Here is a 57,671-nt window from a genome sequence, read left to right as displayed (position 1 = left end):
ACCTTCTTCGAATTCATCATGAGGAAGAAGGTGAAGTAGGCGATCGGGATGAGCGAACCGCCGATGACCGAGGTGGGAATGGCGAGCGCGGCCTTGGCCGGTCCGGTCCAGAGGAATGGGCCGAAGGTGCCGGCGATGCCGGAAACGGCACAGCCGAAGAGGTGGACCGTCTTGTTGTTGGGCTTGCCGAACAGCTCCTGGAACGCGAGGCCATTCATCAGCATGAGGATGATGATGGTCGAAATGGCCATGCCGAGGACGCCGAAGCCGAAGATCTTCTGGGAGACCGTCTTGCCGGCGAGCGGTTCGAGGGTTGTGGCCAACTGGAAGTTGTTCCGCTTCACGAGCATGTCGGCGAGGCGCTGGTCGCTGTCGTTTGCCGGCACAGCCGATTCAGGCGTCTTGGCGTATGATGCTTCGAGGGCGGCAATGGTCTTGGCACCCGAGCCGGGTTCCACATCGTCGGTCTTGGCGTGGAACTGCGAGGCGGCGGCGATGACCACGCAGGAGGTGGCGAGGAAGAAGGGGATGAAGAGACCGATCGACAGGTCGAAGATGGCGAGGCCGCGATGCTTCTTGCCCCAACGCTTCTTGAGCAGGGAGTAGGGGAGGAGCCAGGTCATGTTGATGCCGACCGCGGTGGCGAAGGCGGTGACGATGATGTCGCGCTGATCCTTGATGATGTGTGCGGTCCACCAGTCCGGGTTGGAGGAGGCGGCGATCAGCGCATCGAAGGAGGATGATGGCTTGAAGAGCAGCGAAGGGTCGGGGATGAGGCCCGCGAAGATCTGACCCCAGTTGATCGCACCATTGGTGGTCAGGGTGATCACCACCGCGAAGAAGGAGAGGACGATCAGTCCGACGAGGATCTTGATGATCCAGTCGAAGACCTTCACTCCCTTGCCGTCCGACTCGTAGAGCAGGTTGATGCCGAAGGCGATGAAGAACATGACCGCGCAGATGGCGATGGTGGTGCCGGTGCCCGAGCCGATGGAGGGAAACAGATTCTGCTGGATTGCGGCGGTGCCGAGGCCGAACTGCGGCATGCACCAAACGATGTTGGCCATGATGGTGGCGATCAGCCACGACCAGCCGAGCAGCGGAGAAAGGTGCTGATTGATGGCGCCGAAGGGTCGCTGCTCGGTACTAAGGGTGACGTAGGCGATGGCGGCGAGCATGATGATGCCGCAGATCATGGCGAGGGGCTGCAACCACATCAGCCCGAAGCCGGCGATGACCCCGAGATAGAGCGCCCCTGCAAGCGAGCCACCTCCCAGGGTGATGGCTCCCTGCATCCAGCCTGGGCCGGACAGCTTGGTGTAGATGGCGGCCTTGCCGAGAGGTCCCTTGCGGGACGCTTCTTCGACCATTTGAAGTTCTCGTTCGTAGTTGCTCATGAGTGGTGGATGGGTTTGGAAAAGGGAAACAGGAGGAGGCTATTCGCCGAAGAATTTTTTCAGGTTCGCGCGGGAGGTGGTGGCGACGGCTTCCGGTGACGGGTCGTATTTGAATACCTCGACGCTGATCCAGCCATCGTAGCCGGTCTCGCGCAGGGCGGGGACGATGTCGTCGTAGGACGTATTTCCCATGCCCGGGCCGTACAGGTTGGGGTCGTTGGCATGGAAGTGTGCCGTCCACTCCTTCGATGCGCGGATGATGTCACCGATGGTCTCGGATTCGTAGCTCATCGCCTTCACATCCAGATGGAGTCTGCAGGATGGGTGGTCGACGGCTTGGCACAGGCGGATGGTTTCTGCTGCGGTGGTGAGGAAGTTCGTTTCGATCTCACCGAGGGGCTCCATGGCGATGGTGATGCCAAGAGTTTCGCAGTGCTCGGCGGCAGCCCGGAGGAGATCGGTGGCGCGTTTGAAGGAGTCTTCGTAGCTCCAGCCTGATTCGAGGGACCGTTGTTGCGGGCTGCCCCAGACCATGATCTTCCCTCCAAGACCGTGGCACAGGTCGGCAAGGCGACGGGTGTAGTCCAAGGTGGTGGCGCGAATCGAATCGTCCGGGTGGGTGAGGTGGAAGCCCTCCGTTTTTGCCAGCAACCAGTGCAGGCCGACGACGTCGACGCCCTCGTTGCGGACTTGATCCCCCCAGGCGGAGGCCTGCGTCGGGGTGATCGAGCCGGGTTCGTCACCAAGGGTGAACGGGGCGATCTCAAGGCCGCGGTAACCGTGGCAAGAAGCGAGTCTTGCCGACTCGGCAAGCGTCACATCTCCATAGGTTTCGTTGCAGATGGCGAAGCGCATCAGTGTTGCGGCAGGTATTGGACGGCTTCGTTGCTTGGGTTTTCCTCTGTGAGTCGCTCGGATCTGCGGGGATCAGAGTTCCTTCACACGGAGGTTGCGCCAACGAACCTTGCAGGCTTTCCCGGAGTGGACCTGGAGGCCGAAGAAACCTTCCGGGGTGAATTCTTTGGCTTCGTCGGTGTAGTCGACGCGGGGTTCCCCGTTGATCCAGATCTGGATGCGCTTGCCTTCGCAGAGGATGCGGATGCTGTTCCAGTCGTCCCATTTGATGACTTCCTTGCCCTGCTTGGTGAATGCGGCGCATGCCTCCTTGTCCTTCTTGTCCGGGAAGAGCCAGCCGCGGCGGGCTTCGTCGTAGAGGCCTGCGGTCCACGCGCGACCTTTGCCGTTGTCGTGCTCGCACTGGTAGCCGTGCACCCGGCCGTCTTCGCCCGGCTTCTGCAGAGCCCGGAACATCATGCCGGAATTGCCCTCGAGGGTGTCGAACTTCATGTCGAAGCGGAAATCGAAGTCGCCGTAAGTCTTTTCGGTGCGGAGGAAGGTGTTCTTCTTCACGTTTTCGCCGAAGCCCACGATGCAGTCGCCATCCACCTTGAACTCACCGTTGCCGTTGACTTTTTTCCATCCGGTGAAGTCCTTGCCATTGAAGAGGGGGGTGAATCCTTCCTCTGCGGCAGAGAGGAGTGACGCGGCGAGAAGCAGGGTGAATGCGATGATTTTCATGAAGTTGTCGGACAGGTTTACGGTGTGGGATACGTGATACAAGCCCTGAATGTGTTCAAGAAAATCGCGCGATTTGTCGATTGAGCCGGTGCACGATGTCCTCGGGGTGTTGGGCCGATAGGGAGATCCGGAGTCGGGCGGTTCCGCGAGGGACCGTGGGGTAGCGGATGGCGGGAACGAGGAATCCTTCCACTGCGAGAGCGTCGGAGGCGCCAAGGGCAGCGGCATTGCTGCCGAAGATCTTCGGCACGATGGGTGTCGGTGGCCCATTGGGTCTCAGCGTGACGATGTGCTGCTGAAGCTGTTTGCGAAGTGCCTTGCCATCGTCCGAGCGGATCAGCTCGAGGGCCGCGGAGGCGGCATGTGCCAGCGCGGGAGGAGGGGCGGTGGAGAAGATGAAGGAACGTGCCCGGTTGACCAGCAGAGCCTTCCATTCCGCGGAGCAGGCGAGGTAGGCGCCGGAGAGCCCCGCGGCCTTGCTGAGGGTGCCCATGTGAAAGTCGACTTGGTCCTGCTGTCCGGTCTCTTCCGCCAGCCCCATGCCGGTCGGGCCGAGGACGCCGAAGCCGTGGGCTTCGTCGAGGAGCAGGAGGGCGTCGTGCGTGTTCTTGAGGTTGACGATCTCTTCGAGCGGGCAGAGGTCACCGTCCATCGAGAAGACGGACTCGGTGGCGACGAGGATGCGTGCCATGGGATCCTTGGCGCGGATGCTTTTCAGCAGGGACTCCAGTTTGCCGAGGTCATTGTGGGGAAATACCCGCAGGGTGGCTCCGGAGAGCCGTGCGCCGTCGATCAGGCAGGCATGGCTGAGCTTGTCGAGGATGACGAAGTCGCCCTTGCGGACGATGGCGGGGATGGCACCCACGGCGGTGGCGAAGCCGGATGAGAAGAGCAGGGCTGATTCAGTGCCTTTCGCTGCGGCGAGGGCTTCCTCGAAGGCGACGTGGGGTGGTTGTGTGCCGGTGATGAGCCGGGATGCTCCCGCCCCGTGGCCGAAGCGGTCGAGGCCCTCATGAAATGCGGCGCGGATCGATTCGTCCTGCGACAATCCGAGGTAGTCATTGGAGGCAAAGTTCCAGTGCCCGGTGCGGTCGCGTCCGACGTAGGTGCCACCGAGGATTTCCACGGGTCTGAGCTCCCTGAGCAGGTCGGCCTCCGCCAGCGACGCGAGTTCTTCAGCGGGAGTGCGCATCGGCGGGAATCCCTGGAGACTCAGCGGCGGGGCGACTCGAGTGCCCAGCGGAGCAGGCTCTCCGAGTCATCCCAGACGTGCCGGGAATTGCTTTTCAGCACCACGGCGATGGCCGAGCGTCCGTTGAAGGTGCCTGAGGAAACCAAGCAGCGTCCGGCGGCGTTGGTGGTGCCGGTTTTCATGCCGTCGCAGTAAGGAACGCGTTTGAGCAGCTTGTTGGTGTTCTCGAGGACCTTGGTGCGCCCGTTGGAATACTGGAAGGTGTAGCGCTGGGTGTTGGTCCAGGAGCGCATGGTCGAGGAGCGATAGGCGACGCGGGCGGCGATGGCGATGTCGCGGGCGGTCGAGTATTGGCCGGTTGCCGGCAGGCCATTCGGGTTGATGAAGTAGGAATTGCGCATGCCGAGCGAGGCCGCCTTGCGGTTCATCAGCGCGGAGAATCCTTCCTGCGAGCCGCCGAGGTCGCGGGCAAGTGCGCGGGCGACGTCATTGCCGCTTTTGACGACGAGCGCCTTGGTCAGGTACCCGCGGGTGTAGGTTTCGCCGGGGCGCAGGTAGAGCTTGGTGGGTTCGCAGCGGGTGTCGCTGGTCTGAATGGTGATGGTCTTGTTGAGGTTTCCGGCATCGAGGGCGACGAGGGCGGTGACGATCTTTTGCGTTGAGGCGACCGGACGGCGCTGATCCGCATTCTTGGCATAAAGGACCTGGCCGGAGCGGGCATCGATGACGATGGCGCTTTCGCCGTAGATCTGGGGTGGCGCGATGCTGGGGATCCCGCCGCCACCGGATGAGATGCTCGATGGTTGGCTCGAGATCTGGCTGGAGCCGGGCTCGCTGCCGCAGGCGCTGAAGATCAAGGCGCCTGCCAGGATGGAGAGGAGGCGGAGGGTGGGTTGCCAAAGCATGGCACGATGAAAGCCGCGGTGGGGCGGAGGCTCAAGCGGATTGAGGGAGGAAAAACGTCGAATTTCGGCCCAAGTCGGGAAATCTGCCCTGAAGATGGAAAAATCGCCGCATTTGACTTGCAATAGGCGGTGGATGGGGTATCCACCGCGCCCCGAATTATGGCTAAAGCAAGCTGGATCGCACGCAACGAACGTAAAAAGCGCACCGTCGCCAAGTACTCTGACCTTCGTCACAAATTGAAGGCAGAGAAGGATTATATCGGCCTGACGATGTTGCCACGTGACGCGAGCCCGACTCGCCTCGTCAACCGGTGCGAATACTCCGGTCGTCGTCGTGCCTTCCTTCGTCGCTTCCGCCTTTCCCGGATTAGTTTCCGTGAGCTGGCTTCGCACGGGATGATCCCCGGCGTGACGAAGTCGAGCTGGTAATTTCGGCGATTCGCCGATTACACTCCCTGACGGGGAACGGAAACCTCTCGTTCCCTGTCGCACCATGCCGATCTACGAATACTGTTCCGAGAACCCCGACGATCCCGAGCGATCTTGTCGCGTTTGTCGTCGTGGATTTGAGTTGAGACGTCCGGTGGACCGGGCTCCGCTTGAGAAGTGCCTGCTTTGCAGGAATCCGGTGCGCAAGGTCATCTCGCGTGTCAATACGCCGAAGGTGGCGAAACCCTTGTCTGTGAGCGACGCCAAGAAGGCGGGCTTCACCGTGCTCGAGAAGCGCGACCAGGGCACCTACGAAAAGCTGTGATGCTGCAATGAACGTGTTTCACGACGGCATGCTGCTCGCTTTGTCCAATGGCGAGATTCCCGATCATCTTCCCTCGCTGGGGAAGTCGATCCTTTACCTTGCCGGGATCCTTTTCTTCCTGCTGCTGAATGCCTTCTTCGTGGCCTCGGAGTTCGCGATCGTGAAGGTGCGGCCGAGCCAGCTCGAAACCATCGAGAGGGAGGAACCCGGGAGGGCCAAGCAGGCGCAGCACGTGGTGGCTCACCTGGATGGCTACCTTTCGGCCAATCAGCTGGGGATCACGATCGCTTCCCTCGCGCTCGGTTTCCTCGGTGAACCTTTCGTGTTCGCTCTGATCGCCCCGATCCTGAAGGACCTTGGGACGCCCCAGACGGTGGAGCTCGGCTTCATCGTGCTTCAGCCGATCCGCTACATCTCGTTCTTCATCGCGATCATTTCCTTCACCTTCCTCCATGTGGTCGTCGGTGAGTTGATGCCGAAGTCGATGGCTATCCGCATGCCGGTGGAGACGACCTTGAAGATCGCGAAGCCGCTGGTGGCCTTCTACACCTTCTTCAACTGGGCGATCCGGATTCTCAACAGCACGGCGAACCTGCTCCTCAAGAAGCTCTTCGGGATCGATCCCATATCGGAGGGCGACCATGTCCACTCATCCGATGAACTGGCGCTGCTGGTGGCTCAAAGCGGGGCCGCGATGGAAGTGACCGACATGGAGCGCGAGATCGCGGTCAATGCACTTGAGCTCAACGACCTGAAGGTGCGCGACGTCATGACGCCGCGGCAGGATGTGATCGTGCTGGATGCCGACGATGATTTCGAGAAACAGCTCGAGCTCGCACTGCGGACCAAGCACACCCGGTTCCCGCTGGTCAAAGGTGGACACCTCGACAACCACATCGGCCTGATTCACATCAAGGACGTGCTGCGTCTGGTCGGAGAATCGGATCCCGACCTGATGCGGATCAAGCGCGAGCTGAAGATGGTGCCCGACACCATGCCACTCGATTCACTGCTCAAGTTCTTCCTCAAGGAACGGGCCCACCTTGCGCTGGCGGTCGATGAATTCGGCACTCCGGTCGGCATCGTCTTCCTCGACAATGTGATCGAGGAGATCGTCGGTGACATTCAGGACGAGTTCGACAACGAGCGTCCCGAGTTTGTGCGTGTCAGCGACCGGGAGTTTGTCGTCGACGGCACACTCACGCTGAACGACCTGTCCGATATTGAGGAGTCCCTCGATCTGGAAAGTGGTGAAGTGACCACGGTGGGTGGCTACATCACCCAGCAGCTCGGCCGTTTCCCCGAAGCGGGTGAAGTCGTCGAGATCCAAGGCTGGGAAGCCAAGGTGACCGGCACCGACGGACGCCGTGTGGGTCAGGTTCACTTCCTGCGGCTTGAGCCGGCGGCGGTGGTCGAGGGCGCCGACGAGGAGGAGTGAGTCGCGGGTCTGACCTCGATTCCGTCGGAGTGGATTCGAACGACGGTTAGAATGCACCCTTCCGGAAACGGAACCCCGGAAACTCCAAGGCGCTTCAGGGTGTCGCCATCCCATTCGTGGTTGGCGCCCACCACCAGTTCGGTTCCCACGTTCAGGGTGCCTGACAGGAGATGGCATTGCAGCATGTGGGTGATTTCGATCACGGTGGTTCCTTCCCGCCTTGCGCGCCACCAACGGTAGCTGCTGGAAAAAAAGGACAGGCCGTGTCCAAAGATGAGGATGAGTTCGACGGCGACGCATAGCACCACCAGCCCGACAAGGATGCCGACGACGAGGAGCGGGTCGATCATGGGATGTCGGGGTCAGGCCTTCCGTGCGACGACGGTGAGGATCTGGCTGTCCTCCGAGATCGGTTCGTTCTCATCGAAATCGCCGATGCCCCGTTCGGGTTCGAAGCCGTGGTCGGTCAGCAGCTTGTGGAGCTGGAAGGCGGTGAACCAACGGACGGTCTGGGTGGAGTGATGTTCCCGTGACCCGTTGGGGCCCGTGAGTTCGTAGTGGTGCTCACGGTGCAGCGTCTGGGCCTCGCGGTCGATGGTGTGGCGGGTCTTCAGATGGGCCTTGCCGCCATCGGGCAGCTCCAGTTCGTGATCGGGATACCATTCGTTCTCGGGCAGCTCGCCATCGATCTCGGCGTAGGGAATGAAGGTGGTGAGATAGAGGATGCCATCGCCGGTTAGATGCTTCCGCAGGACTTCGAGGTCGGCCCCGGGGTCGTCGGAGAGCTGGAGGGTGAAGGCGGGGATCAGGATGGAGCGGTAGCGCGTGGTGGTTTTGAAATCGCCCATCGTTCCTTCGTGGAGAACAGGCGTGAGCTTCTGCCGGGCGGCGCTTTCCCGACAGAGATCCAGCATGGCCGGGGACGGCTCGAGACCCTCGATCTTGTGGCCTTTCGCGAGGAGAGGGAGGAGTAATCGGCCGGAGCCGCTACCGACTTCCAGGGCCGGGCCGGGGTGCTGCTTCAGCAGGGCGTCCAGCCAGTCGAGCTCCGGGCTGTCTTCGGCATCCCAGAAGGCGTCGTGAAGCTCGGCTTCAAGTGAGTCGTAGGCGGATCCCATGGGCGGGGAGTGAACCGCCAAGTCGGCAGCGACGCAAAGGGAATGTGGGCGGGAGCCGCCTCGGCTTCCTTTCTGAAACCCGGCCGGCCACCTAACCGGTGGTCGTCTGCCGGTTGGAGAAGAACACCTCCATACGGCGGTGGAGATCTTCGTAGAAGCGTTGCTTCATGGCCTCCAGGGCGGCGGCCTTTTCGGGGCCGGCGTTCACGCTGGCTTCCTGCTCGATCCGCAGTTGTTCGGCAAACGAGCGCTCCATGGCAATGAGTGAATCGAGGAACTCGCGGGCTGCGCGGGAGTGTTCGACACCGTCGACCAGGGCGTGCTCGAGCTGTTTGTTGCGGGTCACCGCGATCAGGTTGCCGCCGGCGAGTCGGTCCATGTAGCGCTGGCGGCTCTCGTTGAAGGCAGCGTGCTCGGTTTCAAACGAGACCTCGTCGCGGTCGAGCAGGCGATCGTACGGGCCGGGTTTGGTGAAGAACTTCACGACCAGCGGGATGGTATCGACGAGCATGAAGAGCGCCGTCAAAATGATGTAGGTGTAGTAGGCGAATTTGCCTCCTTCAGCGCCGTTCTCGAAAAGCTTGTGGAGGGCAAGTGTCTGGGTGAGCACATCGCGCCGCGGTTCGTTCTGAAGCTGGGTGATCCGGGTGCGTTCCTCGGTGCCGACGGCGGCGAGCTCGGTCTGGGTGGATTCCAGCTCCGCCAGCAGCGAGTCGATCTGCTGCTTGATGGTTTCCCGCAGGGCGTTCTGTTGGGTGACGAAGGCCTGGGCCTGGTCTTCCTCGACCTGACGCTTGAGGGTGGCCACTCGTTCCGCTTCGGCTTGATTGGCGGCTTCGATCTGGGCCAATCGGGCATCGAAGGCGGCGATGGAGTTCTTTTCGGCCTCGCGGATCTGGGTCTGGAGGGTGGCTTTCTCCGCGCTGAGGTGCTCGAGCAGGGCGCCGATGCGTTGCGACTCCGTGCGGCGGGGTTCCAGCTGATCGGCTTTGATCGACCGTGCGCGCGGCCCTTCTCCGACGAGTCCGGAGCGCTGGCCGTTGAGTTCCCGCTCATACTCGGTCTGCCAGAATCCCAACTCGGTCTGGAGTTTCGCGTAGGTGGGGGTGAGCTCGTCGCTCTGTTCCTGAACGACTTTCAGGCGGTCGGTGTAGGGTTTGGTGGCCTCGGCGATGGACGCATCGAGTTCCTGCTGCTGTTCGGCGGTCAGTCCGGGCAGGGCGGCATCGGCATCCTCGCGATCCTGGATGATGAACCTCGCTTGGAAGGTCTCGGTCCATTTCTCGCGCTGATTCGCGATTTCCGCCTCGAGCCCATCGATCTGCGAGCGGACTTTGGCCTTGGAGTTGGAAAAATCACTGCGGACTACCTCGATTTCCGCGGCCCGTTCTTCTTCGATGACCGAACTGACGGTGTCGCGGAAGAGCAGCAGGACGAGGGGGTGGGCGATGGTCAGGCCCATCAGGACGGCGACCAGAAGTCGCAGGGCGAACTGCGAGAGCTTCCGCCACCAGGAGAGGAAGGGCCGGTAGCCGGCGAGCAGGGCGCGGTCGATGGTGAGGATGATGAAGGCCCAGACCGCCGCGATGGGGAAGATGAACTGGTTCTTGTCGGTCAGGGTCGACAGAGCGTAGGCACAGGCGATGAACGCGAAGATGCAGGGGACGAGCACGGTGGCGCCAAAGGCGACATACTTCCGCTGTTCCCAGTTCGGGCATTGCTCGAGGGTTTCCGTACCGGCGCCGGAAAGCCAGAAGAAGCCGCGTTTGATCGACTGAAGCATGGGGGGACTACTCCGTGGGAGAGCCGGGTGTTTCAACGGGTAGGGGCTCGGCGTCGATCAGGTAGTAGAGGGTGGTCCCCGCGGGCACTGTTTCGAGGTCAGCGGGTGCCGGGCGCAGCCCACGGCCGGAGCTGGAAAGGAAGAGGATGATCCATGAGCTTTCGCGGTAGGTTTCGACGAAGTTCTCGAAGGTGAAGACCTCGGTGATCTGGGTCTTTTTCACCACCGAATCGCCGGCTGCGAGGTCCTGCAGGGCCGGGTGACCGGGGGCTCCGGTGAAGCAAATCTGCGAACGCACGTCCGAAGCCGCCGAGGTGTGCTCATGGGAATCGAGGTCGGCGGGGGCGATCTGCCAGACACCGGCCCGCCCGAACTGGTGGATGAAGCGCTGGGTGGCGAGCGAGTTGACTTCGTCGTTCGGGGTGCCGGCGACGAGGGACCCCAGCCCGTTGAAATCGAGTTCCTCCTCGGCGAACTCGGACAGGATGTTCGCGCGATGGGCCTCGAGGCCGAGCAGTTTGGCGGCCGAGATGTTGGCGTAGTTCGTATCGAGCAGCATGACCTGATGACCGTCGTCCTGAAGCGCCTTTGCCGCCAGGCGGGCCCATGGATCGGCACCAGCGAAGAGAATGCCGGTCGGGTTCCGGGAAGAGAGGCCGAGACGGCGGGCGAGCGGGGCGGCTCCGAGGCCGTAGATGGCGACCGTGCCGATGATGATGAGGAAGATGAGAGCGCTGAGTTCGGTGGCTTGTTGTGCGATGACCTCGGCCTGATCGCCGAAGTGCTGTCCGGTGACCGCCGCGGTCTCGAATTCCAGGGCGAAGATGGACGCGACCGCTGCAGCCACGATTCCACGCGGGGCGAGGAAGGCGAGGAAGGTGCGCTCCGCGCCGCTGGTGCGGTCCGAGAACATCAGCGAACCGTAGACGGACAGGGGCCGGGCAACGAGGATGATGAAGGCAAGGAGGATGGTGCCGTTCACGAGGACGCCGGAGAGGTCATCGAGGGTGAGGCGTCCGGACAGCACGATGAACAGGGAGGAGATGATCAGGGTGCGGAGGTTTTCCTTGAATTCGAGGATGTGTCGCACGGAAACCGAACGCTGGTTGGCAAGGGCGATTCCGAGGACGGTCACGGTCACCAGCCCGGCTTCCTTCTCGATGCAATTGGACAGGGTGAAGGCGGCGGCGACCACGGCGAGGAGGAAGACCGGTTGCAGGTAATCGGGAATCCAGTGGCGACGCAGCAGGACCTCGATGATCTTTCCGAGAGCAAATCCGCCGACCACACCGACGGCGAGGACCTTGGCGATGGCGATGCCGGCGACCGTCCATGCGGCATCGGCATCGGAGGCAAGGGCGGCCTTGAACACAAGCACGGCGAGAATGGCTCCGATCGGGTCGACGACGATGCCTTCCCATTTGATGATGGAGGCAATCTTCCGGGTGGGATTCACATGCCGGAGCAGCGGCGCGATCACGGTCGGCCCGGTGACGGTCAGAATGGCGCCGACCAGGGCGGAGAGTCGCAGGTCATAGCCGAGCGCCTTCCACATGAAGACGGTGGTGAGTCCGAACGAAAGCAGGACGGCGACCGTGCAGAGTCGGAGCACGGGGAGCCCGGAAACCCTGAGTTCACGAAATTTCAGCGTGAGGCCGCCTTCGAACAGGATGATGGCAACGAAGAGGCCGACGGCGGAGAGCAGCGGGCTGGAGTGTCCTTCGCCCGCTGCCAGGTAGTCGTCGATGCGGACGCCCGTCCAGTGGCCCAGTCCGAACCCGAAGGCGAGAAGAAGCAGGATGGAGGGCATCTTGAAGCGCCAGGCGAGCCACTGGGCGATGACCCCCAGGGTGAGCACGAGGGTGAGGTAGACCAGAGGCGACATGGCGTTGGCACTGGCGAGAATGAGGAGGTCCGGCATGCGGTGGAATACGAGCGCAGATCCGGCCATTCGGCTACTGGAATTCAACGAAAGCTTGGCTCAAACCAAGAAAACGCGGGGCCTACGCGATTGCGGAAGTGTCGAAACCGAAATATCAGGATATCCAAATTGTCATGTCCTCCTCAACTAACTTCGTGACAGCATCGGATCGCATCAAAGCACTGTGCGATGAAGCCCTCAAGAAGCCGGATATCACGGTGACCGAGAAAGTGTTGGAAACCCCGGCGTCACAACCCGTGGCTCAGTCCGCTTCCCGTCTGAAGGTGGAAGCGGCACCGTTCACGGCGGTGAAGGAGGAGGTGGAGCCCGCGGTCGAGGAAAAGGCTCCTGAGCCGGTGGTGCCACAGCAACACACCGAGCAGGATACTGAACTGGCAGCCATGCTCGAGGAGCGGGAGCAGAAGCTCAAGAAGCGCAGCGGGCGGGTGAAGATGGTCGCAAATGTGATGCTTCTTCTGGCCGTAGTGACTCCGGTGACGGCGGTGGCGGTGAATCCGACCCTGCGTGGCAAATTTGAAGTGTTCGTCCAGCGTCTGGGCGAAGGTGTCGACGATGTGAAGTCGATCGGCAGCACCAAGGAGAGCTTTGACAAGGCACTCGAGAACGTGGCGGTCCACGGCGACCACATCAACAACGCCACGGCGATGCTCGGTGTGGATCCAAATAGTGTTACCGAGGCCGATGACCTTGAGATGACCGCCGAGATGCAGCAATTCATGGGTGAGGAAGCCGACAGTTTCCAGACGCGGAAGGCGAACCTCAACAAGATGGGTCTGCTGGCCAAGAAAGTGGCGGACGTGACCGGCATTGAGAGCGAGGAAAGCTCGACCCAGTGATTTTCTCCCGACCCCAAGTCCTTCCAGGCGCAATCGTTGGAATCACCGGCCTCCCTGATGGGGGTCGGTGTTTTCTTTTGCGGTGATTCATGGGTTGGCGCTAGTGATGGGCCATGCGCAATCGCTTCTACGGGGCCTTCGACACCGAACGACCATCCGGAAGGCAGGGAGGGGAGGACTTCCGGACTCCGTTTCAGGTGGACCGGGACCGGGTGCTGCACACGCCGGCGTTCCGCAGGTTGCAGAACAAGACGCAGGTGTTCTGGAGTGGTGAGTACGATTTCTATCGGACACGCCTCACCCATTCCCTGGAAGTGGCGCAGATCGGAAGGTCGATCTGCCACTGGCTTCAGTCGCAGGAGGAGCCGCTATCCGACGACTTCTTCATCGATCCGGATCTCGTTGAAGCGGCGTGTTTGTCCCACGATCTCGGGCATCCGCCATTCGGTCATGCGGGTGAGCGCACGCTGAATCACCTGATGGGCGACTGGGGTGGGTTTGAAGGCAATGCCCAGACGCTGCGGTTGCTCAATGAGCGGATCTTTTCCGCGAAGCGGAAGGGGATGGACCCCTCACGGGCTTTTCTCGATTCGGTGCTGAAATACAAGACCTTGTGGGGCGAGCTCAAGGGCTTGAAGGGTGAGGCACCGAAGAACCATTTCCTCTACGACTATCAGCAACGGGAGCTCGACTGGGCCTTGGGAGGCATGGATTTCCCGGTGGAGGCGACTCCGGGTGACGAGCGCGACGCGTGCAAGTCGATCGAGTGTCAGATCATGGACTGGGCCGACGACACCGCCTATTCGTTGAATGATCTATCAGACAGCGTTCACGCCGGGTTCCTCGGCATCCACCGGATTGAAAGCTGGGCGGAACGTGAGGGGGTCCCGTGCGGTGAGGGAACACCGCTGGGCGACCTGATGAAGGCGATCCGGCAAGGCACTGTCGATCCGTTCGTGGGCAGTCGGATCGGGGGATACATCCGTGCGGCAAGTCTGCAGGAGGATGTGAATTTCCTCAGTGGCACGACGAATCGCTACCGCTACCGGCTCGTCATCGACCCGGACCTGAAGGCGGAGTCCGAGGTATTCAAGAAGCTGGCCTTCGAAGTGGTGTTCCTTTCTCCCCAGCTCAAGCAACTCGAGCACAAGGGGAGCCACCTGCTGCGGGGGCTCTGGGACGTGCTCGAGAAGCGCTATGTCCGGCAGGAACGGATTGACGGGCAGGACTTCCAGTTGTTGCCTGAGCAGGATGCTGCCGAGATCGAGGCCGAGGATTCGGCCGCCGGGCGTGCGAGGTTGATTTGTGATTTCCTCGCGGGGATGAGCGACGGTTATGCAGCCCGTTTCTACAAACGGCTGTTCACTCCCGACTTCGGTTCGATCGGGGATCTTGTCGGGTGAGCATGGCTCGCCTTGCGTCGCTCGAAGGCGCCGGGCAAGAGTGTATCGTGGATCTCCGGGTCGTGGCATGCCGTCTTTTTGACACGGTTGACCCGCTGATTCGTTTGATCTTTCGGCAGACTCGTTCAGGGTAGCGAGTCAACCGTCCAACGTCTGCCGAACCCCATGTCCCGCGAAACCATTCTCCAAGTCGTCGAGTCCCTCAATCAGGCCGTGATCGGTCAGGAAGCCGTGGTCGAACGGATGATTGTCGCCCTTCTAACCAACGGTCACGTTCTGTTGGAGGGTTTACCCGGAACGGCGAAGACCCGTTCGATCAAGACGCTGTCAAAGCTGATAGAGAGTGAGTTCGGGCGGGTTCAGTTCACGCCGGATCTCTTGCCATCAGATGTGACCGGTTCGGAGATCTATCGGGAGCAGACGGGAACCTTCGAATTTCAGGAGGGGCCCTTGTTCGGAAACCTGATTCTGGCCGACGAGATCAACCGGGCTCCGGCGAAGGTGCAGGCCGCGCTGTTGGAGGCGATGGAGGAGCGGCAGGTGACGGTGGCGGGAACGACCCATGCCCTGCCTGACCTCTTCATGGTCATGGCGACCCAGAACCCGATCGAGCAGGAGGGGACCTATCCGCTTCCCGAAGCCCAGATGGACCGCTTTCTCCTCTACATCCGGGTCGACTACCCCGAGGGCGAGAACGAGATGAAGATTCTCGAGTTGGTCAGGGGAGAGAATGCGAACAAGGGGAAGGGAGACCCTCCCGTGCCGGTCAGTCAGGGGAGCATTTTTGCGGCGCGCGATGAAGTGAATGCGGTCCGTGTGTCCAAGGAAGCCGCGCAGTACATCGTCGATCTGGTGATGGCCACGCGGCGACCCGAGGGGATTGATGAGGAGTTGGCCTCGTGGATCACGGTCGGGGCAAGTCCGCGTGCGACGATTGCACTGGATGCGGCGTCTCGCGCACGTGCTTGGTTGAAAGGCCGGGATTTCGTCAGCCCTGAGGATATCCAGGCGATGGCACCAGCTTGCCTGGCGCACCGGATTCACCCGAGCTATGAGGCCGAGGCCTCCGGGAAAACGCGCGACGATGTGGTGGCGGCGCTGGTGGAGCGCGTGGCAGTCAGCGCCTGAACCAATTCGTGAGATGCCGAAGAAAGCACCCAGGCCGGTCAAATTGCATCCAACTTTGGACGAGTTGGTCGCGCTCCAGTATCAAGCCCGAGGGTTCTCGTTCTTGCCCAAGCAGCCGCTGACGAGTCTATTGGCCGGGCGCTACGGATCGCGCCTGCGTGGACGCGGTCTGACCTTCGAGGAACTCCGTGGTTATCGGGCCGGGGATGACATCCGTTCGATTGACTGGAAGGCGACGGCGCGGCTTCGCTCTACGCATGTCCGGGTGTATTCGGAAGAGCGGGAGCGTCCGGTGCTGTTCATCGTGGATCAGCGGCATGCGATGTTTTTCGGCAGTCGGCGGACGACCAAAGCGACCCTGGCGGTGGAGGCTGCGGCGATGGGAGCCTGGCGGGTGCTGGGTGCCAAGGATCGCGTGGGGGCGCTGGTATTCGGGGATGATGAATTGGTTCAGATCCGCCCGCAGCGCAGTCGTCGGACGGTGCTGCATTTCTGCAAGGAGATGGTGCGGATGAACGGGAAGCTGTCGGCGACGCCGGTGGAGGCGGGCACCGGGATGCTGAACAAGGCGCTGCGTCGTGCGGTGAATGTCGCCAAGCACGATTACCTCGTGGTCCTGATCAGCGACTATGCGGGCTACGATGATGAGACGCGGCGATTGGTGTCCTCGATCGCGGCGCACAACGACGTGCTCGCGGTGATGACCTACGATCCATTCGGCATCAGCCTGCCGCGGCAAACCGGGCTGGAGGTCACGGATGGTGCCGTGACCCGGGAGGTGCCGACCGGAGAGCGGTTTCAAGGGGCATTCGAGGCCTGCTTCAAGGAGCGGGTGGATGCCATTCGCGGCGTGTTGGGATCCCTGCGAATTCCGATTCTGCCACTCTGCACCCACGATCCGGTGGGCGATCAACTTCGTGTGGCCTTGGGCCATTGACGGGCATGGTGGGCGAATCGGGAAATCTCAGCGATCTGCGCGACATCGTCGTGCCGGACCCGGTGCCGTGGTGGCCACCGGCTCCTGGCTGGTATGTGCTCTTTGTGGTCGTGGCGGCAGTGGTTGGCTATCTGGGATTCCGGGCATACAGGCGCTATCAGACAAATGCCTATCGCCGGGAAGCGAAGGTGTTGCTGGAACGGGCGCAGTCGGATGCCGAGATCTCTGCAGTTCTGAAGCGGGTGGCCATGGTGGTGGAGGATCGTCGCAAGGTGGCGGCCCTCACCGGGGAGGCCTGGTGCGAGTGGCTGGATGACCGGGGAGTCCGGGCGATGACTGTGGAGGAACGCCGCGCCATGGAATCCAGCTTCTACGATGAAGGTCGTAGTGACGAGGGTGCTCTGCGCGACTACGCCCTGCGATGGGTGGAGGGTCATCAGGTGGAGAAGCGCGGTGACGGAAGGAGGCTTCTCCAATGAGCTTCGCTTTGCCATGGTTGCTGCTTCTGGTGCCCGTGCCGTTTCTGGTGCACTGGCTCGTGCCGCCTGCGGTGCGTCGCCGTCCGGCGCTCAAGGTGCCTTTCATGTCGCGGGTTTCGGGCTCCATCCCCGGAGGGGGCGATGGGACGAAGCATCGGGTCGGCATGAAGTGGTTGCCGATGCTGCTCTGGGTGCTCTTGGTGGTGGCGATGGCCCGTCCTCAACGGGTGGATCCGCCGATCGAGCGTTCCTTGCCGACGCGTGATCTGTTGCTGCTGATCGATCTATCGACGTCGATGACCAAGGAGGATTTTACCAATGCAGCAGGGCAACCGGTGGATCGTCTGGTGGCCGTGAAGGAGGTCGTTGGTGAGTTTCTTGCCAAGAGGGACGGTGACCGGGTCGGGTTGGTGGTCTTCGGCTCCTCTGCCTTCCTGCAGGTGCCTTTCACGACCGACCTCGACCTGTCGAGGCAGCTGCTCGGCGAGGCCGCGATCGGCATGGCGGGCCCTCGAACGGCCCTTGGTGATGCGATCGGTCTGGGCATCCATTTGTTCGAGGACAGCCAGATGGAGGTGCAGACCATCATCGCGCTTACCGACGGGAACGACACCGAAAGCAAGGTGCCGCCGGTGGAGGCCTCACGGATCGCACGGGATCGTGGGATTACGATCCATGCGGTGGCGGTGGGTGACCCGGAGACCGTTGGAGAAGAGAAGCTGGATGAGGCGACCTTGAAGGAAGTGGCGAGCACCTCGGGTGGGACCTACTCGCTGGCGATGAACCGGGATGAGTTGGAGCAGATCTACACGAAACTCGATGAGGTCGAAACGACAGAGGTCGAGGTCGTGCGGGACTACCCGCGCTCGGATCTGTTCTTCTGGCCGTTAGGGCTGGCGGTCGGAATGGCAGGATTGGCCGCTGCGATCAGATCGGGAAGGCGTCGTCGCCACGATGGCCGGGAGAAGGAGCACCGGATGCGGGTGAATGCCCGAACCTTTGACCTGGAGGTGGATGCCTCATGAGCGGGTTCGAAACATTCCACTTCCTCAGGCCATGGTGGCTGCTGGCGCTGCCGGTGATGATTGTCGCCTGGTGGCATCTGAGGCGTTTGAGCGATCCGCTGGCGGGTTGGCGTCGTTCGATGGACCCGGAGTTGTTGGAGGCGATGACACTGGGACGGGATTCAGGATCGAAGATCCGAAGTGTGCTCCAGTTGGCGGCCGCTCTTCTGGTCGGTCTTGCTTTGGCGGGTCCCGTCTGGAGGTTGGAGCCGTCCACCTTCGCGGGTGATCCTGCGCCGGTGATGGTCCTCTTGAGGGCGGATGAGTCCATGTCGTTGGACGACCTTTCCCCGTCGCGGCTCGAGCGTGCACAGCTCAAGATCCATGATTTCGCCGCCGGACGTGAAGGGGGGGCGCTGGGTCTGTTGGCCTATGCGGGCAGCGCGCACCTGGTGCTTCCGCCGACGGAGGATGCGCAGGTGGTGGCCACGATGGCGGGCCACGTATCGCCGGAGATCATGCCGAAACCGGGCGACGATCTGGCGGGTGCGATCCTGCGTGGTAAGCGTGCTCTCGGTGAGCGGGGTGGGGCGATGATCGTCATCGCAGATGATGCGGTGGCTCTGACATCGGCGGATCTTTCCAGATGGAGTGATGGACCACGCGTGCCGATCCATGTGCTGGCGGTGGCGCTCGATGGCTCGCCGGAATTGGATGCCATCCGTCAGGTGGCCGGACAGCTGCGGGCATCGGTGACCCGGATTTCGGCGGATGGATCGGATGTCCTGGAACTTCTCGACAAGGTCGCGGGGGCAAGGGCTTCGGTGGAGGGCGGCGACGGAGCGACCCGCTGGGCCGAGGACGGTTGGTATCTGCTGCCGCTTGCGGCGCTGTGCATGCTCCCCTTGTTCCGCAGGGAACAGCAGCTTTCAACCACGGAGGGGGTCACATGAAGGTGTTGCTTGTTACGATGGGTGTCGTAGGTGCTTCGTTCTGGTCGTGGTGGTTCACTCCGGACCAGCAGGGGGATCGATTGATGGCGAAGGAACGCTTCGCGGAGGCCGCCGAGGTGTATCGTGATCCGATGCGCCGCGGCGTGGCCTGGTTCAAGGCCGGCGAGTTCGAGAAGGCGGGGCAGGCATTCACACGCGTGCCGACCGCGGAGGGGTTGTTCAATCGCGGCAATTCGCTGGTTTTCCTCGGGCTCTACGAGCAGGCGGTCGCGCAGTATGACCGGGCATTGGAACAGCGTCCGGATTGGGAGTCGGCTCAGGTGAATCGACGCATTGCCATGGTGCGTGCCGAGGCGTTGAAGAACGAGGGAGGAGACATGGGTGACCAGAAGATCGGGGCGGACAAGATCGTCTTCGACAAGAAGAAGCCGGGTGGACAGGAGACCCAGGTTGAGAAAGGGAAAGCGGCGGACGATCAGAGCATGCAGGCGATGTGGCTGCGGAAGGTGGATACGGATCCGGCCGAGTTTCTTCGCGCCAAGTTTTCCTATCAGGATGCCATGGGAGAGGAGGAAACACCGTGAACGGTCTCCCGATGTGGCGGTGCGCTTGGTTCGTGTTGCTGGCTGGGTTTGTGAGCCTGTCGGACCTCCGTTCCGAGGAATCGGTGATGGTGAAAACCTCCACGGAGGTCGAGAAGGCGTGGATGGGTCAGCGGGTGAGATTCGTGGTGACGCTTTACTCTCCCGGCCCTTTCACGGGCACGCCGGTTTTCCAGCTGCCGGAGATTCCGGACACGGTGATTTCGAAGGTGGGATCTCCAGTGGTGGGTTCCTCCACGCTGGCCGGGGTGACTTGGATCACCCAGCGACACGAGTTTGATCTCTACACGCAGAAAGTGGGCGAGCTGCAGGTGCCGGCGTTCAAGGTGGCTTTCATGAGCAAGGATGGCTTCACCGGCGACGCCAAACCCCGCGAAGGTGAGACTGAACCCTTTGGGGTGGTGTCCGAGCGTCCGCCGGGAACCGAATCTTTGCCATTCGTGGTGACTTCCTCGTCGCTGAAGGTCGAGGAGGAGTGGTCGGCCGAGGAGGGGGCCGAGCTGGAGGCGGGAGAGGTGGTCACCCGCTCGATCACCCGATCCGCGACGGACACCTCGGCCATGTTTCTTGATCCCTTCGTTGCCACCCCGGTCGAGGGGGCTCGGGTTTATCTCTCGGACCCCGTCATCGACGAAGTTTCTCAGCGCGGCGTGACCGAGGTCTCGAGAACCGACGTGATCCGCTACCAATTCGCCAAGGGCGGGCAATTTAATTTTCCGTCGATTGATTACTCATGGTGGGACCCGGAGTCCGAAGAGGTCCGGACCGAGGTGCTCGCGGGTCGTTCGTTTTCCGCCAAGGCCCCTCCGGTGCCTCCTGAACCGACCGATTGGAAGCGCGTGGCATGGATCGCTTTCGCAGGGCTGACGGCACTCGCGGCGATCGTGCGCTGGGGATGGCCACTTGGGGTGGCCCAGTTTCATCAATGGCGTGCGTGGTATGACGCGCCGATCCGCCGGGCGGTCCGCCAGCTGAAGCGGTCTTGTGGAAAGGGCGACGCAAGGGAGGCTTATGCGGCGCTGATGGCGTGGAAGCATGCTGCCGGGGTGGTTGGTGATTTCGATTCACCACTTCGAGAACCGGCCGCGACTCTGAGCCGGAGGCTGTTTGGAAGCGGTGGTGATGGGGGCGCTTGGGACGGGGGGGAGCTGTGGAGGGCTTTCCGCAGCGTTGAGGCCGGGCATCGGAGGGGGAGCCCATCAGAGGCGAAGACATCGTTGCCTCCGCTGAATCCCGGGCTGTCGCGCTGAGGGGGTGGTGGGGTTTAGCTCGTTTGAGGCCGTTCTTGACCTTCTGGCTGAATTGCGGTCATTTGAACACCATTCATGAGCGGGGCGAGGGCAGAAAAAGTGATCGATGAACCGCTGGCGGTGCTGGAGCGGCATTTCGGCCACCGGGCTTTCCTCGATGGTCAGGAGCAGGTGATCGAGCAGATCATGTCGGGCAAGGATGGCCTCGTCGTGATGCCGACCGGTGGCGGCAAGTCGCTTTGCTATCAGCTGCCCGCCCTGTGCTTTCGCGGGGTGACCCTCGTGGTTTCTCCGCTGATCGCGCTGATGAAGGATCAGGTCGACGCGCTGGTCGAGAAGGGCATCCCCGCCACCCTGATCAACTCCAGTGTGCCGTGGGAGGAGCAGCGGGCACGTCTCGACGGAATGCGCACGGGGGAATGGAAGCTCGTGTATGTGGCTCCGGAGCGTTTCCGCGCCGACTCGTTCATTCGTGCGCTCGAGGGGGTGGAGGTCTCGCTTTTCGCCGTCGATGAAGCCCACTGCCTGAGCCAGTGGGGGCATGATTTCCGGCCGGACTACATGCGGCTGGGTCGCTCGCTGGAAGCGATCGGGCGGCCGCAGTGCGTCGCCCTGACCGCGACTGCGACGCCGATGGTCCGAGCGGACATTCTCGGTGTGTTGGCGCTGAAGGATCCGTTCGAAGTGGTCAGTGGGTTCTCGCGGCCGAACCTGTCACTCACGATCACCGCCGTCGACAAGGTGGCCCAGAAGTTCGAGCGGCTGCGCGAGATCGTCGCTGCCCACAAGACCGGCATCGTCTACTGCGCGACCCGGAAGAAGGTGGACCTGGTTTCCGAGACCCTGGCGTCGTGGGGAGTGAAAGTGATCGCCTACCACGGCGGCATGAGCGATGCCGAGCGGGCGGAGGCCCAGGACGTGTTCCTTGCGCGCAAGGCGGATGTGGCGGTCGCCACCAATGCCTTCGGAATGGGGATCGACCGCTCTGACGTGCGGTTCGTGGCGCACTTCGAGGTACCCGGAAGCATCGAGGCCTACTACCAGGAAGCCGGTCGCGCGGGCCGCGACGGCGAAGCCTCGGTCTGTGAGTTGCTTTTCAATTTCGCCGACACCCGAACTCAGGAGTTTTTCATCGATGGAGCGAACCCGGGTGGTCAGACCATCCGCGACATCTACCGCTTCCTTCTGGACGAAGCCGACGACGATTACGAGGTTCATCGTAGTATTGACGATATCGCCGACGGAGTGGGTGTGCGCAACGGGATGGCTGTGGGGAGCGCGTTGTCGACGCTGGCTCGGGCGGGCTACATCGAGCGGTTTGACATTCCCGGGAAGCGCATGCGGGGAACCCGGATCAAGCGCCCGGAGGTCTCGGCGATGGGACTGGAGCTCGATGACCGGGCGCTTGAGGAGAAGGACGCGCGTGATCGCGAAAAACTCAAGGCGATGGTCGAGTTGTGCTACGCACGGGCCTGCCGTCAGCAGTGGATTCTCGAGTATTTCGGCGAGAAGGGTGCCTCAACCTGCGGGACCTGCGATGTCTGTCTGGATGACCACGGCGACGACCGTGAGCCGACCACTCAGGAGGACCTGATCGTGCGCAAGGCACTCAGTGGGGTGGCGCGGATGTCGCGCAAGACAAGCGCGGGGTGGTCCGGGAAATTCGGACGTGGCAAGATCGTGCAGATGCTAACGGGAAGCCGTTCTCAGGAGATTCTCGCGGCGGGACTCGACCAACTGACCACCTACGGGATCCTCAAGGCTCAGGGCACCGGATACGTGAACTCGCTTTTCCGTTCGATGTTGGAAGCCGGCTTGTTGCGGGTCGAAACCGGGGAGTACCCGTTGATGACCCTGACCGATCGTGGCGCCCGGGTGATGGCAGGAAAGGGGAACTATCGCTTGCGGTGGCCGTCGACGGATGGCGGCGGCACGCCGGTCGAGCTTGAGGACCGCGGGTTCGATCCCCAGCTCTACTCGGCGCTGAAGGATGTCCGCAACCGATTGGCCAAGGCCCAGAGTGTTCCGGCCTATGTGATTTTCAACAATCGAACCCTCGAGGGTTTTGCGCGATTCCAACCGGTCACGGCGGCGGATGCCTTGAAGGTCCCCGGTGTCGGCGAAGCCAAGGTCGAGCGCTACGCCCGCCCATTCCTCGATTGCATCGCCGACTTCCGTCGGTCTTTGCCGAAATAGGCCCCGTCCGGGACGATGCTGTCTCAGCCCCCGCTGCCCTCTACGGCAACAGCCGGACCACGGTGGCTCCCTTTCGACTCTCGCGGCCATCTGCCCGCATGGCGGTGACCTTGAGCGTCATCTGCTCGGTTTGCTTCAGGTCATCGGCCTTGTAGATGAACCTGGCGTCCTTGATCTTCGTAGCGACTTCCTCGTAGGCCGGTGCGTTGCCGACGGCGCGGTAGAGTTTGTAAGATGCCGCATCCTTGCTCCCGGTCCACGAGAGCTCGATCTGGCTTCCTCCGTCCTTGTCGATCTTCAGCTCAGATGGTGCGGCGACCGGGGTGAAGGCCGGGATGTCAGTGACCACGTAGCTCGCGCCCTTGGTCGTCTCGATGCGGATCTGGTCGGTGCCTTTCGATGTGAAGCTGACCTTCTGGCCGTCGGTGCTTTTGATCATCGCCTTGGCGACATTGGGATATCTCAGATCCAGGGTTCCGCCTGCCTTGGATACGACTTCCAGGCGGCTGGCCTGGCCGTTTGACCACTTGGCGGAAACCTCGAAGTTGCCGCGCGCGAGGAGACCGCTGTAGCTGCCGTCCGGCCAGGCGGCGGGCATGGCGGCCAAGGGAGCCACCACGTGGTCCTGACTCTGAAGGAGCATCTCGGCAACGCCGGCGGTGGCACCGTAGTTCGCGTCGGCTTGGAAGAGCGGCCCGCCGCGGTGGTCGTTGAACAGGTTGTGCAGGTAGTTTCCACCGAGCAGGTCCTGATAGAAGATATAGGCCTCATCGCCATCATGCACCCGTGCCCAAAAGGCGATCCGCTCGGCCCGCGCCCACCCGATGTGACTCTTGCGGGTGCGCAGCGTCAGGGTCTTTTCGACGGCATCGAGCCAGGCCGGTGTCTTATCGTTGATCAGCTGACCCGGGTACGATCCCAGCAGCATGGAGGTGTGTCGGTGGTGGGGGTCGATGGTGTTCTTGCCCTTGGGTCCCTTGTAGTCGCAGTAGAACTCCTCCTGGCGGAATTCCTTGATCTGCCCCGACTTGCCGATCTGGATCGGGTCGAGAAGCGGGAGCTGCTTTTCGTAGATCGGCAGCCGGCTGTCGCTGCGCCCGAGGATCTTCGCCGCGGTGAGCGTGTTGTGATGGTTCTCGTAGAACATCTGCTGGTCGAAGGTGGTTCCGACCGTGTCCCGGATCTTCTGCTCCGGCGAGGAGGAGGGCTTGGCCAGGAGGGCGCCATCGATCTCCTGGACAAAGCGGGAGGCGAAGTTCGCCTGCTCGTACATCACCGGATAGACGGTGTCGGCGAGCAGCGACTCATCGCGCGTGTAGTCGTAGTAGTCCCAGAACATCTGGGCGATCCAGCTACCGGTGCCGAAGCCCGCCACGGGTGACCGTCCGGGAATGATGTAGGGATTCGCCCAAAACGGGCCGGACCAACCGTTGTCACCCTTCGGGTCGAGCTGCGAGGGGTTGTACTGTTTGATGTATTGCGTGGCATACAAACGTTGCCGGGGTTCGAAGGCCTTGAAGAAGTCGGCATAGGACTCGAACAGCTCGGGCATGTTGGCGCAGAAGACGGGTGCGTAGGCCATCTGCACGTTGGTGTCGTGCAGGTACTGGGACGACCACGGCGGCCGGGCATAGACGTTCCAGATCCCCTGCAGGTGGGGCGGCAGCGTGCCTGCTCTGGACGAGCAGATCAGCATGTAGCGCCCGAACTGGAACGCGAGTTCCTCGAGGTAGCGGCTCGAGGAACCCTTGGGGTAGGCATCGACCAGTTTGTCGGTGGTGATCGTGGGCACCTCGGCGCCGAGATCGAGACTGACCCGATCGTAGAGCTCGCCGTAGTCGGCCTGGTGGTTTTCCAGCAGCTCATCGTAGGACTTCGCCGCCGCAGCGTTGAGGTAACCGCTCACCTTGGCGTGGGGGTGGGGAAAGTCCGCGAGCTTCTTGCTCGGCTCATTCGTCAGGAACACCTTGGGGTCGAGTTGGTAGTTGGTTCCAACCGCGATCAGGATCAGCGCGCTGTCGGCCTCCGAAACGCTGATGGTGCCCTTCTTGGCGGCTGCTTTCATCGTGCCGCCCTTCGGGATCACCTTGAACTGACCTTCGAACTTGATGTCGAAGTAGGTCATCGCTCCAGAGAGCGTGATGGTGTCGCCCTTCGCGGTGACGGATCCGGTCTTGCCCTCGCCGAGGAAGGGAATGGTGGGGCGCAGGGTGAACGATAGCGCGCCCGGCTTCGAGGCGCCCAGGCGGACGACCATCACCTTGTCGGGATAGCTGGTGAAGTAGTCCCGTGTGTATTCGACGCCGTCCTGCTCGTAGCTCACCGACGAGACGGCCCGGTTCAGGTCCAGCTCCCGCTGGTAATTGGCCGGCTTGTCGTGGTTGAAGTCGATGTAGACCTCGGCGAAGTTGTTGACGCCACGACGTTTGAAGCCGGCATTTCTGTCCGTCCAGTCATAGAGGCTGTTCTCGGTGATCTGGATGCGATCGCTCTTCGTGCCGCCGAAGATGTTGACCCCCATGTAGCCATTGCCCATCGGGATGGAGGCGTTGGCCCAGCCGACATCGCTGTCCGGGGCGGGCTTGTCATACCAGAGCCGCAATGGCTTGCCGGGGCTATCGGCCGATGAGTCTGATGGCGGCTCCGCCGCGGAAACCTGAGGGGCGAGGAGTATCGACGTCAGTAGGGATACGACCAGAGTGGTGAGAGCCAAATGGCGGGCAAGCATCATAGCATGAAGGGATTCGGTTCGAGTCTAGGATCCAAGGGAGGCAGTTCAACCCTTCACCGTGTCGTCCGAAGACATTGGGAAGCTCAACAGGGAAACGTTGCTGCCCCATTGTTTCGGTGGGGGCATTGACCAGATTGAGAAAGTGGAGGTTCGTAGGTTCACTGGTCCCTGAGGGATCGGGCATACGAAGGTCCAAGCATTCTCAGAAAAACAGGCTTCATGATCTCGAAACACACACTCGTCCATGGAATGCCAAGGCGATTCAAGCGCATGAGGGGGATCGAATTGAAGGCCGGAATGGTCAGGATCGCCATGGGGCTGATTGCGATGCTCGCGATGCCGCTCGCGCTGGCACAGACGGCATTCGTCCATCCTGGGATCTCCCACAAGAAGTCGGACTTGGATCGGATCAAGCTGATGGTCGAGGCGAAGGTCGACCCATGGTATTCCTCCTATCAGGAAATGGCATCCGACTCGAAGTCGGGCCATGACTATGTGGTTCAGGGAAGTCCGACATTCACCGAGTTGGGTCGCGACAGCCGCGTCAACTACGGGGCCTGGAACAGTGATATCCGTGCTGCCTACTACAATGCCATCCGGTGGTATGTCTCGGGCGATGTCAGACATGCTGAGAAGGCGATTGAGATCTTCAATGCGTGGCGCAATCTGACATCCGTCACGAGTGGTGGAACGGATGCGCTGAGTGGCGGGGTCGCTTACATCATGATCGAGGCGGCCGAGATCATCAAGAGCACCTACAGCGGTTGGTCGGCCAGTGAGATTCAGGACTTCTCGGACATGCTGGTCTATCCCGGCTACTCCACAACCGAGGAGCCGTCCGGTGACACGACCTTTTACTGGATGTCTTTCCAAGGCGATCCGGGGCGGCACGGGAACCAGGGATTGTCAGGATGGCGGACGGTCATGGCCATGGGGATCTTCTTGGACAACGAGATCATGTATGACCGGGCGTTGAGATACATTCAGGGATTGCCTCATCGTCCCGACGACCTTCCCTACCCTCCTGGTCCCCGGACCACGAAGGCACTGCTTTCGTCCACCGACTACGTCGACAGTTACAGCACCAACAACTTCAGTAGCGAGACTGACTACGGCTACAATGAGGTGCTGACGAACTACATCTGGGAGAACGGGCAGTGTCAGGAAAGCTCCAGGGATCAGCAGCACGTCTTCTTCGGGATCGGGCTGCTCTGTTCCATGGCTGAGATGGCGTGGAACCAGGGCGACGACCTTTACAGCCACGCGAATGACCGGCTCCTGCTGGGCCTCGAATACAACATGCGGCACAACGTGTCCGCCATCCGCTCTTATCCCGACCAGACGACGTGGTGGGTGCCCACCGTCGAATCGGGGGAGTTCATCCAGCGACTGGATCGAACCGCGCGCTGGTTTTCCAAGGCGATCAGTCCTGATGGTGTGGGTGGGTTTCCCAATGTGCGTCCGATCTTCGAGATGCCGTTGGCTCACTATCAGGGCCGGGGACTCAAGACGGATGAGGAAGTCAAGTGGACCGAGCGGGCCCGGGATATCGCGATTGAGGAATCGGGGTATGAAGTCGCCGGTTGGTCCAATGATGGGATCGGCTGGGGAGCGCTTACGTTCCGCCGCCCCGACCACTGCCATGGCGATCCGGTCCGTGGGTTTTCATCCGGTCTGCCGGTCTATGCCATGAACGTCCTCCCCGGAGCCATCGAGGCGGAGAACTACGACCATTTCACCATCCATGGCGAAGGCCATACCTACCATGATGAGACACCCGGGAACTCGGGCGGCGAGTATCGGACCTCCGAGGGGGTGGACGTCACCACGTGCACCGAGGGGGGGCACGCACTGACGTCGCTCGAGGCGGATGAATGGCTGACCTACACCGTGGCGGTCCCGTCCGCGGGGATCTATGACATCTCGATTCGCTATGCCTCGTCCGCGGCCGGCGGCAGGATCAAGTTCAGCTTTGGTGGCGTGGACAAGACGAACGAAGTTGCCGTTCCCTTTGGAGCTCCGGGTTCCTCGGGCTCTACCGATTGGCAAACCCTCAAGGTGGCCAGTGGTGTGTCGCTGAGCGAGGGCGTGCAGAGCATGAAGGTGAGCATTGCCGGTACCTCGAATGCTTTCGAGCTGAACCGGATTGCCATCGATCGCGACCCAAGCGTGCTGGTCGGCCATTGGAAATTTGACGATTCTGCTGGTTCAACCGTCGCTGATTCCTCGGGCAATGGATTCGATGGGATCAACGTCGGTGCAAGCTGGGTGGCTGGAATCGACGGTGGTGCCCTTGGGTTTGACGGAAGTGGTTCGCAGGTAACGCTTCCCGCAGCTGCCTTTAGTGGGATCAGCGATCAGATCACGGTTTCCATTTGGGTGAATGGCAGCGCTGGGCAGCCCGTGAACAACTCCGTGTTCTATGCGGTGTCGGGGAATCAACGGGTGTTGAACGTGCACCTTCCGTGGGGGGATTCCGAAGTCTATTGGGATGCGGGTAGTAGTTCCGGCTACGACAGGATCAACAAGCTGGCGACGGAAGCGGAGTTCAAGGACGGCTGGAATCACTGGGTGTTCACCAAGGACGCGGGGTCGGGGGTCATGAAGATCTATCTCAACGGAAAGCTCTGGCATTCCGGACTGGGGAAGACCAAGACCATGACTGGAATTACTGCGGCGACCATCGGCAGTCAGATTTCTGGTGTGCATTACGATGGGAACCTGGATGATGTCCGGCTGTATGATGTCGCCTTGTCCGAGCAGGAAGTTTCCAGCCTCTACTACCAGACTCCGTTCTTTGTCGCGGATGGATTGGTGGCCGATGCCACTGGTGCCACCCGGATCGACTTGAATTGGAATGCGGTCGATGGAGCGATCTCCTATGACCTCAAACGCTCATCGACGAGCGGAGGTCCGTATTCGCTTGTCGCGGGAGGCCTGACCACGACCCATCATGTGGATACCGGTCTGACGACAGGGACGGAGTATTTTTACGTCGTCAGCGCGATCTACGGGGGGATCGGGAGTGGAAACTCTGACGAAGCCAGTGCGGTGCCGTTTTCTCCCACTGGCACGTCGCCGGTCATCACTACGGAGTCCCTCGTAGAGGGGGCGGTCGGCAGTTCGTACTATCAGACCCTCACCGCGACCGGGGGAGAGGATCCCATGGTTTGGTCGCTTGCCAGTGGCACACTTCCGCCAGGTGTCGAACTTGGCAGCGGCGGAATTCTCAGTGGGACGCCCAGTGCTTCCGGGCTCGGCAACTTCGCGGTCAGAGTGACGGATGCCGATGGAGATGTGGATACCCAGTTTCTGAGTCTGCAGATCAATGGGTCTGGTGAGCTTCCTGCGGAGAAACTTGCTGTCGGTGAGGGTGATGTCATTGCCAGTGAGTTCCAAGCCCCCAACGAACCCGCCAATACCCTCGATGAAGACCTTGGATCCCGCTGGTCGGCGCAGGGTGACGGTCAGTGGATTCGCTACGACCTTGGCGAGGTGAAGCGGGTTCATTTCCTCGCAATCGCGTGGCTGAATGGATCCAGCCGTGTTTCGACCTTCGATGTGGAAGTATCTGATGACGATGTGACATGGGTGCCCATTGCGTCTGGTCTGCAGAGTTCCGGGACGACCACCGAACTGGAGACCGTGGATGTCGCCGACACCCTCGCTCGTTATGTGCGGATCGTCGGCCATGGGAACTCGACCAACAACGGTTGGAACAGCATCACGGAACTGGAGATCTGGGGAGTTCCCGAGTTTGCCCCATCCACGCCTGCCTTCATCACGGCGACTGCAGGGGATGGCGAGGTCGCCTTGACGTGGGCTTCTTCCGGAGGGGCGACCCACTATCATGTGAAGCGTTCGACGACGAGTGGTTCCGGCTTCTCGCTGATCGCGAGCGAGGCGGGCGTCAGTTATCTTGATACGGATGTCGTCAATGGGACGACCTATTATTACACCATTTCCGCCCTGAATGCGGCGGGTGAGAGTGGTGATGCCACCCAGGTGGGCGCCAAACCCCATGCTCCGATTTCAGAAGAGGAACTGGTCGCGCCTGTCATGGCCCGGGTCGGGGACGGCATCGAGATGACGGTGCAGACGGTGCCGGGTCGCATCTATCAGCTTCAGCGGAACGAGACGCTCGCGTCGGACGGCTGGGAGGACCTCGGAGACCCTGTGATTGGGGCCGGGACTTCGATCATTCTCTCGGATCCCGAGGCCTTCGTGCTTCCCTCATGTTTCTACCGGGTGCAGATCGATCCCTGATGGGGGATCGGGGGACTGGGCGGCTGGATTCTGCGCTTGCCATGCCACGGCGGAGGAGGGCATGGTGTTAGCTGTTCAGATGATTAGTCGTGTTTATTCCGCTGCGCTGCGAGGCGTGGATGCCGTTGAGGTCGAAGTGGAGGTCAATGTCAGTGGTTCGGAGAATCCTGGCGTGATCGTGGTGGGACTGCCGGATGCCGCTGTGCGCGAATCCTCCCAGCGTGTGATTTCGGCCATTTCAAATTCTCCCCTGCGATTGGCGGACGGAATCAAGACAGTAAATCTCGCACCTGCCGATCTCCGCAAGGAAGGGCCTTCGTTTGACCTGCCCATCGCCTTGGCGATGGCATCGGCTTCGGAGGAGGTCGTGCTGCCGGAGGATGACTGTTGTATCGTCGGGGAACTGGCCCTCGATGGTTCGGTCCGGCCGGTTAAGGGAGTGCTGTCGATCGCTCTGGAGGCCAAGGCAAGGGGGCGGAAGCGGGTCCTGGTGCCGGAGGCGAATGCGAAGGAGGCCGCGGTCATCGAGGGCATCGAGGTGTTCCCGGTCCGGAATCTTTATCAGGCATGGCGGTTCCTGGTGGGCGAGGAGGAGATCCTTCCCATGCGCATCGACCGGAAGAAATTCTTCGAAAGCCAGCGGTCGTATGAAGTCGATTTCGACGAGGTGAAGGGACAGCATCACGTCAAGCGGGCGCTGGAGGTGGCGGTGGCTGGAGGACACAATCTGCTCATGGTCGGTCCGCCGGGAACCGGGAAATCGATGTTGGCGAAGCGCCTGCCGACGATCATGCCGGACATGAGCGAGGAGGAGGCGATCGAAGTGACGAAGATCCAGTCGATTTCCGGGCTGCTTGATCCCAAGCAATCCTTCCTGACGACGCGGCCGTTCCGGGCGCCCCACCATACGATCTCCGATGCCGGTCTGCTCGGCGGTGGAACCAACCCGGGCCCGGGAGAGGTCTCGCTGGCGCACCACGGGGTTCTCTTCCTTGATGAGTTGCCCGAATTCCGGCGTCAGACCCTGGAGGTGATGCGCCAACCGCTGGAAGACGGACACGTGACGATTTCAAGAGCGGCCGGGTCCCTGACCTTTCCTGCGAGATCCATGATGGTGGCGGCTCTGAATCCATGTCCATGTGGATACTACGGAGATAGCAAGCGGGAGTGCCGTTGCTCGCCGCGGCAGATCGAGATGTACCGTCAGCGGATATCCGGACCGCTGCTGGATCGGATCGACCTGCACGTGGAGGTTCCGATTGTGGAATACCGTGAGCTTTCGAGTCAGTCGGGAGGCGAGAATTCAGCGAGTATCCGTGAGCGGATCGTGGCGGCGCGGGGGATTCAGAGCGACAGGTTCGAGGGGAGTTCAACCTGCACGAATGCGAGCATGGGGCCGCGGCAGGTCCGGGATCACTGCCAACTGACGAGTGAGGGTTCCAGCTATCTGGAGCAGGCGATGGAGTCGCTGAATTTCTCCGCACGTGCCCACGATCGTATCCTGAAGGTGGCACGGACGCTTGCTGATCTCGAGGGTGCCAAGGATATCGGGACCCAGCACATTCTGGAGGCGATCCAGTATCGGACGCTCGACCGCAACCTGTTTTCGTAGCGGGTGATTCCTCGATCCGACTCCTAGGCGTCCGGCTCGGGGAGGATTTTTGCCAGCAGGTCTTCCAGGTTGAGGGTGGCGATGGTGGTGGATGTGTCACTCAGGCCATAGGGGAGGATGAGGTGGCCGGCGTGGATGATGGCCCCGCAGGTATAAACGACGTTCGGCACGTAGCCGTTGCGCGCGGGTTCGTCCGGTTCGAGCAGGGGGAGAGGGAGGTGCCCGAGGACGATGGATGGATCATCGAGGTCGAGCAGAAGGGCGCCGATGCAGTAGCGCCTCATCGCTCCGACACCGTGGGTCAGGACGAGCCAGCCAGCCCCTGTTTCCATCGGTGATCCGCAGTTGCCGATCTTGACGGCTTCCCAAGCTTCGGTGGGTGCCCGGAGTCTCTCCGCCTTTTCCCAGACGAGGACGTCGTCGGAGCTCATGAGATAGAGGTTTTCGTCGTCCTGCCGGGACAGCATGACGTAGCGGCCATTGATCTTGCGAGGGAAGAGGGCCATGCCCTTGTTGCGAACGCAGGCTCCATCGAAGGTGCGTGCCTGGAAGGAGAGGAAGTCCTGAGTTTCTAGTAGCTGGGGGAGGATCGTGTGTCCGTTGTATGCCGTATAGGTGGCGTAATACGTGCGGGTGCCATCTTCGTCGGTGAAAAGGACGAAGCGTGCGTCCTCGATGCCGTTGCTCTCGCTGGGTGAAGTGGGGAAGATGATTCGTTGTGACAGGGGGACGGAAGGCTCGAAGCTCACTTGATAGTTGGCGCGGGCCAGCCACTGGATGCATTCGATGGTGTTGCGGGATTGGTGAACGGAGGCATGGGTCTCGACGCAGGCCGCGTCCAGCTCGCTGCGCGTGAAGTGATCACCGAGCGCCTGCATGAGGGTGCGTGACCAGGCGTTGTCGAACTCCATCTGGTGCAGTCGTCGGAAGAAACTGCTCTTCCTGAATTTCGGGTCGGGATCGAGCTCAGGGGCCGATGTCTGGGCGGAGCTGGGGTCCAGCGCGACCTTGCCCGATGAGTCGACGACACCGGAGCGGAAGGCGATCGAGGAAATGTGGCCTTCTCCAGTGGCGCGGAGGCTCATGATGAATCGAAGAGCGCCCTCTTCCAGGTTGCTCTGATCCGGGTGGGGAACGATGGAGGGATTGAACAGGGCGGCGGACTCCAACGCGTATTCGCCGGAGAAGAGGGCGCCGATGTAGAGGCGTTGTTCCCGGGTCAGCGACTCTTCCTTGGGGATGAAATGCTGAACCAGCTTGTAGTGGTCGTCCCACGCGCAGGTGAGGCAGGGGTGCCGGCTGTCGAATTGCTCATGGAGTCCGTCGAGCCTGCCTCGGACCTCATCCGCACTGAGGGCAAGAGCCCTCTCGATCACACGGCAGACGGACTTCGGATCGGAGGGAATGAAGGAGCGCACAATCACCCTGGAGTGATCCGGGTGAATGTGGATGCCTGTGTTTACGTGGGCTGGAGCTTGCATGGGATGGGTTGGTTGAACTCCGGATCATGGGACCTTGCGGCGTCGATGGCAGCTGCCCGGCGGGTGAGTTCCAAGCGGGAGAGGTGGAAGGCGAGAGTGGACTCGGCGCCCTGGTTCTGGTTGAGCGAGTCGCTCTGGAGGGCATCGCGACAGCCCCCAGTGGAAGCGTCGTAGAGCGGCAGTCCCAGGTCGTTGCGACCGAGGAACCATTCGAAACACCGTCTCGCCTCATCGGCCCAGAAGAGGTCACCGGTGAGGTCGAAGGCGGCCATGCAGGCGCTCACGGTGGAGTGGGCTTCGATGGGTTGCTGGTCGAAACGGGCTTTTTCTCCTCCTCTTGGCCAGAAACCATGGCAGCCGATCGGCGAAAAATGGCCGGTTGGGCTGATCTGATGTCCGATCAGCCACCGCAGGGTGCGCAGGCCGATCTCCACCGCTTCGCTCTGATCTGAAATGATCAAGGCATGGGGCAGCTTGGCGTTGTCATAGGTGGCGACGTGCTCGAACCACTGCCACTCGTCGGACGAGGTGGCATGATAGAGGTCGAGGAGGTGGGTGACGAGAAGCTGGCGAATCTTTGCGACAGGGCGATCGCCGGTGAACGCACGAAGGTATTCATGGATGGCGATGAGGGTGAATGCCCAGGCGCGGGGGCTGCTGAAATGTTTGACCGGCGGCAGGGCGCGCTGGAAAAGGAGGGCGGAGAGATTTCGGAATCCTTCGTTTCTTGATCGACCGAGCGCCGAGCCGACGGCCCACAGCGCACGTCCATGGCTGTCTTCCGATCCTTTTCGTTCAAGCCACTTGCGTTCGTGGCTCATGAAGTTGCGGAATCGCCGGGTATTGGGATCAAAAGCGTGCCAGAGGAAGGCGAGGTAGGAGCAGGCGAGGCGCTCGACCTGGGCATCCGAGCCATGCTCTTCCTGGTGGAGGATGGTGTAGATGAAGGCCCGGGCGTTGTCGTCGGTGCAGTAGGCCTCTTGGTAGTTGGGCACACTGTAGATGGCATGCTGGAAGATCCCGGTGTGATCGCTCATGCGGACCAGGTGCTCGATGTTGGTGGCGGGAATTGCGAGCGGCCGGCGCGGAATCGTGTCCGTTGGCTGCGGATGGTGGGCGGGCGCACTGCGGTTGGCCCGGGCTCGATTGAAGCTGGTCATGTAGCGGCGGGCGGTTTCCGGCCAGGTCATGTCGCGCCCGCTCTTCCAGGCGCATCGCCGGATGCGCGCCATTCTCGCGGGATCTGCAAGCAGGGCATCGACAGCTCCGGCGATGGCTCCGGAGTCGGCGAAAGGAACGATTACCCCGCGACCATCGTCGAGCAATTCGGTCGCGTGCCAATAGGGTGTCGAGATCACGGCCTTCCCGGCACCGAAGGCGTAAGAGAGGGCACCCGAGGTAATTTGTTCCTCATTGCGGTAGGGGGTGAGGTAGATGTCCGCTCCGCCGATGAATTCCTTCAGCTCCGCCATGGAGACAAAGCGGTTGTGGAAGATGACTTGTTCGCTCACCCCGAGTTTCTCTGCCAGTGCGATCAGGCTTTCACGGTAGCGCTCGCCCTCGGCGGCCAGCAGGTGGGGGTGCGTCGCACCGACGACGAAGTAGAGGACGTCCGGGTGCTTGCCGAGAATCTCTGGAAGTGCCGCGATGGCGACTTCGATGCCCTTGTTGGGAGACAGCAAGCCGAAGGTCAGAAGAACGGTTTTGCCGTCGGCATTCAGCACATCCTTGTAGAAGTCCGAGTCGACGAAAGGCATGTCGATCACGCCGTGGGGAATGAGGTCGATCCTGTCATCCGGGATGCCGTAGGTCTGGTGCAGAATGCGGCGACCTCTCTCGGCCATGACCACGAAGCGTTCGGACATGTCATCGAGTCCCTGCATGACCCGGAGTTGGTCGGAGTCGGGAGACTCGAGGATGGTATGGAGAGTCGTGACGACCGGTTTCCCCACCTCCCTGAGGAACTCGAGGAGGTGAGAGCCGGCGGGGCCACCGTAGATGCCGAACTCGTGTTGCAGTGAGATGACTTCGACGTTGTTGATCCGCAGGAAGTCGGCGGCGCGGACGTAGGATTCCGGATCGTCCTTTGCGATCTCGAAGAGAACCCGAGGCGGGTAGGCGTAGCCTTCCGGGATGTCATTGACCGCCCCGGCGAGGCAGTCGGTTGCGGGGAACTCGGTGGCGATGGCCTCACAGATGTCCGTCGTGAACGTGGCGATCCCACAACGTCTTGGAATGTAATTCCCGATGAAGGCGATGTGGCGGCTTGAAAGAGGATCTTTCATCGGCGCTGGCAACCAAGTGATCTCGGTCTCGCTCCCGGAATGGGAGGGGGAATTCGTGAGAATTCCGACAAGGAATGGCCAAGTCCCTTGCGAAACATCTAAACGTAGGTTTTTGCAAATTCAGAGTCAAGATCGGACGAAAAGTGGATGGGCTTCATCCCTCCGGATGTTCCGGCTTCAGAACGACTGCGACTTCTTCGTCCTCAGAACATCGAGTCTTCTGTGGTGCTGCTGCATGGCAGGTTCTGCCGGACGAGCTTGGGGGCAATCCGGTGCCGATGGGTCATAGGTCGAATCGATGCTCCCGGAGCATGCCGGATGGAGGTGTCGGCCGAGGCCGCATCTGTGCCGCGGGCAGATATTGCTTGTATTTACATCTTCAAGTGGCGTAGTTCCCAAAACCCCAAAAACCCCAACCTTAGTGAATTCTTCGACGCCCCTCGGCACCGCGGCTTGTTCAGCGTGTCTCTCCCTCATTGTTTTCTCCAGTCAGGCTCAGGCCTCTGTCGGTGCCGTTGACGACGGTGATGCTCTCACTCCCGTCGCGACGGTGGATGAGGATACGACCCTGGATACCTCCGGTGGACTGTCCGTCACCGATAACGATTCCGGCATCTTCGAGATCACAGGCTTTGCGCCTGTCTCGTCGAAGGGGGCCGCCGTGACGGTCTCAGCGGACGGCACCTTCCTTTTTGATCCGACCTACAGTGGAGACGCTCAGGCCTTGTCGGCGGGAGCCTCCTTGATTGACACCTTCCAGTATACCATCACCCAGATTTCTGTACCGGGTGTGACCTTTGAGCTGGATCCGAGCAACTCCATCGACACGTTTCCCTGGAGTGGTCTGAATGCTCCCGTTGCTGCTACGGGAACTGGAGTTCCCAGTGAGATTACAATGGCCTACCAAAGCCCTCCGGGCGGGGATCGCGGAACCTTCCATGGTGCTCCGAACTACGACCTGAATGACGCGAGCTTCGAGTTCTGGATCAAGCCCGACGTTACGAACGCGGATCAGGTGATCTTCGAGACCGGGGGCAACGGAACTGGCAGCGCGCTGGTCGTGAACGATGATGCCACCGTTTCCTGGGTTGTTAGAAATGGAAGCATACCTTTCGTCCAATCTTCCACCACCCTGGTGGTCGGACAGTGGCACCACATCGTGGCGACCTACGACAAGAACAACCCGGGGAGCACCGATACGGTTGAGTTGTTCATCGATGGGGCCTCTGAAGGCACCGCGACGGCCCTGAATGCGGATGACTGGAGTGGCACCGACCTGGCGGGGTTGGGGCGGCGAAACGGGACTACGGCAGCCGACAACGTGAATGTCGATGGCGACGGTACGAATGAGAACTACGGCAATTTCACTGGGCAGATCGGTCTAGCGCGATTCTGGACCGGTGAGGTGCTGGATCTTGCGAAGGTGACTTCCAATCGGGATCTGGCTTTGAACGGGCCTTCGGTTGATACCGCCACAGTCAGCGTCGAGGTGACAGGTGCCAATGACCTGCCGCGCGCGCTGGACGATGGGATCGCCAGCCCGACGATTGCGGAGGACGGCTCCGGAGTCGCATTCAGCGAGAACCTTCTCACCAATGATGGTGGGGTGGTCCGCTCCGTGGGCTCTCCTGCGACGAGCCTTCTTCTTTGGAACTATGATGCCTCGCAATCCGCGGGTGCCGGGGTATGGGAGAACGTCGGTCCGGTCAGTGGAGCGAACGCGGACTGGAACCTTTCGGGCGGAGTAACCCTCGATGCCAGTCCGGCAACATCGATCTCCGGCATTACAGCAGCCTATGATTTTGATGGCGTGGATGATTCCGGCGTTCTGGCGGGCGGAGCCCCTGAGTCGATTCTCGGCAATGCCACGACTGTCAGAAATGGTGCGTTCGAGATTTGGTTCAAGCCGGACAATCTGACCCAGACCGCGACCCTCACCGAGTTTGCGGGGACCACGGGTTCGGGTATCGGCGTGGAAGGTCCGTTGCTTGTGGCGGGGTCCACGGGCGGAGCTCGGGTCACCTACGATCTGCTGAATGATCCCGCCTCCCTGCTCGGGGCGGGTGCGACCACAGAGTTCATCCAGGTCATGGCCGTCTATGCCGTGGAAGAATCGACTCCGGAACTCCGCTTGTTTGTCAACGGCACCTTTGTCGGTCGGGCGGACATGGCTGCTGACTGGGCTTCGACCGATGGGTCCGGCATGGCGCGCTGGGCGGGGACTCACGTGGGTGGTATTCTGAATAATGGATCGGGTTCGCCCTATGATACCTACTTCGATGGGTCCATCGCGATAGCCAGGCTGTATGGATCGGCCACGGCCGGTCTTCCGGCATTCAGTGGCCTCGAGGCACGCCAGAACTTCGTTGCGGTCAATGGCGCTCTGGACCTTGAAGGAGACAGCTACACCGTTGCGGGTATCGTGGACGGGGCAATGGCTGTCCAAGGGGTCGGAAGTCCCGCCACGATTGCGTCGGGAGCCATCGTGACCCTCGACAGCAATACGGGGAGCTTCACCTATGATCCCAATGGGGCGTTTGACAGTCTGGCGACGGGTTTGTCGGCGACGGATGAGTTTTTCTATCAGATCGATGACGGAAACGGCGGGACTGGTTCGGCCAAGGTGACTGTCACCATCGAGGGGCGCACCGATGCCGTCGGTGATGTCATCGCGGCGACCGAAGCGGTGGTGACCCAGTTCAAGGCGAACCAGATCGTGGGCAATGATCAACACACCCTGGCAACCACCGACGCCTTTTTCAGTGTCGATGCGGCTTCAGTCTCGGGAAGCAATTGGTTCAACATCGGTAGTGGGGGGGCGACCTACGACGTGAATGTCACCGGCGGAACCCTGATCAATCCTCCGCTCCTGGATTCGAATTTCGGTGCCATCGGTGCCGCATGGCGGAATGTGGCCGGAGTGGTGACCAGTGTGCAGCCGATTGCCGATGATGATGCGACCTTCGAAGTCTGGTTCCGGCCTGAGCCGCTGCAGACGGGCAAGCAGGTGTTGTTGGAAAGCGGTGGCAATGGTTTCGGCATGTCCATTGTCTTCGATGCCGATGCCAACACGGTGATCTTCACGATTGATGGGGGGGACAACGTGACGGACGTCATCAAGGCGACGGCCACCGGCGTGGTAACAGGCGAGTTCAATCAATTGATCGCAGTTTACGACCGGGACAATCCGGGTCTGGAGGACAGCCTGACCATGTATCTCAACAATGATCCAGGGGCCAGCTTTGACAGCACGGTGAAGGGCAGCGGGGTCAATGCGGCCGGCTTGACCGATCAGTGGAGTGGTGGCGACCCCACCGGGATCGGGGCGACGGCCGCCACGGCCGCGTTGGGTGAGGTCCTGGATCCCTTTCTTGGAGACATCTCGATCGTGCGGATCTATGCAAGGAAGCTGTCAGCGTTGGAGATGGAGGCGAACTTCGACTCCGTGGTGCAGAAGATTCTCAATATTGAAGGCAATGGGCCGGGTGTCTCCTACACGACTGCGCTTGGCGCGACGGTGACCTTGAATGCCGATGGGTCGTTCGACTACGATGCGACGGGCCTATCGGCGGATATTCCTGACGGCAACGTCGTGCAGGATTCATTCGATTACACGATCAGCGATGATCAGGGAGGTTCAACGACGGCCACCGTGACGGTCAATGTCACCGGAGTGGACAACAGCTTCGTCGCGGTGAATGACGATGTGACGGTCGGTGAAAGCTCGGGGCCGACATCGATTGCAGTGCTTGCCAACGATACCCAGACCGCCGCCACCGTGGTACTGCAGAGTTTGGAGAGTGGCTATGAGAGCGCTTTTGAGAACGGCGTGACTGTCGGAGATCTGGGGAACGCGCTCTCCGGCAACTGGAGCTACCTCTGGAATGCCCCGACCGACTGGGCAAGCAACAGTTCATCGGATGCTTCGACCGGAGGCTTCGGTGTTTCAGCGGATTACGAACCTCTGGTTTGGAGTGGCACGCAATGGACTGCGGATGGAGATGATATCACCAGCGACCCCTTGACAGCCTTCCTGCGATTGGCCCCCACCGGAGGGCATCCGGGTGTCGGTTCGACTTCAAGCGTGGGCATTGGCAACGATAAGGCTCGTGGCCCGATTGCAGCGTACACCGTGCCGACCAGCGGGGTCTTCGGGATTGGCAATTCCATCCTTTCGAAGGTGTCGGGAAGCGGCGACGCGGTGTCCGCCGAGGTCTACGTCAACGACGTGTTCAAGGGGTCCTTCAGCGCCGCTCCGGGTGGCTCGATTGGTTTCGACGGCAACCTTGGATTCTTGACCGCGGGTGATGTGATCTATGTGGGCGTGAGTCCGGGACCCACGGCCGGATCGGACTCGTTCACGTGGAGCTTCGATGTGATTGAGCTTCCCTCCGTCGATGCCCAAGTGCTGGACATCGTTGGATCGGTGACGACCGACGGGACCACGGTGACCTACGATCCGGGTGCGAATTTTGATTCGTTGAAGGTCGGCCAGAGTGTTCAGGAAACCCTGACCTACACTTTGGACGAGGGAGGGAATACCTCGACGGCCACCCTGACGATCACTGTCCAGGGCGAGAATGATGCGCCGATTGGCGTGGCCGATTCTGCGGATGTTCTTGAAAACGGGACGGGCTCGGGATCGGTCCTGGGGAATGACACCGATGTGGATGCCGGAGAGTCGGCAACGCTCGTGGTTGGCGAAGTGGAGGGGAGTGCAGGAAATGTCGGAGCGGCCACGGTCCTGGCGAGTGGGGCGATCGTGACGATGCAAACGGATGGTTCCTTCATCTACGACCCGAATGGAGCCTTCGACTCCCTCGATCTGGGGCAGACGGCACAGGATACTTTTGAGTACACAGTGCAGGATGAAAACGGCCTCAACGCGGTGGCTTCCACCACGGTGACCCTTGATATCCTCGGTGTGGTCCCGAACAACGGGCAGCCCACGGCTACGAACCTTACCCAGACGATGATTTATTCGTCGACCGCATCGGGAGTCCTGATCGATCCGGTCATCCGGGTTGCGGATCCGAATGACGGTATCACCTCGCTCTCCGACGCCGACTTCCTTTGGGATGGCATCTCGACTTCTTTCCCGGGCGGGGGATCCGATGACAACAAGTTTGGATCCTCCGATCCCGTGGATGTGGATGGTTTCGCGATCAAGCTGGCATTTGTGCCGACAGCAGCCGATCTCGGCGCAGGGATCGTGCGTGTGCTCTACGAATACGGCGGGATCTCGAATGGCCACGGGATCTACCTTTATGAGGGGGTTCCACACCTGCTTGTGAAGATGCAGGGAAACAACGGGGATGATCCGGCGGCGCTGAGTGACTTTGACTGGGCTGGGAATGTGGTTTGTGTGCCGCTCACAGGTGCGGTGGTTCCTGTCGGGGAAGCGACGGACCTGGCCGTCAAGTTCACTCTCGACGAAGTCGAGGTCATGGTGAACGGCGGGGCGGTCCAATCAACGGCACTGGTCAACCGGGGAGGGAAGACCAACTGGTCGGGCAACCTGTCGGTCTCGATCGGCGAGGCGGCTCCGTTGGGAAACAACGGTGGAGCAAGCACCGATGCCGGTCTGTTCGCCGAAGCGGATCTGAGTCATCCCGAAGGGCCGGTCATCGATTGTCGTTTCTGGAACGTGACCGAGGTGGGGATGCTGGCATTTGACCCGGAAATCGAGACTGCAACGCTGAGCGTGAACCCGGCGGAGGGCGCGCTTTCGGTTCCGGCCGGAGCGAGCTTCGATGGGACGACATGGATTTATTCCGGCACACCATCGCAAGTCAACGCGGCTCTGTCTCTGGTCGAGTTCCTCCCCAATGGGACCAGTCCGGCGGATGTCAGCGTGGATATCCGCGATGGTGAGGAAGATGGAGCGGTCCCGCTGACCGGTGTGCTGACTTTCCAACAGGCCAATGAGATTCAGGACTGGCGCTTGTCCAATTTCGGCACCGCACTGAATACCGGTGTGGCGGCGGATGACTCCGATGCGGGGGACAGTGATAGCCTGGTCAATATCCTTGAGTTCGGCTTTGGAACGGATCCCAACGTCGCCGACAACCAACCGCTTGAGCCGGATGGCTCGAGTTATGGAACTCCGACGGTCCGGATTGATTTCACCGGGGGGGTGACCTTCGACGCCTTGTTCGTTCGGAGGGATGACTTCGGGCAGCCCGGGAGTGTGGAATACACCGTCGAGTTCAGCGCGGATTTGAACACCTTCTACGCGAGCTCGGCCAGCGTGACGACGGTCGTCGATCCGGCGGACGACTACCACATCGCCAGTGTCCCGTATCCTCCGATACTGCCCGACGGGAAGAAGGCGCGGTTCTACCGGGTGAGGGTCGAGGCGGTCGAGTGAACGAAGATTGAACCCATCGATTGAATGAAACCATTTTCTCATTTCAAGGACGCCCTCGCGGTCATCTTCGCAGGGGCTTCCACGATTGCGGTCTCTTCCGGTGCCGTGACCTACGTGGATCCGGCGGACATCGTCATTCCTCTGAGTTTCGGGGGCGTCTATCTCGATTTTGAAACCGAAACCGAAACGGGTTCGACTCCCGGCTCCAGTGCGGACCTCAATTCCTTCACGATCTCCTACAGCGAGCCATCGGGTGGCGACTGGGACGTGAACTTCTTTTTCGGCGGGGCGTTCATCGCCCACAGCCCGACCTTTCAGCCCTATCGGTCGGACCCGGCGGACAACTTGTCCGCCATCGACAACCTGGGTTTGAATACCGAGATCACAGGGGCAGCCGTGACTCCGGTGCCGGCGACCGGCGCATCGGCACCTCTGACGCTTTCCAGCTTCGGGGGCTCCGGAACGACCACGGGTGGAGGACTGACCGGTGCTCCAAGTGCCACCCACATGGGCCCGGCCGACGACCAGTTCACCAGTGGGACTCCCGGCTACATTGGCTTCGTGCTGAATCCAGACACCGCTCCGCAGTATGGATGGATCGAGGTGACCTTGAACGACGACGGTTCGGAAGGGACGATTCATCGCTGGGCTTACTCGGACACTCCCCTCGCGGTCGGAATACCGGAACCCGGAGTCCTGAGCTTGTTGGTCCTTGGTGGGCTCGCGATGGTCCGACGTCGGCGCGGGGCGGAATGAACGGGGAAGCCCACGAGTAACTCGATACGGATTCACCTTCCGGGACTTCCGTGCCTGCGTTGGGCTCGTTGAGGACCTTGCGGATGGCTCGAGGGTCGAGGACCGGGAGTGCGGCCTCTTGTTGGCGGAAGGATTCCCATGTCCTCATGTTGGTATGGAGAAGGGCGGTGGGGCATATTCGCCAGAGCGGAACGCACCGAGGATGCTCACGGCGTTCCCGAAGGATCGAAACCTGACCGGCAAGGCTGATGGTTTCGATCCGGCGGATCGGGTGTGGGAGGTGAGGCAAGGCGAGTTGCCGTCACTCTTCGCCGCGTGGGGCGATGCGTGCGACGAGGTAGTCCGGATCGTCCTCGGCGACTTCGATGTCCACGAGGGCATCCGCACGATCGAGCATGCGGCGGCAGTCCGGTGACAGGTGCCGGAGACGAAGCTTCTTGCCTGCCTGGCGGTAGCGTTCGGTCAGGGCATTGATCGCCTCGAGGCCCGAGAGGTCGCAGACGCGCGCGCGGGCGAAGTCGATGACGATGCTCTGGACATCGGAGCGGGCCTGGAAGTAGTCGGAGAACTCCCGGACGGAGCCGAAGTAAAGCAGTCCTTCGAGCGAGTAGATGCGTTCGTCTTCCGTCTCACTTTCGACCCGCACGTGGACATGGCGGGAACTTTCCCACGCGAACACCAGTGCGGAGACGATGATGCCGACGAAGACGGCGGTCGCGAGGTCATGCAGGATGACTGTGACGAGCGTGACCGAAAGGATGACGATCACGTCGGAAAGAGGAACCCGACCGAAGGTCTTGAGTGACGACCACTCGAAGGTGCCGATGACGACCATGAACATGACGCCGACCAGGGCTGCGATCGGGATTTTCTCGATGACGGGTCCGCCAATCATGATGAAGACGGCGAGTGCGAGTGCGGCCACAATGCCGGATGTCCGGCCACGACCGCCGGATTTGATATTGATCAAGGACTGGCCGATCATGGCGCAGCCACCCATGCCGCCGAACAGGCCAGAGAGGAAGTTGGCGCTGCCCTGCGCAAGGCACTCGCGGTTTCCGTGACCGCGCGTCTCGGTGATCTCATCGATGAGCTGGAGGGTCATCAGGGACTCGATGATGCCGACCATGGCGACGATCACCGCGGTTTTGAGGAGGAATTGCCAGTGCCCCATCCAGTCGACCGCAGACGGCCAGGCTAGGGGAGGGAAGTTGCCCTTCAGCTTGCCTTCCGGATTTCCATCAGCCTGCGCGAGGACGTCGGAGACGGTGGCGGTGTCCTTGAAGAGCAGGAAGGCGAGCAGGCCGACACTGATGATGGCCATCAGGATGGACGGCACGGCCTTGGTGATCTTCGGGAAGAACTGGATGATGAGCATGGTCACCAGAACCAGGGCGATGAAGATGCCGAGCGCCGACCCTTGAAGCCACTCGCCGGTGGATGGGTCCCGGAATGACGGGAACTGAGCCATCAGAATGACGATGGCGAGGCCGTTGACGAAGCCGATCATCACCGGATGGGGGACGAGCCGGATGAATCGTCCGAGCTTGAGCACGCCGAACAGAATCTGGATCGTCCCGGCGAGCATGATCACGGCGAAGAGATACTGGTTGCCCAACCCTGCCTCGATCTCGTTCCCGTATTCGACGGCCTTCCCTGCGACCACGGCGATGGCACCAGTGGCACCGGAAATCATGCCCGGGCGGCCTCCGCAGGCTGAGGTGATGAAGCCCATGAAAACGGCGGCCCACAGACCGACGAGAGGATCCACGCCGGCGATGAAGGAGAAGGCAATCGCTTCCGGGACAAGCGCGAGGGCGACGGTGAGGCCGGAAAGGGTGTCGTCTTTCCAATTGCCGTTCTTCTTGCGGAAAAGTTCGATGAACATGGGTGAAATGGGGCTTCGTCGGTGAGCAGATGCCACGCCACCTGGGTGACCTGCCGGAAACGGAAGGGCGGGCGGATAGGCCGCAAGCGCCTGATATGCAAGGCCGAAGCAGGAGGGAACGCGTCAATCCGGAAGCGTCGGCCTGAGCGCGGCTACGCCTGACGGCCCACGCCTTGGATGTCGATGCCGTGCAAATCGATTCTCCAATCCGAGTGGATGCCCTCGCTGCAACGCATGCGGATGAACCATGCGAGTGGGTCGGAGACTTGGGCGGAGAGGATCGCTTCCGGTGGGCGGAGTTCCTCGCGCCGGAGCGGGGTGTCGCCCGCGTTTTCCCGGAGCTTCGACTCCACCTGGGAGCAGATCATGGGCAGCAGCGGGTGCAGCGCCCGGAGCAGCGGTGTGTCCCAGATCTCGCCGCCTCCGATCATGCCGGGGCGACCTTGCTCAACAATCACCTCAAGCGGGTAGTCGAAGATGGAGCCCCATTCCAACGGCAGCCTGGACCGCCAGTGTCTGCCGTCCGGGTCACGGCGGAACCGTCCGTCGCGGGGGCGGTCGTCCTCGGTCGCCTGAAGCTCTCCGAAGATGGATGCGCGGCCCGAGCATTCCTCAAGCAGGAGATCCATGCCCGGCCCCGGGCCGTCCGCCCGGATGGCTAGGAGCTCCGGGGAACTTCGGGTGATGGTCAGCTTGAGGTCGCAGGGGGAGCCGCCATGAAACAGATTGTAGTGCATCACCACCGAGTCGCCGTTGCCCAGTCGGCCGACCTTGGTGGCGAGCGTCTGGCGTTGGAGGTCGCTGAAGCCGCGGGTGAGTCGTTGATCGATCGCTGCGATCCATTCGTGGAAGACCGGCGGAGAAAAGGTGGCCCGGATCGCCCGGGTTTCCAGATCGTCCTGGTCTTCGTAGAGGATTTCGGGAAGAGGGGGCGGGGCAGACGTGGGTGGGGCGGTCGCCCTGAAATCCGTGGTCGGCCGTGGCGGCGTGAAGCCCGGCATCGGCGGAGGGGTGGGTGGCTTCCCCTGAGCCATGCGTCCGCGGCGGATTGCCTCCTCAGGAGTCTCAATTTTCGAGCCGAAGATGTTTCCGAACCGTCCCATTCAGATCATGGGCTAACGGGTCGTGCCATCCCTGCCAAGGGCCGAATCGACTTCAGGGGGCTCCGACCCGATAGAGAACCGCGGAGTTCGCGGGCACGGCGAGCTCGTTGCCACCCACTGGATCGGGCGCTTCCCCCACGAGGGATTGGGCGCGCAGCGTGAAGCCCTCGGGAAAGATCCTATTCAGATCCAATGGGCCGGTCTTCCCATCCTGATCGGAGGCGTTGAATGCCACCACGACGCTTTGCCGGGTGTCCGGCATCACCCGCGCGAAGGCGAAGATTCCATCGTCGGTGGTGCGATCACCGCTGTCCGTCCAGAGTGGCCGGAATTCACCCTCACGCAGGGCGGCGACCTTCTGTCTGGCCGAGGCAAGACGCGCGATCGTACTGAATGAATTCTGTTGTCGCACGGTGGCAAGCGACGGTGCGGCATCGCGCTCCCACAGAGTCATGCGGCCGGTCTCTCCGTCCTCTCCGATCTTGCCCTTGGTGTCATGCATGCCGGTTTCTGCTCCGTAGTAGAGGCATGGGATGCCGGGAAGGGTCATGACCATGGCTTGGGCGAGCTGGTGTCTTCGCTCGGTCACGGAGTTCACGCGGAACCGGTTCAGTCCGTCGTGGTTTTCGATGAAGGTGATGGATTTCTGAAGGGAGTTCAGCCCGTCCGGTCCGGGACTACGGTTGTAGTAGTAGCGACCGTCATCGAAACGACCCTCGGCGAATGCAAGCATGGCGCCCTCAATCGAGCGGGGGGATCCATACTGGTTGCCGGGTTGCCGGAGATATTCCCGCATGGCGAAGCAGAGCTGGAAGGCGAGGAGGGAGTCGATGCAGGGTTCCGGGTTGGTGGCTGCGTCGGAGCGCCAGGTATATTGGCCGAGTTTTGCCGGGTTGCCGTCGTAGACTTCGCCGAAGATGATCTTCTCTCTGGCCGCCGGCCCCAGCCGTTTGCGCAGGCGCTCGGTGAAGGCATCCCAGAACCCGTGGTGGGCGTGCTTGACGGTATCGAGACGCAGGCCGTCGACGCCGACCTCGGTGAGGTAGAAGTGGTAGATCTCGACGAACTCGTCGACCAATCGGTCGAAGTGCTCGCTCCCTGGCTCCGTCCAAAAGTCCCGCAGCGAAAAGAAATCGCACATGACTTCCTCGCCGTCCGATTTGCCAAGGCTTTCCCAAGAGAATCCCTTCCGGCCGTAGCTGGAGAGTTCACCGAGGACACCGGAGGATTTGACATCGCGGCCGAGCAGCCGGGTGGTGGCGAAGGGAGCGGTGCGTTGCATGTTCCATTCCGGCACATCGCCCCAGCGCGCATTCTGATGGAATCCATCGCGTTTGTAGGGCTGGACCCACTCGTCCTTTTGCTCGCGCTCGAATTTGCCGTTCCCATTGGCATCGTAGTAAAAGACGGGGCCAGCGTGATTCAGCACGACATCCTGCACTACCTTCAGACCTTTCGCATGCGCCAGGCGGACGAAGTCGCGATAGTGCTGCATGCGGCCCTCCTTACCTGGAGGGTAGGGGGTGCCGGCCAGGGATTCGGTGCTGGTGAGGTGCGGATCGATATCGAGGAAATCCTGGGCCCAGTAGCCATGGTAGCCGCTTTTCCAGCCGCCAAGATCGTAGCCGGAGCGCCAGACGTTCCTGACAGGGGGGGTGATCCAGATGGCGGTCACCCCCAGCGCGTTGAAGTAGCCGGACTGGATCGCGCGTTCGAGTCCGCGCAGGTCACCTCCATGATACTTGTCGAGGTTCTCCTGAGCGGGGTCATAGAGGCTGCGGTCGCTTCCTTCAGGGATGTTGTTTGCCGGGTCGCCGTCGTGGAAGCGGTCGGTCATCGTGAAGTAGATCACGTCTTCCGCCCATGAACGTTCCTGCGGCCGTGCGTTGAGGGCTGTCGCGGCGATCAGGCTGATGCCGGCCAGCCGGAGGAGCAGGTGCCTTGCTGAACGGTGCATGGAAGCATGGTGGATCGGGATCATTCACAGACCAATGGCCAAAAGTGGGAATTGGTTGGGTGGGCTGGGGTTTTTGATGGCTCGGCAGGCAGGATGGAGGCTCAAGCTTGCCGAAGTCGGAAAAGAATCGATGATTTCGGGGTAACGTGACGCTTCAACAGGGCGAATATCTGCAAGAACCATGATCCGATCCATCCTATTTCCAATGTTGGCCGGGGCTGCCCTGGCGGCGGACAAGCCCGTTGTGGCCGTGTATGACCTCGAACGCGGACTCTCGGAAAGCGGGATGACCGAGCCTTCGCTGATGAACATGAGTCTGGAGAGTCAGCGTCCGTTGACCTTCTACGATGTCACCCGGAGCCTGGGACTGGCAGTGAAGGATCCCAACGTGAAAGCGCTGGTGCTCGATGTCGATGGTGCGCCGCTCGGGCTGGCGCAGATCGGGGAGATCCGGCGCCATCTGGCTTCTGCGAGGGAAGCGGGCAAGGACGTTTGGCTCTACAGTGACTACTACACGACGAAGACGGCGCTGCTGGGTGCGGCTTCCAATCACTTCGTGCTGATGCCCGAGGCCGGCGTGACGTTTTCGGGAATGGCGTCTCAGTCGCTCTACTTCAAGGGCATGCTCGACAAGGCGGGGCTTCAGGCGGATGTGATCCATATCGGCGACTTCAAGAGCTTCGGTGAGGAGTTCTATCGCACGGGGCCGAGCGAGTTCGCCTTGGAACAGCGTGAGGAACTGATTGGCGGGATGTTTGATCAGATCATCTCAGCCGTGGCGCAAGGACGGTCGGTCGAATCATCAAAGGTGATGGAGTTGGTCGATCGCGGGGAATTCACCGCTGAGGAGGCCAAGGAGGCCGGGCTGGTCGATGACCTGCAGTACCGGACCGATTTCAACGCGTCCTTGAGGGAGCGCTATGAGGGAGCGAAGTTCGACCGTGAGTATGAGATGCCCGATCTGGATGGGCCGGAAATGGACAGCCTGTTCGATGTGTTCAAGCTGATGATGGACAGCGGCAAGGACTCCAAGGCCAAGGAGGATTACGTGGCAGTCGTGGTGCTGGATGGGGGGATCAGCGATGCATCGGTCGCGCCGGTGCGGAAGGAGATCGTGAAGCTGCTGAAGGATGAGCACGCCAAAGGACTGGTGCTGCGGGTGAATTCACCGGGTGGCTCGGCGCTGGCGTCCGAGGTGCTCTGGGAAGTCACCGATGAGTGGAAGGATCGTGGACGGGCATTCAGCGTTTCCATGGGTGGGGTGGCCGCCAGTGGTGGCTACTATGTCTCTGCCGGGGCCGACCGGATTTTCGCCGAGTCGGGCACGATCACCGGATCGATCGGTGTGGTGGGCATGAAGATGGTGATGGGTGGTGCCATGGACAAACTGGGCATCACGACCCACACGATCCAGCGCGGCAAGCATGCGGATGCGATGTCCTTCACCAAGCCGTTCACCGAGGAAGAGAAGAAGCTCGTGAGGGACTCGATGGTCGATGTGTATGGGACCTTCAAGAAGCGCATCACCGATGGCCGGGGTGATCGCTTGAAGGGCGATCTGGAGGGCATGGCGGGTGGTCGCGTTTATACCGGCGCTCGGGCGCTCGAGCTCGGACTGGTTGACGAACTTGGCGGTCTGTCCGATGCGATTGCGTGGACTGCGGAGAAGGCCGGGGTGGGGACAGATGCCGTCAAGCTCCGCCCGGAGCCGAAGAGCCCACTGGATGGGTTGTTTTCGAAGCCTGAGAAGAAGCCGGAGGGGGAGATCGTGGGCATGGCTCAAGGGAGTCCTGCCGGTGACGCAGTGCGCACGATGATTCGTCAGATGGGCACGGCTGCCTTGCCGGAGCAGGTGCGCGGTTCGGTGGATCGCATGCTGCAGCGTCTTGATGCCATCCACGAGTCGCGGATTCAGTTGATCGGGCCGGATCTCGACCTGCGTTGGTAGTGGAAAGTTCGTAAGCGTGGCACGCATGGAGCGGGCGATGACGGAAGTCGGTGAGTGGAAGTGCTTGAGATATCGGGCGAGCATGTCCAGAAATCGTGCATCGCATGCAATTACCCACATCCGTTCAAGTAACGGAGCCGACCCCCGGGTTCCCAGTCTATCAGGTTGACCACGAAACATGCCGCGCCCGGGTGGCCCTTCACGGGGCGCACGTGATGGAGTGGCAGCCTTCATCCGCACCGAATCCTGTGCTCTACCTCAGCCCGGCAGCGGTGCTGCAGGAGGGGAAGGCGATTCGGGGAGGAATTCCGATTTGCTGGCCATGGTTCAATGCCCGTCCCGGAGGGCAACCCGGTCCGTCCCATGGGGTGGCCCGCAGCCAGTTCTGGGATCTGGTTTCGGTCACGGAGGATGCCGATGGTGTGACCTTCGTGATGAGTCTGGTCCATGAATCGCTGAAGGCGACCGCGACCCTGGCTCTCGGAGACAAGCTGACGGTCTCGCTCGAATCGGAGAATCTGGGTGAGGAGTCGGTGAAGCTGAGTGGCGCCCTGCACACGTATTTGAAAATCGATGAGATCACGATGATCACGGTGGGGGGGCTGGCAGGGCGGGAGTATCTGGACACGGTGGGCACGCCAACCCGGAGAACCCAGGACGGGCCGGTGGTCTTCGAAGGAGAGCTGGACCGGATTTTCGATCACAGTGGCATGATCCGGGTGGACGACCCCGGGCTGGACCGGGTACTTCAGATTGAGAAGGAGGGGAGTCCGTCGACGGTGGTTTGGAATCCGTGGGCCGAGAAGGCAGCCGGTCTCGCCGATCTACCGGACGACGCGTTCAAGGGGTTCGCCTGTGTGGAAGCGGCAATTGCCAACGAAGCGGCGGTGGAGCTGCCACCCGGCGCGACGCATCGGCTCGGGACGACGGTGTCGGTCGCCTCGTGATTCTGCGGTAGCGGAACGGACGGCCCGGTGTAAACTTTCGTCGAGCATGTCCTTCCGTTCACGATGTCTGCCCTGGCTGGTTGCCACCCAAGTCGCCGGTGGTATCGAGATCCGGACTTATGATGCCGACGACCATGACCGGTTCCTCGATTTCCCATCCAGTCCGACGATCAATCCGAATCAGGACTTCGCCCACCTGGATCTGACCGGGATTGGATGGTATGGACCGTCGCCCAATATCCAGCTGACGCTGGTCTCGCGGCAGCATGTGCTTTTTGCCAGCCACTTTGCCGGGGTCATCAATCATGCTCAGCCCATCCGATTCCTGAATGCAGCGGGGGAGTTGGTGGAGCGAGTGGCTCCGACGGATGTGTTCGTCCAGAATGGCGGTCAGGCCACCGATTTGGCGCTGTTCACTCTGGCGAGTCCGATCGATGAAGGGGATGGAATTCAACCGATGGCGGTGCTTGATGCTTCCAGCCTGCTGATGGCACCGGGGCAGACGCTTGCGGTGTGTGGAAAGAACCCGCTTGCGACCACGGGGAAATACCAGGTGATCGCGCAAGCCACTTTAGTGGATTTCCTTGAGGAAGAACTCGGCCTGGATACGAATGCGGATGAGATCGCGGATTTCGAATCCAGTGCGTATCAATTCGACTATCTGTTCGCTTCCGGCGATCCGGACGAATGCTACTTTGTGGTCGGGGATTCGGGGAGTCCGACATTCATTGATGCTGCTGGCACTGCGGCTCTAGTAGGTGTGCACAGCGCGCGGAATCCGATCGAGGACGAAGAGGAGGAGCAAATCGGTTGGGAGAATTTCGATGCGTATGTTCCGGACTACCGGGATGAGATCGATCTGTTGATGGCTCCCATGGGTTATCGGCTTCGTCCGGTGAATCCTCCGGCGACGACGCTTGTCGGGGCTGCCAGTTTGACCGACCCCGATCCGCGACGGGCCATGCCCTTGGAGATGGAGTTCGAACTGGAGAACAGCGGAGCAAACCTCACCGGGAATGTGGAGGTGGAGTTTCATTTTCCGACGGGAGACGGGCCCGACAGCATCGTGGGGAGCGGATGGGTGACCTACGGAGGCGGGGAGAAATGGACACTCAGGCGGGCGCTTCTGGATGCGGGCGAGACCGGGACCTTGTCAGTCAGTTGGTCATCCGCGCCGACAAACCCCGAGCTGGCGTTCACCGTGACCTGGCGCTCGGACGGTGTGGGGGATCAGAGTGTGAATCCGGTTTTTCCCTTGGACCCATCGTTTGCCGGATGGGCGGATGGGTTGGGTGAGCCGGAACAGAATGATGATCCGGACGATGACGGCCTGGTCAATCTGTTGGAGTATGCCCTCGGTGGAGATCCGACGAGTGGGTCAATGACGTTTGCGGACGGTGGGTTCGTTCAGCCGGTTCTCTCGATCGAAGCAGGGCAGGTATCGCTCAGCCATCCCCAGCGGGTGGACAAGGAGGTGCGGGGGCTCTCGTATTCGCTGGAGTTTTCCCCGGATCTGAATGGGTGGTCGGGGGTGGCCCCCGCAGGGATTACGTCGACCACGATCAGCGGTGTTCCCGACCTCGAGGGATTCGAGACGGCGGTTCACACTTGGCCGGTTTCTCCCGATCACCGCTTCGTCCGTCTGCAGGTGACACTCACCGAATGACGGGATGCAGGGCTCTCCACTATACAGCATCCTGCTGCTGACGGGTGTGCTCCTCGGGGCAGCGGGCTGGTGGCGGTTGTCGAAGTCCGACTCCCGGCTTCCTGTCATCTACTTTTCCGGTCTGGTGGCGGCATTCCTCGGCGCCAAGCTGGCTTTCCTGGCTGCGGAAGGGTGGCTCCATGGGGACTCGCCTGATCGATGGTGGATCTGGGCCTCGGGCAAATCGGTCATCGGGGCGCTGCCCGCTGGTTGGTTGGGCGTGGAGCTGGCAAAGAAGGCAACCGGCTATCGCTCGGCGACGGGGGATCGCTTCGCGCTGTTGCTGCCCGTTCCCTTGATTCTCGGGCGCATCGGCTGCCTCGACGCCGGATGTTGTCTGGGCATCGTGGTCGAGGATGGAAGGTGGCCCGCGGTGCCTGTCGAAATTGCCTTCCAACTGCTCATTCTGGGGGTTCTCGTGGTTTTCCATTGGCGGAAATGGTTCATAGGCCAGCACTTCCATCTCTATCTGATGGCCTACGGGACATTCCGCTTTTTCCATGAATTCCTGCGCGACACGCCCAAACCATTTTTCGGGTTTTCCGGGTATCAGCTCATTGCCTTGGGCACGGCGGTGGCAGCGGCGCTCGCATTTCGCCATCGCAAGAAACGCGGGGTTGCGATTTCACGATAGCGCGCCAGTATTCCCCCGTAACACCTACCACGATGAAGACACTTATCACTTCTCTATTCCTCTTCGCAGCAGCCATGGTTCCTTCCCTGGCTGAAGACGCCGTCACTCTGGAAGTGACCGGCAATGACCAGATGCAATACGACAAGAAGGAGCTGACGGTCACCGAGGGCCAGAAGGTCACCATCAAGTTCAAGCACATCGGGAAACTGCCGAAAGCGGCCATGGGTCACAACGTCGTGATCCTCAAGCCCGGCACCGCCATGCCTGCCTTCGCGATGAAGTGCGCGCCTGCTGCCGCGAATGACTACATTCCAGAGGACGCCGAGTCCAAGGCGCTGATCGTGGCCCACACCAAGATGATTGGCGGTGGGGAAGAGACCTCGGTCACCTTCACCGCACCCGCTGCAGGTGAATATCCTTACCTCTGCACCTTCCCCGGTCACTTTGGCATCATGAACGGCAAGATGATCGTCAAGGCGAAGTAAGTTTCGGGTCTCAGCCCACCAAAAAAGCCGTTCTCCACCTCGGGGAACGGCTTTGTTTTTTTTGGGGGGAGCCGGGACTCCGTCGATTCGAGTGCAGTCCGGGCGACTCCCTGCCTTGGGGTGGTCGCACCGAAGTGCTGCGAAGCGCGATCAGTTCTGAGACTTCAGGAGATCGCGGATCTCCGCCAAAAGCTTCTCTTCAGCCGTGGGCTCGGGTGGGGCCGGCTCAGGCTTGGCTTCTTCCTTCTTCATCGCGACAAGCACCTTCTTCACCACGATGAAGACGGCCAGGGCGAGGAGAATGAAGGAAAGGAAGTCGGTGAAAAACTGCCCATAGTTCAGGGCGACTTCCGGTTTGATGACCTTTTCCCCCTCCATGACGGCGGGTTCGAGGATGGTTTTCATGTTCTTGAAGTCCACGCCGGATATCAGCTTCCCGAGTGGTGGCATCATGATGTTGTCGACCAGCGACTTCACCACGGTGCCGAAAGCACCGCCGATGATGATGCCGACGGCCATGTCGATCAGGTTTCCCTTGAACGCGAACTCTTTGAATTCCTTAAGCATTGGATGGATGGGGGTTGTTGGTGCCCCGTCTTGACCGCGGGACCTTGTGGATTGAGACCAGATTCTTGACCAATTGTTCAGTTTTTCACCTCTCCACAGCGCGGATGAGGCGACTCGCTCTTTGACATCGGAAGGGAGCGACCCCAATCTCCGCCGCGAATTGCTTAACGCACTCTACTCATGGCCTACGACTTGATTGTTATTGGAGGCGGACCTGCTGGCTACGTTGCCGGGATCCGTGCCGCCCAGCTCGGAAAAAAAGTTGCCTGCGTCGAGGCGGATCGCGCCGGCGGGACCTGCCTGAACTGGGGATGTATCCCGACCAAGGCTCTGCTGAAGAACGCCGAGCTCTACCATACGCTGGCTCATCGGGCGAAGGAGTTCGGCTTCTCGTTCGACAACCTCCAGTATGACTGGTCGGCCGTGGTCGGTCGCTCACGCAAGGTTTCCGACCGCCTGGCCGGGGGGATTGAGTTCCTCTTCAAGAAGAACGGTATCGATTACGTCCGTGGCTACGGGGCAGTTGCCGGAACCGGCAAGGTCGAGGTCACGGCTGCCGACGGAACCAAGACGACCCTTGAGACCAAGGACACGATCGTCGCGACCGGTTGCAAGACCCGCGACCTTCCCGGGCTTCCATTCAATGGAAAATCGGTGATTGGCTCAAAGGACGCGATGGTTCTCCCGAATCAGCCCAAGGAGATGATCATCATCGGTGCGGGCGCGATCGGCGTGGAATTCGCCTACATCTACAACGCCTTCGGCACCAAGGTGACGATCGTCGAGATGTTGGACGGTCTCGTGCCCGTCGAGGACACCGAGATCGGGCAGGCACTCGAAAAATCCTTCATCAAACAGGGAATCCGCTGCCTCACCGGTCACAAGGTGACGGGCACGAAGGATCATGGTGACCGGGTGGAGATCACGGTGGAGGGAGCCAAGGAGAACGGCACCATTTCCGCGGATGTCTGCCTCGTGGCAATCGGAGTGCAGCCGGTCCTCCCGGGTGGCCAGGAACTTGCCCTCAGCGACCGCGGTTACATCGAGGTCGACGAACGTTATCAGACATCGATTCCCGGGGTGTATGCCTGCGGTGACATCACCGGTCCACCATGGCTGGCCCACACCGCATCCTTCGAGGCGATCCAACTGGTCGAAGGTCTGTATGTCGAAGGTCACACGCCGCGTCAGGTGAAGAACTTCCCAGGCTGCACCTACTGCCACCCGCAGGTCGCTTCGGTCGGCAAGACGGAGCGCGCCCTGAAGGAGGAGGGTGTCGAATACACCGTCGGCAAGATCCCGTTCATGGCGATCGGCAAGGCGATTGCCGCTGGCGAGCCGGACGGCTTCGCGAAGCTGCTCTACGGCAAGAAACACGGCGAACTTCTCGGTGCCCACATCATCGGTGACAATGCCACGGAGCTCATCGCCGAGATGGGCCTGGCACTCGACCAGGAGCTGACCATCGATGACATTCACGCGACGATTCACGCTCACCCGACGATGAGCGAGGTGATCCACGAAGCGACTCTCGCGGCCGAGGGCCACGCGATTCACTTCTGATCGTGCGACGATCTTCGAAAGGCCTGCCGGGAGACCGGCGGGCCTTTTTTGTCGGCTCCCGCTGCTGGAGCCGGCGATTCCTTGGCCCGACTTGACCGCTCGGGGTGTCGCCCTCATGGTCCGGCCATGGCGGCGGAGAAATCAGTCCTTTTTGTATGCACGGGAAACACCTGTCGCAGTCCGATGGCCGAGGGCCTTTTCCGCAAGGCGGTGGCAGAGAGGGACGACTTCAAGGTCGCGTCGGCGGGAGTGGCGGCTTACCCCGGCTCGGCGATGAGCCAGGAGACCCGTTCGATCCTGATGAAGCACGCGGCGGACATTGAGGGGTTTTCGAGCCAGCCGGTGGGCGAGAAGCTGATTGCTGAGGCGACCCATGTGTTTGCCATGACGCGAAGCCACCTGCAGGCCCTGATCGGGCTCTTTCCGGACTATGAGGACAAGTTCTACCTCGCCTGCGAGTTCGCCGATATTCCCGGGATGGGAGTCGCCGCGGACGTGCCGGACCCCATCGGCATGGGACCAGCGGCCTACGAAAAGGTGGCCAGCACCCTGAATACGGCCATCCCGACGCTGATCGCCTTCATCGACCAAACCTGGCAGCGGGGTGGCGACGCCTGAAATCCGCGGCGATGACCTGATGAAGCTCCCCAATTCGGGAGTCGGGTGTTGCATTTCCCAGTGCCCCGGTCCATTTCCCTGCAGCCAGAATTCCATCACCATTCCATGAGCCAGAATCCTTTGCGAATTGCCCTCGGAGCCGACCACGGCGGAGTTGAACTGAAAGACGCGATCGTCGCCCACCTGAATGCCGCCGGGCACGAGCTGACCGACTTCGGGACGCACGGCAAGGAGTCGGTGGACTACCCGGATTTTGCCAATGCAGCGGCCCGTGCCGTTTCCGACTTCACTCACGATTTCGGCATTCTGTGCTGCACGTCCGGAGTGGGGGTGTCGATCAGTGCCAATCGTCACAGCCACGTCAGGGCGGCCAATGTTCGTACGGTCGACGAGGCTGTCCTCACGCGTCAGCACAACGATGCCAACGTCCTCTGCCTCGGCGGAAACGTCGTGGACATCGAAACCGGGTTGGCGATGGTCGATGCTTTCCTGGCCGAGTCTTTCGAAGGTGGGCGTCATGAGCGCCGGGTGTGCAAATCCTCGGGCTCCCGCCTGAAGGTCAATGATGCGCCGATCTACGATGCGATCGTCGATGAAGAGAAGCGCCAGCGTTTCAACATCGAGCTGATCGCCTCCGAGAACTTTGCGTCGCCTGCGGTGATGGAAGCGCAGGGGTCGGTGCTCACCAACAAGTATGCCGAGGGCTACCCCGGCCGTCGCTGGTATGGCGGCTGCGAACACGTCGACGTCATCGAACGCCTCGCGATTGAGCGGGCCAAGGAACTCTTCGGAGCAGAGCACGCGAACGTGCAGCCTCACTCCGGATCGCAGGCAAATACGGCGGTGTATTTCTCTGTCCTCAAGCCGGGCGACAAGATCCTCACCATGGACCTCGCGCACGGCGGCCACCTGACCCACGGGCACAAGGCGAACTTCTCTGGCAAGTTCTACGATGTGACCCACTACGGGGTGAGCGAAGAGGATGAGCGGATCGATTACGATCAGCTCGCCGAACTGGCGCGGGAAACCAAGCCGGCCCTCATCACCTGTGGTGCCAGCGCCTACTCCCGTGTGATTGATTTCGAGCGGATGGGACAGATCGCCCGCGAGGTCGGCGCCTATCTTTTCGTCGACATGGCGCACATCGCCGGTCTGGTCGCTGCCGGAGTGCACCCGAACCCCGTGCCGCACGCAGATTTCGTCACCTCGACCACCCACAAGTCCCTTCGTGGTCCTCGTGGAGGCATCATCCTCTGCAAGGAGGAGTTCGCGAAGAAGATCGACTCCCAGGTGTTCCCGGGCATCCAGGGTGGACCGCTGATGCACGTGATTGCTGCCAAGGCGGTGTGCTTCGGCGAAGCACTGCAGGATGGCTTCAAGGGCTATCAGGAGCAGGTGGTTGCCAACGCGCAGATGATGGCGGCCCGCCTCACCGAGCACGGCTACCGGGTGGTCTCCGGCGGCACGGACAACCACGTGCTGATGGTCGATCTCCGCAGCAAAGAGCTGAACGGCTCGGAAGCCTCGGTGGCTCTGGATGAAGCGGGGATCACGGTGAACAAGAACTCGATTCCTTTCGATACCGGCACGCCGATGAAGCCAAGCGGCATCCGCATCGGCACGCCGGCGGTCACGACACGAGGCATGAAGGAAGCCGATATCCAGCAGGTCGCCGACTACATTCACGAAGCGCTGTCATCGATCGGTGACGAGGAAAAGCTTCATGAGATCCGCGACAAGGTGCATACCTTCCTGCGGGCCTTCCCGATGCCTTGGTAGCGGACGCTGGGTTCCGCCGTTGAGCGGATCACGACATTCATCAGTCAGCCTCGAGCGATCGGGGCTGACTTTTTTTCGGTC

General features: G+C 61.3%; 42 protein-coding genes (2 of these 42 cut by a window edge). 25 read left to right on the top strand and 17 right to left on the bottom strand.

Annotated elements, in window-relative coordinates; all coding sequences use genetic code 11:
- The 5 genes from JIN81_RS13395 to JIN81_RS13375 all read right to left on the bottom strand — a co-directional run.
- Positions 1-1,397 carry the 5' portion of a divalent metal cation transporter gene (locus JIN81_RS13395; RefSeq protein WP_200280576.1) on the bottom strand. The gene continues 223 nt to the left of window position 1, outside the view, so 1,397 of the gene's 1,620 nt are visible here — the first part of the coding sequence; its start codon is at positions 1,395-1,397; its stop codon lies off the left edge, out of view.
- Between the two features lie 39 nt (positions 1,398-1,436).
- Entirely contained in the window at positions 1,437-2,252 is an 816-nt protein-coding gene (locus JIN81_RS13390) for a sugar phosphate isomerase/epimerase family protein (protein WP_200280560.1), read from the bottom strand.
- A 72-nt stretch (positions 2,253-2,324) separates the two neighbouring features.
- On the bottom strand, positions 2,325-2,975 hold the full coding sequence (locus JIN81_RS13385; RefSeq protein ID WP_200280557.1) for a 3-keto-disaccharide hydrolase: 651 nt from the start codon (positions 2,973-2,975) through the stop codon (positions 2,325-2,327).
- Positions 2,976-3,030: 55 nt separating this feature from the next.
- Positions 3,031-4,167 (bottom strand): aminotransferase class I/II-fold pyridoxal phosphate-dependent enzyme, encoded by a 1,137-nt coding sequence (locus tag JIN81_RS13380; protein ID WP_200280554.1) that lies wholly within the window; start codon positions 4,165-4,167, stop codon positions 3,031-3,033.
- 20 nt (positions 4,168-4,187) lie between these two features.
- Complete coding sequence (locus JIN81_RS13375; RefSeq protein WP_200280551.1) at positions 4,188-5,072, bottom strand: D-alanyl-D-alanine carboxypeptidase family protein; 885 nt, start codon at positions 5,070-5,072, stop codon at positions 4,188-4,190.
- A gap of 159 nt (positions 5,073-5,231) precedes the next feature.
- Here JIN81_RS13375 and rpsN point away from each other — a divergent pair, with 159 nt between their 5' ends.
- The 3 genes from rpsN (at position 5,232) to JIN81_RS13360 (ending at position 7,264) form a co-directional block, all read left to right on the top strand.
- A complete protein-coding gene (gene rpsN, locus JIN81_RS13370) occupies positions 5,232-5,501 on the top strand; it encodes a 30S ribosomal protein S14 (protein ID WP_200280548.1) in 270 nt (89 codons plus the stop codon).
- Between the two features lie 64 nt (positions 5,502-5,565).
- Positions 5,566-5,826, top strand: a complete 261-nt coding sequence (locus tag JIN81_RS13365) for an FmdB family zinc ribbon protein (protein ID WP_200280531.1) — start codon at positions 5,566-5,568, stop codon at positions 5,824-5,826.
- A 7-nt stretch (positions 5,827-5,833) separates the two neighbouring features.
- Positions 5,834-7,264, top strand: coding sequence for a hemolysin family protein (locus JIN81_RS13360; protein ID WP_200280528.1), 1,431 nt, complete (start codon positions 5,834-5,836; stop codon positions 7,262-7,264).
- On the opposite strand, the gene JIN81_RS13355 is transcribed toward JIN81_RS13360, so the two are convergent.
- From JIN81_RS13355 to JIN81_RS13340, 4 genes are all read right to left on the bottom strand, one after another.
- Positions 7,207-7,614, bottom strand: a complete 408-nt coding sequence (locus tag JIN81_RS13355; RefSeq protein ID WP_200280525.1) for a hypothetical protein — start codon at positions 7,612-7,614, stop codon at positions 7,207-7,209. The two genes, JIN81_RS13360 and JIN81_RS13355, sit on opposite strands and share 58 nt — an antisense overlap.
- A gap of 12 nt (positions 7,615-7,626) precedes the next feature.
- On the bottom strand, positions 7,627-8,382 hold the full coding sequence (locus JIN81_RS13350; protein WP_200280520.1) for a class I SAM-dependent methyltransferase: 756 nt from the start codon (positions 8,380-8,382) through the stop codon (positions 7,627-7,629).
- 91 nt (positions 8,383-8,473) lie between these two features.
- Complete coding sequence (locus JIN81_RS13345; protein ID WP_200280517.1) at positions 8,474-10,165, bottom strand: DUF4407 domain-containing protein; 1,692 nt, start codon at positions 10,163-10,165, stop codon at positions 8,474-8,476.
- Between the two features lie 7 nt (positions 10,166-10,172).
- Positions 10,173-12,086, bottom strand: a complete 1,914-nt coding sequence (locus JIN81_RS13340; RefSeq protein ID WP_234044889.1) for a cation:proton antiporter — start codon at positions 12,084-12,086, stop codon at positions 10,173-10,175.
- 134 nt (positions 12,087-12,220) lie between these two features.
- On the opposite strand from JIN81_RS13340, the gene JIN81_RS13335 reads away from it, so the two are divergent.
- From JIN81_RS13335 to JIN81_RS13290, 10 genes are all read left to right on the top strand, one after another.
- Positions 12,221-12,943, top strand: a complete 723-nt coding sequence (locus JIN81_RS13335) for a hypothetical protein (RefSeq protein WP_200280511.1) — start codon at positions 12,221-12,223, stop codon at positions 12,941-12,943.
- Between the two features lie 113 nt (positions 12,944-13,056).
- The gene (gene dgt / locus JIN81_RS13330) at positions 13,057-14,346 is read left to right on the top strand and encodes a dGTP triphosphohydrolase (protein WP_200280509.1); all 1,290 of its coding nucleotides are present in this window, start codon (positions 13,057-13,059) and stop codon (positions 14,344-14,346) included.
- A gap of 165 nt (positions 14,347-14,511) precedes the next feature.
- Positions 14,512-15,474, top strand: a complete 963-nt coding sequence (locus tag JIN81_RS13325; RefSeq protein ID WP_200280506.1) for an AAA family ATPase — start codon at positions 14,512-14,514, stop codon at positions 15,472-15,474.
- A 103-nt stretch (positions 15,475-15,577) separates the two neighbouring features.
- Complete coding sequence (locus JIN81_RS13320) at positions 15,578-16,411, top strand: DUF58 domain-containing protein (protein WP_234044887.1); 834 nt, start codon at positions 15,578-15,580, stop codon at positions 16,409-16,411.
- A 5-nt stretch (positions 16,412-16,416) separates the two neighbouring features.
- Positions 16,417-16,890 (top strand): DUF4381 domain-containing protein, encoded by a 474-nt coding sequence (locus JIN81_RS13315; RefSeq protein ID WP_200280500.1) that lies wholly within the window; start codon positions 16,417-16,419, stop codon positions 16,888-16,890.
- Positions 16,887-17,915, top strand: coding sequence for a VWA domain-containing protein (locus tag JIN81_RS13310; protein WP_200280497.1), 1,029 nt, complete (start codon positions 16,887-16,889; stop codon positions 17,913-17,915). Before JIN81_RS13315 ends, JIN81_RS13310 begins: the two co-directional genes overlap by 4 nt.
- A complete protein-coding gene (locus JIN81_RS13305) occupies positions 17,912-18,847 on the top strand; it encodes a VWA domain-containing protein (protein WP_200280495.1) in 936 nt (311 codons plus the stop codon). Before JIN81_RS13310 ends, JIN81_RS13305 begins: the two co-directional genes overlap by 4 nt.
- The gene (locus JIN81_RS13300) at positions 18,844-19,431 is read left to right on the top strand and encodes a tetratricopeptide repeat protein (protein WP_200280492.1); all 588 of its coding nucleotides are present in this window, start codon (positions 18,844-18,846) and stop codon (positions 19,429-19,431) included. Before JIN81_RS13305 ends, JIN81_RS13300 begins: the two co-directional genes overlap by 4 nt.
- 11 nt (positions 19,432-19,442) lie before the next feature.
- The gene (locus JIN81_RS13295) at positions 19,443-20,699 is read left to right on the top strand and encodes a BatD family protein (RefSeq protein ID WP_200280489.1); all 1,257 of its coding nucleotides are present in this window, start codon (positions 19,443-19,445) and stop codon (positions 20,697-20,699) included.
- A 75-nt stretch (positions 20,700-20,774) separates the two neighbouring features.
- A complete protein-coding gene (locus JIN81_RS13290; RefSeq protein WP_200280487.1) occupies positions 20,775-22,895 on the top strand; it encodes a RecQ family ATP-dependent DNA helicase in 2,121 nt (706 codons plus the stop codon).
- A gap of 40 nt (positions 22,896-22,935) precedes the next feature.
- Here the strand turns inward: JIN81_RS13290 and JIN81_RS13285 are convergent, their stop codons facing one another.
- Positions 22,936-25,626: a glycoside hydrolase family 95 protein gene (locus JIN81_RS13285; RefSeq protein WP_200280485.1), complete on the bottom strand. Its 2,691-nt coding sequence runs from the start codon at positions 25,624-25,626 to the stop codon at positions 22,936-22,938.
- 270 nt (positions 25,627-25,896) lie between these two features.
- Here JIN81_RS13285 and JIN81_RS13280 point away from each other — a divergent pair, with 270 nt between their 5' ends.
- Positions 25,897-29,892 carry a discoidin domain-containing protein gene (locus JIN81_RS13280; protein ID WP_234044886.1) on the top strand — a complete coding sequence of 1,332 codons (3,996 nt, stop codon included), beginning with the start codon at positions 25,897-25,899 and terminating at the stop codon, positions 29,890-29,892.
- 79 nt (positions 29,893-29,971) lie between these two features.
- Positions 29,972-31,504, top strand: a complete 1,533-nt coding sequence (locus JIN81_RS13275) for a YifB family Mg chelatase-like AAA ATPase (protein ID WP_200280481.1) — start codon at positions 29,972-29,974, stop codon at positions 31,502-31,504.
- A 23-nt stretch (positions 31,505-31,527) separates the two neighbouring features.
- On the opposite strand, the gene JIN81_RS13270 is transcribed toward JIN81_RS13275, so the two are convergent.
- Positions 31,528-32,985: a glycoside hydrolase family 130 protein gene (locus tag JIN81_RS13270; RefSeq protein WP_200280479.1), complete on the bottom strand. Its 1,458-nt coding sequence runs from the start codon at positions 32,983-32,985 to the stop codon at positions 31,528-31,530.
- Positions 32,964-35,270: a glycosyltransferase family 4 protein gene (locus JIN81_RS13265; protein ID WP_200280477.1), complete on the bottom strand. Its 2,307-nt coding sequence runs from the start codon at positions 35,268-35,270 to the stop codon at positions 32,964-32,966. The genes JIN81_RS13270 and JIN81_RS13265 overlap by 22 nt, the downstream gene beginning before the upstream one ends.
- Before the next feature lie 421 nt (positions 35,271-35,691).
- Here JIN81_RS13265 and JIN81_RS13260 point away from each other — a divergent pair, with 421 nt between their 5' ends.
- On the top strand, positions 35,692-41,640 hold the full coding sequence (locus JIN81_RS13260; protein WP_200280475.1) for a beta strand repeat-containing protein: 5,949 nt from the start codon (positions 35,692-35,694) through the stop codon (positions 41,638-41,640).
- Between the two features lie 24 nt (positions 41,641-41,664).
- Positions 41,665-42,396 carry a PEP-CTERM sorting domain-containing protein gene (locus JIN81_RS13255; RefSeq protein ID WP_200280473.1) on the top strand — a complete coding sequence of 244 codons (732 nt, stop codon included), beginning with the start codon at positions 41,665-41,667 and terminating at the stop codon, positions 42,394-42,396.
- A 301-nt stretch (positions 42,397-42,697) separates the two neighbouring features.
- Here the strand turns inward: JIN81_RS13255 and JIN81_RS13250 are convergent, their stop codons facing one another.
- From JIN81_RS13250 to JIN81_RS13240, 3 genes are all read right to left on the bottom strand, one after another.
- On the bottom strand, positions 42,698-44,284 hold the full coding sequence (locus JIN81_RS13250; protein ID WP_200280471.1) for a SulP family inorganic anion transporter: 1,587 nt from the start codon (positions 44,282-44,284) through the stop codon (positions 42,698-42,700).
- 152 nt (positions 44,285-44,436) lie between these two features.
- Positions 44,437-45,387 (bottom strand): hypothetical protein, encoded by a 951-nt coding sequence (locus JIN81_RS13245; RefSeq protein WP_200280469.1) that lies wholly within the window; start codon positions 45,385-45,387, stop codon positions 44,437-44,439.
- 52 nt (positions 45,388-45,439) lie between these two features.
- Positions 45,440-47,344, bottom strand: a complete 1,905-nt coding sequence (locus JIN81_RS13240) for an alpha-amylase family glycosyl hydrolase (RefSeq protein WP_200280467.1) — start codon at positions 47,342-47,344, stop codon at positions 45,440-45,442.
- A gap of 181 nt (positions 47,345-47,525) precedes the next feature.
- Here JIN81_RS13240 and sppA point away from each other — a divergent pair, with 181 nt between their 5' ends.
- The 5 genes from sppA (at position 47,526) to azu (ending at position 53,063) form a co-directional block, all read left to right on the top strand.
- On the top strand, positions 47,526-49,292 hold the full coding sequence (sppA, locus tag JIN81_RS13235) for a signal peptide peptidase SppA (RefSeq protein ID WP_200280465.1): 1,767 nt from the start codon (positions 47,526-47,528) through the stop codon (positions 49,290-49,292).
- Between the two features lie 104 nt (positions 49,293-49,396).
- Entirely contained in the window at positions 49,397-50,239 is an 843-nt protein-coding gene (locus tag JIN81_RS13230; protein WP_200280463.1) for a D-hexose-6-phosphate mutarotase, read from the top strand.
- 46 nt (positions 50,240-50,285) lie between these two features.
- Positions 50,286-51,905, top strand: a complete 1,620-nt coding sequence (locus JIN81_RS13225) for a trypsin-like serine protease (RefSeq protein ID WP_200280461.1) — start codon at positions 50,286-50,288, stop codon at positions 51,903-51,905.
- A gap of 4 nt (positions 51,906-51,909) precedes the next feature.
- Positions 51,910-52,578 carry a prolipoprotein diacylglyceryl transferase gene (locus JIN81_RS13220; protein WP_200280459.1) on the top strand — a complete coding sequence of 223 codons (669 nt, stop codon included), beginning with the start codon at positions 51,910-51,912 and terminating at the stop codon, positions 52,576-52,578.
- A gap of 32 nt (positions 52,579-52,610) precedes the next feature.
- Complete coding sequence (gene azu, locus JIN81_RS13215; RefSeq protein WP_200280457.1) at positions 52,611-53,063, top strand: azurin; 453 nt, start codon at positions 52,611-52,613, stop codon at positions 53,061-53,063.
- Between the two features lie 150 nt (positions 53,064-53,213).
- Here the strand turns inward: azu and mscL are convergent, their stop codons facing one another.
- A complete protein-coding gene (gene mscL, locus JIN81_RS13210; protein WP_343217938.1) occupies positions 53,214-53,639 on the bottom strand; it encodes a large-conductance mechanosensitive channel protein MscL in 426 nt (141 codons plus the stop codon).
- A 171-nt stretch (positions 53,640-53,810) separates the two neighbouring features.
- On the opposite strand from mscL, the gene lpdA reads away from it, so the two are divergent.
- The 3 genes from lpdA (at position 53,811) to rpiB (ending at position 57,590) form a co-directional block, all read left to right on the top strand.
- Positions 53,811-55,193 (top strand): dihydrolipoyl dehydrogenase, encoded by a 1,383-nt coding sequence (gene lpdA, locus JIN81_RS13205; protein WP_200280452.1) that lies wholly within the window; start codon positions 53,811-53,813, stop codon positions 55,191-55,193.
- A gap of 126 nt (positions 55,194-55,319) precedes the next feature.
- The gene (locus JIN81_RS13200) at positions 55,320-55,811 is read left to right on the top strand and encodes a low molecular weight protein arginine phosphatase (protein ID WP_267908012.1); all 492 of its coding nucleotides are present in this window, start codon (positions 55,320-55,322) and stop codon (positions 55,809-55,811) included.
- A 105-nt stretch (positions 55,812-55,916) separates the two neighbouring features.
- Complete coding sequence (gene rpiB / locus JIN81_RS13195) at positions 55,917-57,590, top strand: ribose 5-phosphate isomerase B (protein WP_200280444.1); 1,674 nt, start codon at positions 55,917-55,919, stop codon at positions 57,588-57,590.
- Positions 57,591-57,669: 79 nt separating this feature from the next.
- Here the strand turns inward: rpiB and JIN81_RS13190 are convergent, their stop codons facing one another.
- Positions 57,670-57,671 carry a 2-nt sliver of an apolipoprotein N-acyltransferase gene (locus JIN81_RS13190; RefSeq protein ID WP_200280441.1) on the bottom strand. The gene runs 1,348 nt beyond the window's last position, so just 2 of its 1,350 coding nucleotides fall inside the window; the start codon falls outside the window, past its right edge — the gene reads right to left on this strand; the stop codon is cut by the window's right edge — 2 of its three bases fall inside, at positions 57,670-57,671.

It is taken from the genome of Haloferula rosea (genome assembly GCF_016595525.1).
In the GTDB taxonomy this organism is placed as follows: domain Bacteria; phylum Verrucomicrobiota; class Verrucomicrobiia; order Verrucomicrobiales; family Akkermansiaceae; genus Haloferula; species Haloferula rosea.
The sequence above is the reverse complement of the archived record's forward strand: the minus strand, read 5'-3'. Positions and strand labels throughout refer to the sequence as shown.

Coding starts and splice junctions, on each gene's coding strand:
- JIN81_RS13305 (WP_200280495.1), top strand. CDS start 17,912: ATGAGCGGGTTCGAAACATTCCACTTCCTCAGGCCATGGTGGCTGCTG.
- JIN81_RS13200 (WP_267908012.1), top strand. CDS start 55,320: ATGGCGGCGGAGAAATCAGTCCTTTTTGTATGCACGGGAAACACCTGT.
- JIN81_RS13250 (WP_200280471.1), bottom strand. CDS start 44,284: ATGTTCATCGAACTTTTCCGCAAGAAGAACGGCAATTGGAAAGACGAC.
- JIN81_RS13385 (WP_200280557.1), bottom strand. CDS start 2,975: ATGAAAATCATCGCATTCACCCTGCTTCTCGCCGCGTCACTCCTCTCT.
- JIN81_RS13290 (WP_200280487.1), top strand. CDS start 20,775: ATGAGCGGGGCGAGGGCAGAAAAAGTGATCGATGAACCGCTGGCGGTG.
- JIN81_RS13380 (WP_200280554.1), bottom strand. CDS start 4,167: ATGCGCACTCCCGCTGAAGAACTCGCGTCGCTGGCGGAGGCCGACCTG.
- JIN81_RS13340 (WP_234044889.1), bottom strand. CDS start 12,086: ATGCCGGACCTCCTCATTCTCGCCAGTGCCAACGCCATGTCGCCTCTG.
- rpsN (WP_200280548.1), top strand. CDS start 5,232: ATGGCTAAAGCAAGCTGGATCGCACGCAACGAACGTAAAAAGCGCACC.
- rpiB (WP_200280444.1), top strand. CDS start 55,917: ATGAGCCAGAATCCTTTGCGAATTGCCCTCGGAGCCGACCACGGCGGA.
- JIN81_RS13275 (WP_200280481.1), top strand. CDS start 29,972: ATGATTAGTCGTGTTTATTCCGCTGCGCTGCGAGGCGTGGATGCCGTT.
- JIN81_RS13325 (WP_200280506.1), top strand. CDS start 14,512: ATGTCCCGCGAAACCATTCTCCAAGTCGTCGAGTCCCTCAATCAGGCC.
- JIN81_RS13300 (WP_200280492.1), top strand. CDS start 18,844: ATGAAGGTGTTGCTTGTTACGATGGGTGTCGTAGGTGCTTCGTTCTGG.
- JIN81_RS13295 (WP_200280489.1), top strand. CDS start 19,443: ATGTGGCGGTGCGCTTGGTTCGTGTTGCTGGCTGGGTTTGTGAGCCTG.
- JIN81_RS13255 (WP_200280473.1), top strand. CDS start 41,665: ATGAAACCATTTTCTCATTTCAAGGACGCCCTCGCGGTCATCTTCGCA.
- JIN81_RS13360 (WP_200280528.1), top strand. CDS start 5,834: ATGAACGTGTTTCACGACGGCATGCTGCTCGCTTTGTCCAATGGCGAG.
- JIN81_RS13230 (WP_200280463.1), top strand. CDS start 49,397: ATGCAATTACCCACATCCGTTCAAGTAACGGAGCCGACCCCCGGGTTC.
- JIN81_RS13345 (WP_200280517.1), bottom strand. CDS start 10,165: ATGCTTCAGTCGATCAAACGCGGCTTCTTCTGGCTTTCCGGCGCCGGT.
- JIN81_RS13375 (WP_200280551.1), bottom strand. CDS start 5,072: ATGCTTTGGCAACCCACCCTCCGCCTCCTCTCCATCCTGGCAGGCGCC.
- lpdA (WP_200280452.1), top strand. CDS start 53,811: ATGGCCTACGACTTGATTGTTATTGGAGGCGGACCTGCTGGCTACGTT.
- JIN81_RS13285 (WP_200280485.1), bottom strand. CDS start 25,626: ATGATGCTTGCCCGCCATTTGGCTCTCACCACTCTGGTCGTATCCCTA.
- JIN81_RS13310 (WP_200280497.1), top strand. CDS start 16,887: ATGAGCTTCGCTTTGCCATGGTTGCTGCTTCTGGTGCCCGTGCCGTTT.
- JIN81_RS13240 (WP_200280467.1), bottom strand. CDS start 47,344: ATGCACCGTTCAGCAAGGCACCTGCTCCTCCGGCTGGCCGGCATCAGC.
- JIN81_RS13335 (WP_200280511.1), top strand. CDS start 12,221: ATGTCCTCCTCAACTAACTTCGTGACAGCATCGGATCGCATCAAAGCA.
- JIN81_RS13280 (WP_234044886.1), top strand. CDS start 25,897: ATGAGGGGGATCGAATTGAAGGCCGGAATGGTCAGGATCGCCATGGGG.
- JIN81_RS13245 (WP_200280469.1), bottom strand. CDS start 45,387: ATGGGACGGTTCGGAAACATCTTCGGCTCGAAAATTGAGACTCCTGAG.
- JIN81_RS13355 (WP_200280525.1), bottom strand. CDS start 7,614: ATGATCGACCCGCTCCTCGTCGTCGGCATCCTTGTCGGGCTGGTGGTG.
- sppA (WP_200280465.1), top strand. CDS start 47,526: ATGATCCGATCCATCCTATTTCCAATGTTGGCCGGGGCTGCCCTGGCG.
- JIN81_RS13350 (WP_200280520.1), bottom strand. CDS start 8,382: ATGGGATCCGCCTACGACTCACTTGAAGCCGAGCTTCACGACGCCTTC.
- JIN81_RS13225 (WP_200280461.1), top strand. CDS start 50,286: ATGTCCTTCCGTTCACGATGTCTGCCCTGGCTGGTTGCCACCCAAGTC.
- JIN81_RS13220 (WP_200280459.1), top strand. CDS start 51,910: ATGCAGGGCTCTCCACTATACAGCATCCTGCTGCTGACGGGTGTGCTC.
- JIN81_RS13315 (WP_200280500.1), top strand. CDS start 16,417: ATGGTGGGCGAATCGGGAAATCTCAGCGATCTGCGCGACATCGTCGTG.
- JIN81_RS13365 (WP_200280531.1), top strand. CDS start 5,566: ATGCCGATCTACGAATACTGTTCCGAGAACCCCGACGATCCCGAGCGA.
- dgt (WP_200280509.1), top strand. CDS start 13,057: ATGCGCAATCGCTTCTACGGGGCCTTCGACACCGAACGACCATCCGGA.
- azu (WP_200280457.1), top strand. CDS start 52,611: ATGAAGACACTTATCACTTCTCTATTCCTCTTCGCAGCAGCCATGGTT.
- JIN81_RS13265 (WP_200280477.1), bottom strand. CDS start 35,270: ATGAAAGATCCTCTTTCAAGCCGCCACATCGCCTTCATCGGGAATTAC.
- JIN81_RS13270 (WP_200280479.1), bottom strand. CDS start 32,985: ATGCAAGCTCCAGCCCACGTAAACACAGGCATCCACATTCACCCGGAT.
- JIN81_RS13390 (WP_200280560.1), bottom strand. CDS start 2,252: ATGCGCTTCGCCATCTGCAACGAAACCTATGGAGATGTGACGCTTGCC.